The following is a 46,365-nucleotide window of genomic DNA, read 5'->3' as shown; positions in this document are numbered from 1 at the left end:
CGCAAGCAGGGCGTGGCGGACGCGCTCTCCCGGGCACTCCTGCAGGAGAGGCCCGAGGACCTCGCCGTCCTCCTCGTGGACGTCAAACACCCCCGTGTGCAGGCGCTGTACGAGGACTGGGGCTTCCGGAAGGTGGGCGAGCGTCAGCCCTTCCCGGACTCTCCGCTCTACGCCGTCATGCTCGCGGACCTGCCGCTCTCATCCTGACCCTGGTGGCCCGCTGCCGTTGTCCTCCAGAGTGGCGCGGCCGCTTCGATGGGGGCGTTGCGTCGTGTAATCAGCACGCCGTAGAGGTCCTGATGCCCTTGGAGTGGCAGGTCGACAGTTACTTGTCCTCCGGATACGAAGTCCGCGTATGTCGTGGCGCGGGGATTCCCGTCGCTGGCGGACGCTCTCGAAGGGACGTTGCCGAGCTGCCTTCTTCTCCTGGCGGCTCGTTCACGATGTCCTGATCGGTGGTCGACGGGCACAGCGTCCGCGGCGCCATCGCTGGCGGACGGACCGCGCATTCCAGCGTGACCCTGCGGCGCTGGTAGGGCCACCCCATGGTGTCCGTGCCGTTCAGTCGGCGGGAAGCCCAAGGCTATGAAGCGCGCCGACCGCGCCCCAACCAGCCGACGGCTCCCGGAAACCCCCTTTTGGCTGTGGACATCGAGCCGTCCGGTAGGGCGTTGACCTGCTGTGGTGGGGGCTGTGGTCGGGGGTCGGGAGCCTGTGGTCGGGGGAGGTCGGAAAGCGATGTACCTGGTGGGGGGACGTCGTGGTCGGGGTGGCCGTGTCTACGGTGCAAAACCGATCGGGACGTCCTCGTCCGCCATATTTGGAGGGTGTCTGAGCATGCCGTAGCCGCGGCGGATCTGGTGCCACTGTTGGCAAAGCACCAGCTGGTCTCGGACCCGGTGTCGCGCGGTCGGGGGAGCGTCTGTGGGGGAGTCGTTCTCCGGGGTGCGCAGATGACGCCGTGCCGTGAACAGGACCAGACACCGCACTGCGCAGCTCCCTCCCTGCTGTGCAGCATTGCGCAGCCTCCCTGCGCAGTGCGCAGCAGACCTGCGTCGACTTGAACAAGAAGTCGAAGCTGTGCGGGCGGGGTTGCGCAGTCAGGGACCGCGCTGGCGTGGATGCGCAGCTGACCGTGCGGGAGGTACAGATTCCGCGCATCATCGGCTTGTCCATCGAGGGGCTGACCGTGGCGGAGATCGGCGCTGCGGTGGGACTGCGCAGCAAGGGATCGGTGGCCTACCGCCTGCGCAATCCGGAGGAGTGCGGTGCGCTGGTCCGCGACGGATGGAACTGGCGCACCTGCCGGCTCCCTCGCCGAGGGCTTGCTTGCCGGTGATCGGGTCCTGCGCCGCGTGTTCGCGCTCCCTCGCCCGGAGCCAGGCGAGATCCGCCACATCCTCGGGATCCCAGCCAGCCCGGGGGAGGGGGCGGGATGACTTCCGCCAGGCGTTGTCACGGCCCGACGGCACTGTCGTTCGAACCGCACCTTGGGTACGCCTCGCGACAGCATCTCTTGCACCAACTCTTGCCGCATCTCCTACGAGATCTCCTCCGACTTCTCTTGCGCGAGGATCGCCCACATCACGGAATTCGTACAGGTCACCTCCCCTGTCCGGGCGTGGTCGGGGCTCTGACATCCCCGTTACGGCCGCTATGCCCTGGCTGGAGTTGAGGAGAGGGAGGGCGGGATGGGCGGAGCGGACGTTGCCGGGCATCGGGTGGGCTCGCCGGTGTAGCGCGTCGCTGCCGCGCCGCCGACGGCGTGGCGGGCTGCCGCACCGGCATCAGCCGGCAGCCCCTGACCTGCGCCGAGCTGTTTCGGTCGCCACCCGCGCAGCAAGCAGCCAGCGCAGCGCTGGGTTACGGGTGAGGGCCGACGACCGGGCGAGGCCGAACACCGGAGACGGACCGCCGGGCACCATCAGAGCGGAAGCATCAGTCTCGGCCAGCGCCTCCAAATATGAGGGCGTGCTTGCTCGTGTTGAACGTCAGCGTGGGCTCCGCGCCCGTGCCGCTGTCAGTGCGTCGGCGTGAAGCGGGGGACATCCAGTGCTGGTCGTGGTACGTCCCAAGCGCAGGGCCGCGAAGAGGTCCGGCTCGGTCGCCTCGGGCATCGACCGCTTCGATCAGGCGCTTGCTGGCGATGATGCAGCAGGTCAAGGACGGCAACGCCGAAGTGGTTCCCCTGTCAGCGCTCAGCCGGCTGTCACGCAACAGTGGCAAACAACTGCGCGTGCTGGACTTCCTCCTGGTACATGGGGCGACCGTCCTGACCACCAACTACCTTCTGAGCCCGGACACGGTCGCAGTTCGTACCCGACCGCTGGTCAAACCCGACTCCTACGACCCCTGGCGTGCGATGAAGCAGTTGCGCGGTTTGGGCCCAACGCGCGCGGGCTGGATCAAGGCCCTGCGCAAACAGTGGTAGGTGGATCCGTCGCAGTCGCCGCTGGGGGCTCGCTTCTCCGGCCTTCTCGGGCGATGCGCCGCCGTGCTCGCCGCGCTATCGGGCATGGAGCGCGAGTACATCCGCGAACGCATGCTGGAGGGGCACGAGTCGGCCCAACTGTGCTCCCTGATGAAGCGCTGCTACTCCGGTGGGACATCGATGACCACGTGTGTCGCTCGGGGACGGAACTCCCGTTCGCCGAGGTTGTCTCTGGCCAGCTGCTGGTACCGGGTTCGCCATTCGTTTCGCGAACCGCCACTTCTCGTGCCCTCGGGGGAGTCTGTCGATCCAGGCCCAGCTGGGTTCGATGAAGTAGCCGTTCTCGTCTGGCTCCTCGGTCGCCAGCCCGCCAGCCCGCCAGCCCGCCAGCGCAGCAAGGCGCTCACCGTCTTCGCAGTCGGCAACCGCGTGCCGGACAGGGCCGCGTAGAGAGCCGCCCGGGAAACCGTGGTCTCTTCATGTTCGGCAATCCACCCGACGGAAGACTTCCTCTCTCCTGACGTGGTGGGCTTGTCCCACCACCCGGGCAGTCTCAGCGGTCGGGCCTTCATTGCTGCGGAAACGGCTCGTGCTCACCTACGCTTTCAGCGACGGCAGCGACATTGAATCGTGCTCCAAAAGACCTGATCAGAGCACTGCGCGGCTGGTGGTGCTGCGCGCCGCATGCGCCGCGGGGAACCTTCTGACGTCAATGCCGCAGAACCTTCGAACCGGTCCGTTACCGTGATGGCACGACCCGCTCGCGTGCAACGCGAGGACGGTCGGTAGCAGTTGCGACCGCGGGCACCAAGGGGGCACGTGCATATGGCTGACGAATCCTTTGTCCCACGGGACGAGCTCTATCAGCTCATGGAATTCCTCTCTGAGCCGGCGTCACGGGGTGTGCTGCTGGTGGGCGGTCCGGGGACGGGGAAGACATCTCTGCTGCGGAGGGCCGAGGCCCTGCTGAAACAGCGTGACCAAACCGTCTTCTTCGTCAGCCTGACGAATCAGGTTGATCCACGCGAGCTGGGCACACGCATCCTGGACGAGGTCACAACCTCGGGATTCGATATCGGCCCGACACTTGTACGCACTCTCAGTACCTCCGCCGGCAGGGCGTCCCTCAGCGAGACGACAGCAATTCTGCGGGAGTTGGGGAAGCAGACGCGCGAGCCGGTTCTCCTCCTGGACGCGCTGGACGAGGCCGCCCGCCCCTCCCGTCTGAGTGCCGCGGTTGAGGAGCTTTCCTTGGCACTGGACGGCTGGAAGCTCGTTGTGGCTTCTCGCCGTCTCCCCGACTTGTCATTCAGCCGCTTCAGAAGGCTGAAAGTGCTGCAACTGGGCTACTTCACGCGAGCAGAAGCAGCCGACATGATCCGCCGGGAGCTGCCCGATCTAGCGCCAGCAGTCATCGCACGCCTTACGGAGTTTGCTGACGGCAATCCCCTGATGCTCCGTGCGCTGATCGCCGTTACGCGGCAACACTCCATTCCCGAGGGCGGCCCTCTGTCACTGCCGACGATGTTCCAGTGGATGGCCGACCGAGCGAGAGCGGGCCACCCGCGGCCAGAGGTCCTCACCGAGCTCCTCGAAAAGATTGCGTTGGCCGGCGGGAGGGAGCAGATCCACACCCTCGCAGCCAGGTCGGGCATGGAAGAGCGGGAGGTACTCACAGAGCTGCTCATCCTGCAGACCAACGGGCTAGTCGTCGTCGACCACGCGGCACGTACTGTGCAGCTTTTTCACAGAAGCTTCGTGGACAGCATCCTGTCGCAGTACCTCGGAGGGCGCCCCTTCAGTCTCGCCGACCTCCAGTTTGGTGCAGAGGAGGCGGAGAGGGACGACCTGCTGACTGCGACCTTCGTCCGGCGTCACGACATCGGACGCATTCTCGGACAACGCCGCTCCCTCGTCGTCGGAGACCGCGGGGCGGGCAAGAGCGCCATCTTCCGCACCCTGGCCACCGCTTCGCCCGCCGACGCAGGCCGTGCTGGTGCATCCATCTGCCCCGTTGCCAATACCGGGGACCTCCTGCAGCGCATCGTTGCCCCGGACGCATGGACGAACGCCGACGCTCTTCGAGCCGCGTGGCTTGTGGTCATTGCAGCGTTCGTCGCCTCCGAGCTTCCCCCCATGGCCCCGAAGGAACTCCGCCGCAGCGGCGCCAACCTCCGAACCGCCCTGGACCTTCCGACCGAACCGGAGGGCCGCCTGCGACGCGTCCTGCGGGCGTGCCTGCGCCCCTTCGGGGGCACCACCTTGAAATTCACCGTCGGACCCGTCGGTCTCGAGGCCCAGCTTCCCGCAGGCACCAGCAGACCGGGCGGCGCGCCCGTCGACGTCGAGTCGTTCCTGAAGGAGGCCGACGACCTTCTGCGAGAGCCCGCCCGGCGCGTAATGGTGATGTTCGACCGCATCGACGAGACGTTCAAATACGACAGAGCGAAACAGCAAGCCGTTGTTCAGGCCCTGCTCCAGGCCGAGAGCCGTGTGTCACAGTTCGAACGCGTCGGTCTGCTTGTCCTCCTTCGCACCGACCTGTTCGAGCTGTACGACATCCAGGAGAAGAACAAACTGGTCTCCAGAACGCTGATGCTCGAGTGGTCCGACGAGGACTGGCTGCAGGTCCTCGTCCGACGCGTTCTCACCAACGCCCCGCTCCAACCGCTCGCCACCCGCGTACGCGGCGCCGACGGCACTGCCGACACACGCGACGCGCTCCAGGTCGTCTTTCCGCCGGAGATCGAGGGCCAACCCGTCGATCAGTGGCTCCTCGAGTCTCTGCGCAATGGAAACGGCGACGTCTCCCCCCGGCACGCGGTGCTTCTGCTGCACCTGACGCGTGACCTGTCAGAGGACGCCGAGGCACACGTATCCGGCTTCCCGCTGTTCTCCGCCGAGGCGGTGAGCAAGGCGATGACGAAACTGTCGGACCTGAGCTTCAACGAGATCGTCAACGACTTCAAAGTGGCTCCCACATTCGTCCGCAACTGCCGGGCTAGTAGACGCGATCGCTTCGCCCCGCGCGACGTCCAGGGACTCTTCGACGAGGCGGACGGCACGATCGCCAACCAGGTCGGGCTCCTGGAACGACTCGGCTTCCTCGAACGCGTCGTACAGGAGGGCAGCTCCGGTCCTGAAGCGATGTTTAGGATTCCGGATCTCTATACGCGGTGCTGGAACGCCTGAAGGGCAGAACGCTCCAGATCTGCGTACACCTCGCCCGGCGGCCCGCGGCACCAAAGGAGCGTGACGCCCACCTCTGCCAGCAGTTCGTAGCGGTACCCGCCCAGCCAGGATCCGCCACGTGGAGGTCTCAGAAGCTGCTGGGACGAGAAGAAGGGCCGCTCGAGCTTAGCGCCGGGGTCGGGGATCGTGTCCCGCGTCGTGGTGTAGGGGATCAAGCGTTACGTGTTCCGGTCCGAGGCTCCTGACGATCTCCGGAGAGGCGCAGTCCACGAGGCCCCCTGCTGAGGCGGGTTGAACTCCCAGTCTGGCGGAGCCACCGTCTCTGACCTGCGGATTCCGGCGCCTTGATCAGCTATACCACCCGGCGGGGGCACCGTCCGACGAAACGTGCGGGGGATGGGTCGGTGCCTCTGAATGAGCGACGGCTGCTACGACGGACCATGCTCCGGGTCATGTTGCCGTCACGCGTACCCATCAATGTCCCGACGTAGGTGGCCGGTTCTGGATCTGTGACCGGCCTGTTGGAAGTCCTCTTGCCTGCCACCGAACCGGTCGAGAGGACGACGCTCGGCCGGGGAATGGGGCCCAGCCTTCCGGGCGCTCCCTGCGCGCCGTGTGTGCTTCTTTCACGCCCTGTCCGCGCTACAACTCCCTCTGTCTGAAGGTGCCTTGGTCTTCGTACGTTGGTCTGTTCGCCCGCCGGGGGCGAGCTCCGGTGCTCGGCGGGCCGGGTTCGGTGGACGAACCAGGCAAGGGGTGACAGGTGAATGCCATAGTGCGGCAGGCTCGTCGGGAGAAAGTGGCCGCTGAGGCACAACAGTGGGCCGATGCTCTGGTCGATTTCGGGCCTTACAACACGCTGTTGCACTTCAAGGACACCAAGACTGCGTCGTTGGATGTGACCGACGCTCATCCGCAGGCCCTGATTTCACTCCTGGCCGGCCGTAAAACCCGCCTGGCCGGCCTGTTTCCCGATACCGCTGACCACGGTGCTGCCTGCACCCGGGCACGAAGCCTGCGCCGCAGGATGGTGGAGCTGGATGAGGAACAGGGCATCGAGGCCGGCCGCCTGGCTCTTGGTCTGTTGCGCGTCGACTCGCCTCCCACTCGCGGGAGCACTCCTGTGCCGGCGCTGCGCGCCCCGCTGCTGCTTCAGCCCCTGGCCATCCAGCCGCGCACCGCGTCCGAGAATGACTTCGTTCTGGAGGCGGCCGGCGAGGCGGAGATCAACCCGGTGCTGCTGTACGCGCTCAGCCGCCAGTACGGCATGGACGGCGACACGGAGGCTCTCACCGACAAGGTGTCCACCGCCCTGGAGGAGTGCGCGGATCCGGCCGATCGCATTCGCATCGCGTACGGGATCCTCAAGGCCGAGATCGCACGCAGCAGCCTGACGGCCGAGCTGGAAGAACGCATCGTGGCGGGCGTCTTCAGCTTCGACCGGCTCCCTATGGTCCAGGACCTGCGCAGCGCCACCGAGCTGCTGGCTGGCCACCTGGTCATCGCCGCTCTGGCCGGTGACCAGGAAGCGAACCGCGCCCTCGCCGAGGACGACACCGGCTCTCGTGCTCCAGCCGGCTCCGACGACATCCCACCCCGATCGGAGTACCTGGTTCTCGACGCGGACGCCTCCCAGCAGAAGGTCATCAGTGCTGCTCTGGCCAGCTCCCACCTGGTGCTCGAAGGACCGCCGGGAACGGGCAAGAGCCAGACCATCGCCAACCTGATCGCCACCTTCTCGGCCCTGGGCAAACGCGTCCTGTTCGTTGCGGAGAAACGCGCCGCGATCGAAGCCGTCACCGAAAGCCTCGCCACCGTGGACCTGGACGGCCTGGTCTTCGACCTCCACGGCAACAAACTCAGCCGCCGCCAGATCGCCCAGCAACTGCACGATGCCCTGGAGCGGGCCGGCCAACAAGCCCCGCCCCGCCCGGCCGACCTGCACACCGGCCTGGCCCACTACCGCGAAGAAACCCTCCGCCACATACAGGAGTTCCACCAACTGCTTACTCCCTGGCAGGTGAGCCCGCACCAGGCGATCACCCACCTGATGGGCTGCCTGCCCGCCCACCACACCCGCCTGCATCTGCGCGGCCCCGCACTGCGCCGCCTCCACGGCGAGCACTACCGCCAAACCGAGCAGGACCTGCGGACTTTCGTCGCAAAGAAGGGACTGACAGTCCGCCGGGGCGAGTCCCCCTGGTCCCACACGCAGGCCCGCACCGAGGACGAACTGCGCGCCGTGGTGGACGGCCTCGACCAGCTCACCGGCACGGCACTGAGCGACACCCGCCGGACCCTGGAGAACCTGGTGGACACCGCAGGCCTGCGCCGGGCCGACGACCTCCAGGGATGGCAGGTACTACTTACCCTGCTGCACGACGTCACCGCGACACTGGCGCGCTTCGAAGCGGCCGTCTTCGCCCCCGGCCTGGACGACCTCATCGCTGCCACCGCGAGCCGCGCCTGGCGCAAGGAGCACGACCGGCGCATCGGCTGGTGGCCCCGCCGGAAACAGATCAATCGGGCACGTGGCCTGACCAAGGACGGCCTGCGCGAACGCCCCGCGCTGCACGCCGCCCTCCTGCAGGCGGCCGACCAGCACACCCGCTGGCAGTCGCTGTCCGCGACCAGCGGCGCGAACCCCTGGACCGTCCCCGGACTCACCCGCGCCCTGGCCGCCTTCACCGACCTGCAGAGCCGTCTGGCCGCGATCGCCCTGTGCGTGCACTGGGACGGCTGGGAGACCACACCCGCCGACGACGTAGACAAAACCATTCAGCGCCTCGACGGCGACCGCGACACCTTGCTGCGCATGCCCGAACTCAACCAGCTCACCGACCGGCTCGAAGCCGCCGAACTCGGCCGCCTCCTCGACGAACTGGCACACGCGGACACCGACCCCGACACGGCGGTGGCCACCTTCCACTACCTGTGGTGGTCGTCCGTGCTGGAAGAGGCCCACATGCGCTCCGCCTACCTGCGGTCCTTCACCCGACTCGAACACGACCACGTCGTCGAGCAGTTCCGCCACCACGACCTCATCCACCGGGACAGCAACCCCGACCGCGTCCGCTACGAGGTCGCCACCCGGCTACGCAAGGTCCGCGACGCCCACCCCGAGCAGAACACCCTGGTGCGCACCCAGGCCCGCCGCAAATCCCGGCACCTCCCGCTGCGCAGACTCGTCGAGAAGGCCCCCGACGTGCTGCTGGCCGCCAAGCCGTGCTGGGCCATGTCGCCCCTCGTCGTCAGCCGTGTCCTGCCGGCCACTCGCCTGTTCGACGTCGTCATCTTCGACGAGGCCAGCCAGGTCCTCCCGCACGACGCGATGACTTCCATCATGCGCGCACGGCAGGTCATCGTCGCCGGGGACCCCCACCAGCTGCCGCCCACCACCTTCTTCCAGCGCGTCCTGAGCGGCACCCAGGAGCACACCGACGACGACCTCGACGAGGCTGCGCCACCCGACTACGAGTCACTGCTGGACATGCTCTCCAGCAGGCTGCCCCGCGTCCACACCCTGAAATGGCACTACCGCAGCCGCGACGAACGCCTGATCGCCTTCTCCAACCACGCCATCTACGACGACCGGCTCGTCACCTTTCCCGGCACCACCCTCACCAGCCCCATCCGCCTGGTGGCCGTCGACGGCCACGCCCGGCCCGGCCAGAGCGGCTCCGTCCCCGAGGAAGTCGAACGCGTCGTCGAGCTCGCCCTCCACCATGCCACCCACACCCCTGATCTCAGCCTCGGCGTCATCACCATGGGCCAGCGCCACGCCGACCGCATCACCCTCGCCCTGCGCCACGCCCTCCAAGACCGCCCCGAACTCCAGGAGTTCTTCAGCCCCGACGCCGGACCCCGACGGCGTTTCTTCACCAAGAACCTCGAACAGGTCCAGGGCGACGAACGCGACGCCATCATCCTCAGCATCGGCTACGGCAAAGGCGCCAACGGCCAGCTGTCCATGGCCTTCGGCCCGCTCAACAACGACGGGGGAGAGCGCCGACTGAACGTTGCCATCACCCGCGCCCGCCAGAAGATGACAGTCGTCAGCTCCTTCACCCACCACGACTTCGACCCCGGCAAACTCAAGAACACCCGCAACCGTGGGCCCGAACTGCTGCGCTCCTTCCTCGAGTACTGCTCCCATGGAGGAGACCTCCACCGCACCGGAACCGCCCGCACCGACTGGAACCTCAACCCGTTCGAACAGCAGGTCCTCACCACCCTCGAAGCGGCCCACGTCCCTGTCACACCGCAGTGGGGCGTCTCCGGCTACCGCATCGACTTCGCCCTCGGCCACCCCGAACGCCCAGGCCAGATGATCCTCGCCGTCGAAACCGACGGCGAGCGCTACCACAGTGCTCCCAGCGCCCGCGACCGCGACCGCCTGCGCCAGGCACACCTGGAACGACTCGGCTGGCGCTTCCACCGCATCTGGGCCGCCGACTGGTTCACCAACCCGCACAACGAACTCGACCGCCTCCTGGCCACCTGGCGCGGCGCCGTACAACAGGCCGATGAAACCCCCACCGACCCCGCCGGCACGCCCCGCCCGGCAGCAACCCCGCCCCCGACGGCAGCCAAACGCCCGCCCCGCCCCGCCCGCAGCGGACCGCATCGGCGACTACTCCGAAGCCGACCTGCTGACCTTGGCCTCCTGGCTGCTGAGCGACGGATTCCAACTCGACCGCGACACCCGCATCAACCAGGCCATCACCGAACTGGGCTTCAAAAAACGCGGCCGCGTCATTGTCGAACGCCTCACCCGCGCCCTCGAACAGGCCCAGCACACGGCAGACAAGGAGACCCAGCGATGAAACCCCTCGACCCCCTCACCCTCGAACGCGTCGCCCGCCTCATCGTCGACATCGACGGCCCCTTCGAACGCCGCGGCTACCAACTCACCCAGCTTCTCCAGCGTGCTGCCTGGCCCCAGCTCGCCGAGTACGACGGCTCACCCCGCATCCCCTGGCTTACCGACACCCTGACCAGCACCGACGACCTGGCCGCCGTCAGCCGGCTGCTGTGCCGCATCTGCGACCCACTCGAATACGACGACGGCCTCGCCTCCGCCGACCTCATCCGACAGGAACTCAACACCCACCTCGCCGCCGAACAGCTCACCGTCACCTACGTCTCCGGACGCCCCGTCCTGGGTCAGCCCGGCACCGACGGCCACACCACCGTCTTCACCGTCCCCGACGACCTCGAAGCCCGCATACGTCCCCTAGTCAGCGACGAAGCCTTCCTCCAGCAGCTCATGGAACGCGTCACCGAAACTCAGATCTGCGAACAGCACGGCGCCTACGGCCTCACCATCATCGGCATCGGCAGCTTCGCCGAAGCGCTGCTCCTGGACGTCCTCACCCACCGCGACCCCACCCTGCTCCAAGGCTTCGCCCTGAACGGAAGGCGGGTTGCTCCCGAACGAGCAAGCTTCTCCCTCCTGCTCGACACTGCCCGGACCCGCGGCTGGATCCAGATGGACGCCCACGACTTCATGAAGATCGTCCGCGACTACCGAAACTTCGTCCACCTACGCAACCAACAAGAACGAGGCGTCACACCCGACCGCGACACCGTCGGCATGTGCTGGGGCCCGGTCCTTGCTGTCCTCAACGACCTCGAAACCAGTCGCTAGCAGTCCGGCGGCGTTGCGCGCTCGGCCATGCCTCGAGCGACGGCACGCGGATCCGGCGGCCTGGCACGCCCCATTCAGGGGTTGCCGAGTTCTTGCTTGCGGCGTCGGCGGAGTTCGCGCTTGGCCTGAGCGCGGGCGCATTCGCGGGAGCAGTACTTCACTCCGGTGGTGCGGTGCTGGCGGTATGCGGCGCGGCCGCATCTCTCGTTGGCACAGTGGTGGACGGTCGCGAGGGTCGGCCATCGGGCGGGGTCTCTCGCAGGTTGATCAGAATGTCGGTGGAACCGGCGGTGCGGCCGATACGCCGGGCGCCGCGGGCTGTCCCGGGGTGGGGGCGCCCACGATGACACGGTCCAGGGAGGTGGCAGGGCGACCCAGTCGGGGCCGCGGTGCGTCTGCCACCACTGGCCGATGACGTGGAACTTCTCCTCGAAGCGGCGGTCCCGCTGGAGGAATGCGGTGAAGGGTGCCCGGAGTCGGGTGCGGCGGCCGTCGGCTTCGTACAGCACGATGAACCGGCCGCCCGTGACCCGCTCGACGCAGACACTCTGCACAGACGCCCACGGGATGGTGCGGGGGCGGAGGTTGTGCACCCGGGCGGCCGACGGGGTCAACGTGATTCCGAAAGGTGAGACCACCGCCATGACCACCACCAGCACGGTCCACAGGGCAATGAAGCGTGCATCGGACAGCAGCGGCCCTCCGGCAGAGTTGACCGCCCACAGGACGGTGTCGAACCCCATGAACACGGTCATGGGGAGCACGGGCATCACACGCTGCCAGATGCCGGGCCGAAAGCGGATCTCCTCCGGAGCCGGGACCTCGCTCACCTGGGATTCCGCCATGTCCGTCCCGCCTCCCCCGGTCGTACGCGGCCGGTCTCTGCATGATTGCCCGCGCAGCATGGCAGACGGTCGCGGCATGGCCAGAGGTACCCCGGCCGTGTACACCGGGCCCGGGTGTGATGTGCCGCTTCCACTACTCCGGCGACAGCCTCTGACCTGACCGCCGCAGCGGGGCTCGCCGGGCGGGCCAGGGACACGCTGGGATGCGTGAACAGCGTGCCGATCGTCGTACACCCGCCTCCCGCACAGGCGGCCGGAGGGTCACTGTGCGCTCCCAGGGCCGGGACGATTCTCGGCTGGTTCGCCGCCCGGGCAGCCGAACTGACTCACTCGCCTCACAGCCGTAGATACGAACACGGCGCCCGTCCCGGGAAACATTCCCCGGGACGGGCACCGTGTTTGATCCGTCAGGCTGCCGATTCCAGCCCGAGGGCGGCCAGGTCCTGGAGCCTGCCGACGGTGAACTTTCGGTGCCTGCTCTCGGTGTTCGACAGGAACACCCCCGAGTCTGGCCTCCGCGCCGTCCTCCAGTCGCTCGACGCGAGCCTTGGGCCGGTCACAGAGAACCATGAGTGGCCCGTTGGCCCGTTCTGTCCGGCGTACCGGTTGTTCCGGCCGTCAACAGGAGCACGGGCAGGTACCGCCGGGGAGGGACCATCGTGCCCCAGCTGGCGCAGCGGGCTGCTCTGAGCGGGGGATGCCGTGTCAGTCCCGGACCGTACCGTCCGCTGCGGACAAGACTCCGCCACTGAACGAAGGAGAGAGCGATGGTGTTCGTCGGGGTCCACGGAGAGTGGGGGCGCATCGACGTCACCCAGGCTGACCTCGGCTGCGGCCAGGACAGGGAGAGCATCTACAAGACCAAGCGGCCCGCACCGCTGACCTGCTGCGAGTGCGACTGGCGCCTCCACCTGGTCCACAAGACCCACGGCGCGTATGACCTGTGGTTCCTGCGGCACGCCAACAACGCACCGCACTGCGAAGCCAGGGCCGTCGGCGAGGGCATGGCCCACCATCTACTCAAGCTTGACCTCGCCCACCACGCCCGCGCGGCGGGCTGGAGCGCCGAGTACGAGGTCGCCGCTCCGGACGGCTCCTGGCGCGCGGACGTGATGGCCACCTCCCCCGACGGCAGCCGCCGCGTGGCCCTGGAGGCACAGATGGCCTCCATCTCGATCACCGACATCGAGGCCCGCACCGACCGGTATCGCGAAGCCGGTGTCGAGGTGTGCTGGTTCACCGACCGCAAGACCGCCCCGTGGCTGGACAAACTGCCTTCCGTCCAGATCGCTCGCCCCGACGACGGCGGCCCTGTCCAGGTCACCGCCGGGGCCGCCCGCTTCGAGCCCAAGTGGTGCGAAGACCGGACGGTCTGCGACTGGTGTGACTGCGAGGACTGCGGCGCGGGTGTCGACGGGCCCCTGCCGTGCGAGGGCCACGGCGGGTGGGAGCCGGCCGCGCCCTTCCTGCTGGAACGCTTCGTTGCCGCCATCTGTATGAACGCCACCCGCCCACACCGTCTGCGCGTGGGCTGGGACACCAAAGGCAAGTGGCGGTGGATCACCCGGCGGTACTTCGACCTGGAAGAGGAGCAACTCCAGGCTCACAGCCACAAGTACCAGATCGTTGAACGCCTGCTGGCCGTCCAGCAGCGACAGCAGAAGGCGCGGCAGGCCGCCGAGCAGGAGCACCTGGCGGCGATCGAGGCCCTGCTTCAGCGCCAGAAGGTTTTGGTCAAGCCGGTGGTGGAGTTCGTTTACCACGAGGGCGGCACCTCTCCCAGTGTCGCCCGCGACGGCAGCCCCGAGTTCGCCATGGGAGTGCCCGTGTATGTGCGCGGGAAGCCGTACGCAGTCATCTGCCCCGTGGCCAGCCGAATCCCCGCGCTGCGCCGCCGCCTGGCTCCCCTGGTCCTCTTCGCCGCCTCCGAGCGTGAGCGCGGCCGCATTGCGGCTCAGGCCGCCCCCGGCCAGCGCATTGAGGTCCTCACCGTAGAGCTCGCCCCGGCTTCCCCACCGGCGGTTCCTCCGCAGCAGGACCAGGGCGGCCTCACCGTCCGGCAGACAGCGAACCGGATGTTCGGTCTCGACGGGATGTGAGGACCCCGTCGGCTCCACCGGCCGGTTTGAACAAGCCTTTGGCTTTCAGTACATGGTGAGTTGCTCGTGCTCGGGCAGGTCGAGGTCCGTGACCCGGCCCTCGGGCATCACCGCGGTCAGCTCCCGGGCTTCCTGGGAGCTTCGTGCGAAGGCGTGCAGGCGTGCGACTCCGGGTGAGGAGGCGACCAGGTTGGGGCAGGGCCGTACGACTCCGTACAGGGGTCGTTGCTTCCCTAGCGCGTACACCGGCACCCCGTAGGCGTACTCCGATGGCGTCGTCGGCTTTTCCGGGATCTCCACCCGCAGGTTCGACTCGCGCCACGCATAGGCGGCGACGGCGGTGAACAGTTCGGTCCTCTGCTGCGGCGACAGCTGGCCCCACCATGCCCTCGCCGTTTCCAGTGCCTGCCGCTCCCTCTCCTCCCGCTCGGCCTGCTCCCGGGCAAGACGCGCATCCTCCTGCGCCTTCTCCCTCGCCCGGCGCGCCGCCTCTTGCGCCCACTGCCGGTGGACCTTCTCCCAGTGGACGCGGGACTCCTCCTCCCGCTGCTTGCGCAGACGCTCAGCCTCCTCTGCCTTCCGGGCCCGCTCCTGTTCCTCCCGTTCCTTCTGCCGGGCCTCCCGCTCGGCTTTCGCAGCCTCTTGGCGCTGCCGCATCGCCTCGTGCTTCTCCTGGTCGCCGACCGACTGCAGCGACGTCCACCACCGGCTCCGCCGAAACCGCCACTGCTTGCCGTCGACGACGCGGTCGACCCTGCGGTACCGCGGCAGACTCAGCGCGGGGACGAGCTGTCCGTGCAGCGCCCAACGCACGAACTGGGACAACGGTGCCTCCCGGAATACCCAGCGGCCGGCGGCGAAGTCGAATCCGGCGAGGCCGTCGTCAACGATCCAAGGCTGCTCCCGTTCCTCCGGAGGACGAACCCGGACCGCCGGTACCGTGCTGATCCACTGCGGCGGTCGTCCGTGCGGGGACACCCAGCACACCCGGATGCCTTCGTCGACGTAGCGGTCGGTGCGGGCGGCAATGTCGTCCAAGGTGATCGGCGACAGCTGCGCCTCCCATGCCATGCGGTGGGCGCCGTCCACGGACGACGCCATGACGTCCGCGCGCCAGGAGCCGTCCTCGGCCGGCACCTCCAACGTGGCGTACCACCCGGCCGCCCGGATCGCGGCCGCCATCTCCAGCTTGAGCATGTGGTGTTCCCATGACTCGTTCGACAGCTCGCACGACGGCGGCCGCCCTGGGTCGTGACAGAAGAACCGCACGCCGTACCGGGAGACCTTGGGGTGCAGGCTCCAGTCGCACTCGGGGCAGGCAAGCGGGACGCGTGGACGGACCTTGTGGACCTGGCTCCAGTCCAAGCCGCCACCGAGGTCGGGGAGAGTGGCGTCGAGACGGCCCAGGTCGGGGTGCAGCGCGGTGAAAGGCATGAATCGCATCTCCTGGCGATCCGGCGTAACTCGTGGCGTATCTGACAGGACAGCAGATAAGCAGGCACCACTGACAGAGCGCCTGCGGTTGCCTACTTGGCTGTGCAGCCCCCGGCGTTACGTCGTGGCCGGCTCGGGAACTTCGAGCGTGCCAGCGACTTCAAGCGATGGGCCCGCAGCCGGCCACGTGCCGCCACCGGCACCAACGGCCCACCGACGGCACGAGACGCACGTCACACCAGGCCTGATGTCACGGATTCCGGTCCTGCTCGCACTCCCTTGATGTGACGGGCGCGCCGGGCGCCACAAGCAGCATCGAGGGGGACAGGTTGCCAGAGACAGCGATCGGGTTACTGAGGCTGTGGCCGTGGTGTCGTCATGGTGAGGCCGGTTTCGGCGAGGCATCCGTCGATGAGGTTGCCGCGCAGCTCGCCGTGCCGGAGTGGCAGGCAACCCTGGACGCGCTCCAGGAACTGCCGGAGATCGGCGCGGATGGGCCGGTCGGCTACTTCGGCATCAACATGGGGACCGCGATCGGAGTGCCGTTCGTGGCGATCGAACCCAGGATCACGGCCGCCGTCTTCGGTCAGCACTGGCCCGATGTCCTGGCCGAGAAGGCGAAGCAGATCACCGTCCCGGTCGAGTTCGACATGCAATGGGACGACGAGCACATTCCGCGCGAGGCCGGTCTCGCACTGTTCGACGCCTTCGCCTCGAAGGAGAAGACGTTGCACGCCAACGCCGGCAGGCACAAGGAACTGCCCAGGTTCGAGGCCGACAGCGCGGTGCGGTTCTTCGCCCGGCACCTCGGCCGCGTCGGCGTCACCTCATCGACGTGACGTGACCTGAACTGAGGGATATGGGCGTCCGGCCACCGGCCGGGCGCCGATGCCACCCGTCGCGGCCCGACAGAGTGTCATGCCGGGACGGTCTTCGGCCTCTTGCCCGTCTGCGCGGCCGGGTCGACCTCGTACAACGGCGGCGGCCCGGGCCTCGCGGATCGGCCGATCTGTGCCGTGCGGGACCTCTCGTGTCGGGTTTTGAACCGCGCTTTACACATGGACTGCAACCGCGGACGAGCGTCCGGAGTCCAACAGTGCAGTGAGGCAGGCACGATTGTGAGCCGGGGTAGATGTGAAGCGACGTAGCGGTATATCGATGGCACTCGTCATGGTTGCGGTGCTGGCGGGCACCAGCGCCTGTGGCGGGGGGACACCGAAGGCGAGTTCCGACGACGGAAAGGGCGGGTCGACAAAACCGACGGCCAGCGCGAAGCCGTCTCCATCGAAGCCCGCGGGGCCACCGATGCTGCTGGAGACGATCACGCCGCAGACCGGTGCCACGGTCGGCGTCGCGATGCCGATCTCGGTGATATTCACCAATCCGGTGGGCGCGAAGGCTCGCGCCGATGTCGAGAAGCACATGAAGGTGACCAGCTCCCAGCCGATGACGGGCGCGTGGCACTGGTTCGGGGACCGGCGGGTCGACTGGCGGCCCAAGTCGTACTGGGCGGCCGGTACGAAGGTGAAGATCACCGCCGACATGAAGGGTGTGGCCAACGGCAACGGCCGCTACGGCACGCGTTCCTACGTGCACGACTTCACCGTCGGTGACGATGTCCGTGCGGATGTGTCCGTCACCGGACACACCATGAAGGTCACGAAGAACGGCGCGCCCGTGCGCACCCTGTCGATCAACGCGGGAAGCGCCGAGTACCCCACGTGGAACGGTGTCATGGCGGTGATCGACAAGCAGGAGAAGGTCCACATGACCTCGTGCAGCGTCGGCATCAGCTGCACCAAGGGCGCTGCCAACTACTACGACCTGACGCTGCCCTGGGATGTCCACCTCACCCAGTCCGGCACCTACGTCCACTACTCGACGGGTGACCCGAACCCCGGCAGTGGCAGTGCCCGGGGCTCGCACGGTTGCGTCCACCTGTCGATGTCCGACGCCAAGTGGTTCTACGGCCAGGTCAAGCAGGGCGACCCGGTCTCCGTCACGGGCTCCCCGCGGGCGAAGGCCTCGGCCGACAACGGCTACGCCGCCTTCAACCTGAGCTGGGACCAGTGGCTGGCGGGCAGCGCGAGCGGAGAATCCACCGCGGGGTGACGTGCCCCGTGCACGGAGTTCCGGGCGGTCAGAAGAGCATGGCCAGATCGCCCGGCCGCACCCGGGCCGTGACGGGGAGGGCGGCCTCGACCTCCCCGTCGGCCCCGTAGGGCACGGGCCGGTCCGCCTCGATGCGGATCTCCCGGCCCCGCAGGATCACCACTTCGGGCCGCTCGGTGTGGGCGCCGGTCTTGAGCTCGTTCATCAGGGTGAAGAACAGGCGGCGCGGGGCCTGCCGGATCATGACGACGTCCAGCAGGCCGTCGTCTATCCGGGCGGCCGGGGCGATGATGCGTCCGGAGCCGTAGTAGGCGGAGTTGGCGGCCACGACGGTGTAGCCGCGGTGGAGGTGTTCGTCTCCGTCGACGGTGACGCGGTACGACGCCGGACGCCAGCCGGTGACCGCGCGCAGACCGCCCGCATAGTACGAGGCGGCCCCGCGCAGCACGCGTGCGTGGTTGGCGTGCTGATTGGCGAGCGCGTCGACGCCCGCGTACACGCTGCCCAGGACCACGCTGCGGGAGTGCACCGCCGATTCCACCTCGATGGTGTCGACGCGGCGCGGCTCGTGACGCAGCAGGACGCGGGCCAGGTCCGCGGCGGCGGTGGGCAGTTGGAGCGCACGGGCGAAATCGTTGCCGCGGCCCGCCGGTATCAGGCCCAGTACGGTGTCCGTCCCGCTGAGAGCACCGCCGATGCCGCCGGCGATCCCGTCACCGCCGACGGCGAGGACGACCCGGCCCTGCTCCCCGGCGCGGAGTGCGAGCTCCTGCGCGTGGGCCAGGCTTCGGCTGTACTCGGTCTCCAGTCCGGCTCCGGCCTCCCGCAGCAGGCGGGCGACCGGGAGCAGCGCAGCCGCCCCGGTGGAGCCGCCCGCAGTGGGGTTGACGACGGCGGTGAACTGTCGCATCGATGTGCCTCCGGGCGGTGTCGGGTGGGACGGGGCGGTGCAGGGGCGGAGCCTGAGCCGGGCAACGGTTTCGAAGCCGAAGCCGAAGCCGGATCCCGAGTAGGGCAAAGGCTGGGAGCCGAAGCCGAAGCCGGATCCCGAGTAGGGCAAAGGCGTGGGAGCCGAAGCCGAAGCCGGATCCTGACCAGGCGTGGGAGCCGGAGCCCGATGACGCACCGGCGGCCCAAGGCCGCCGGAAGGCGTTCGCGACGGGAGTCAGTCGATGGGCAGCAGGATCCCGGGATTGAGAAGGCCGTCGGGGTCCAGCCGCCGCTTGACGGCCAGCAGGGCCTCGATGCCCAGTGGCCCCGCCTCCCGGAGATACCAGTCGCGGTGATCCGTTCCCACGCCGTGGTGGTGGCTGATGGTTCCGCCCGCGCTCAGGACGGCCTCGTTGGCGGCTTCCTTGGCCGGTGCCCAGTGGGCCACGGCGTCCTCGCCCTGGGCGGAGACCACGGTGAAGTAGAGCGAGGCACCGTTCTCGTAGACGTGCGAGATGTGGCACATCACCAGGGGCGGGGTTCCCGCGGCGGAGAGCGTCTCGGTCAGCGCCGTGCGCACGGCGGCGTAGAGCTCGGGAACGCGTGACCAGAAGGTCGCGGTCTCCAGGGTCTCGGCGAAGGCCCCGGCGTCGAGCAGTGCGTCGCGCAGGTAGGGCGCCGAGTAGCGGCCGTGCGCCCAGCGTTCGCCGGGCTCGGCCCCCAGGTAGGTCCCTCCTGCGGCGCGCAGGAACGCGGCGGCATGCTCGCGACGGTACGCCGTGTCCTCCTCGGTCCCCTCGTACCCGGCGATCGCCGTGCAGCCCGCGCTCGTCGGTGCCTCGGCCGAACCGATGGCGTCGGGCTGGGCGAGACCGATGAAGGTCTCGGTCTCGTCGGACAGCCGCAGCACCGTGGGGCGCGGTCCGTCCTGGGTGAGCCGGCGCAGAGCGGTGGCGCCCTCTTCGAAGGAGGCGAACCGCCACCCCTCGTAGACACGGGTCCGGGGCAGCGGCCTGATCCGCACGGTGACGGAGGTGATGACCCCGAAGGCGCCCTCGGAGCCGAGGATCAGCTGCCGCAGGTCGGGGCCGGCCGCCGAGCGGGGCGCGCGGCCCACGTCCAGGGTGCCTTCCGGGGTCGCGACGGTGAGACCGAGGACCATCTCGTCGAAGCGGCCGTATCCGGCGGAGGCCTGTCCGCTGGAACGGGCGGCGGCGAATCCGCCGATGGTGGCCCACTCGTAGGACTGGGGGAAGTGCCCGAGGGTGAACCCGTACTCGGCGAGGAGCGCCTCCACGTCGGGGGCGCGCAGGCCCGGCTGGAGGGTGGCGGTGCGGGAGACGGGGTCGATGTCGAGCAGGCCGTTCATACGGCGCAGGTCGAGGGCGACGAACGCGCTCCGCTCGGGGGCGAGGCCGCCGACGACGGAGGTACCGCCGCCGAACGGGACGACGGCGAGGCCGTGTTCGGCGCACGCGCGCAGGACCGCCAGCACCTCGTCGTGGGTGGCGGGCAGGACGACGGCGCCGGGGGCGTCCCCGGCATCGCCCGCGCGGATCTTCAGCAGATCGGGCGTGGACTTTCCGCGGGTGTGCCTGATCCGGCTCTCCGCGTCGGTGCGCACATGCTCCGCGCCGCCGACGGCGTCCGCCAGCGCGCGCAGGGCGGGGGCGGGCGGGGGCTCGGGGACGGAGATCTCCTCAAGATCGCGTACGTCGGTGTCCCGCGGTTTGACGCCGAGCAGATCCCGCAGCAGACCGGTCACCGAGTCGGGCAGGGGCGCCGCCTTGGCCGGGTCGCCCCAGCCACTCCACAGCATGTCCATGAACGTAGTCCTCATCGGTCGGTCGGTTCGCGACGCGCCGTCTCCCGCACGGCCGCACAGGGCGTTACACTGTTACACATGGCGCCTATTCGTCACAACCACTCGGACAGCGATCCCGTCCTCGACGCCGTACGCGACTGCGTCCTGGCGGTCGGAGTCCGGCGCACCACCCTGACGGACGTGGCCCGCCGCGCCGGCGTCTCGCGCATGACGCTCTACCGGCGCTGGCCCGATGTGCGGTCGCTGGTCGGCGATCTGATGACCCGCGAGTGGGTGGACGTGGCGACCCGCGCCATGCCGGAGCGGCAGCCGGGCCAGGACACGCGCTCCCTGATCGTGGACGGCCTGGTGACCGGAGTCGAGGCCTTCCGGGCCCACCCGCTCTTCCGCAAGATCATCGACGTCGATCCCGAACTGCTGCTGCCCTACGTACTGGACCGCCGCGGAGCCAGTCAGGAGGCTCTCCTGGGGCTCCTCGCCGACACCCTGACGGAGGGGCACGCCGACGGGTCGGTGCGGCTCGCCCCCACGAGACGGCAGGCCCGTGCCGTGCTGCTCGTGGTCCAGTCCTTCACCCTGTCGCTGCGGACCATGACCGACGAGGACGACCCCGAACTGACCAGCACCGCCTTTCTCGACGAGCTGCGCATCCTTCTGGAGAGGACCCTCACGCCATGAGCCCTACAAGCAGTCCGTCCGGCCCTGCGGCCCCGGCCCCCGGATCGTCGCTCTCCGCCGCCCGCCGCCGACGTGAACTGGCCGAGGCCGCGGACGGCGACGTGGTGGACGTCCTGGTCGTCGGACTCGGCGCCACCGGCGCCGGGGTCGCCCTCGACGCCGCCGCGCGCGGTCTCAGCGTCGTCGCCGTCGATGCCCACGACCTCGCCTTCGGCACGTCGCGCTGGAGTTCCAAGCTCATCCACGGAGGCCTGCGCTACCTGGCCTCCGGGCAGCTCGACGTCGCCCACGAGAGCGCGGTCGAACGCGGTGTCCTCATGGAGCGCACCGCCCCTCACCTGGTGCGCGCCCAGCCCTTCGTCCTGCCCCTGACAGCGCTGGTGTCGCGCGGCCAGGCCTCCCTGGCCTGGGCCGGCTTCCGGGCCGGGGACACCCTGCGGCTGGCGGCCCGCACCTCCAGAGCCACCCTGCCCGCGCCGCGCCGCCTCTCCGCGGTGGAGGCCCGCCACCTGGCACCGTCCGTGCGCCCCGGCGGCCTGCGCGGCGGGCTGCTGTCCTGGGACGGCAAGGTGACCGACGACGCCCGCCTCGTCACCGCGCTCGCCCGCAGCGCCGCCGCCCGCGGCGCGAAGATCCTCACCCGGGTCAGGGCCATGGAGATCGGCGGGACCGGAGCCCGCGTCCGCGACGAACTCAGCGGAGAACAGGGCGAGATCAGGGCCCGAGCGGTCATCAACGCGTCCGGGGTGTGGGCGGGCGACCTGGTCGACGGCATCCGGATCCGCCCCTCGCGCGGAACCCATCTGGTCCTGCGCGCCGACCTGTTCGGGCCGCTGCCCACGGGCCTGCACATCCCGATCCCGGGCGAGACCAATCGGTTCGTCCTCGTCCTGCCGCAGGACGACGGCCGCGTGTACGTCGGCCTGACCGACGAACCCGTCGACGGTGACATACCGGACGTGCCTCAGGTGCCCGAGTCGGACATCGGCTTCCTCCTGGACGTTCTGGGCTCCGCCCTGGACACGCCCGTGAGGCGCAATGACGTCGTCGGCGCCTTCGCGGGCCTGCGCCCCCTGCTGGACACCGCGCCGACACGGTCGGGCGAGACCGCCCGCACCTCCGACATCTCGCGCCGCCACGCCGTCCTCACCTCCGGCGAAGGAGTGATCACCGTGGTCGGCGGCAAGCTCACCACGTATCGGCGCATGGCGCAGGACGCCGTCGACGCGGCGGTCGAGGCCCGGGGCCTGCGTGCCGGTCCCTCGACCACCGCCTCCCTGCCGCTGGTCGGAGCGGCGGCCCCGCACCGTCTCGGCTCGCTGGCCGCCCCCGGCCATCTGATCCGTCGCTACGGAGCAGAGGCCCCCGCCGTCCACGCGCTCGGCGCCCACGATCCCGAGCTGAACGAGCCCGTGGTGCCCGGGCATCCCGTCACGCGGGCCGCGCTGCTGTGGGCCGTGCTGCACGAGGGAGCACTCGACGAGGCCGACCTCCTGGACCGGCGTACCCGCATCGGCCTGGTGCCGCAGGACCGGGCCGCGGCTGTGCCCGCCGCCAGGGAAGCCCTCGACGCGGCCGCCGCCCGGCCCGCCTGACACATCGCCACGGACGGGCCCGGCGGACGGTCCATACCCGCACCCGAAACACCCTCCGGAATCGGTGCGGCAGGCCGGCGGATCTCACGACGGGCTCGCCGCACCGTCCATTGGCGGCACGCACATCGCGTGTCGGCCCGACCACCACGGCTGTGGAGTCCGGGTTCCCGAGACTGACGTCATGAGTGAAGAAGCCGGACCACCGGCGTCCGCCGCACGACGCGAACGTCAGCAGACCGTCGTCATGGCGACCCTCACCGTCCTGGCGGGCGCGGTCGACGCGGTCAGCTTCCTGACCATGGGGCACGTCTTCACCGCGCTGGCCACGGGCAATCTGCTCTTCCTGTCCTTCGCCGTCGCCGGTGAAGGACAGGTGCCGGTGGCCCGCCCCGCCATCGCCCTGATCGCCTTCGTCCTGGGGGCCGCGGCCGGGGCCCTCGCCACCCGCGGTCTCGTGGCACGACACCGGCACTGGTTCGCGGCAGCCCTGGCCGTCGAAGGGGTGCTCCTCGCGCTCGCCGGTGCCACGGCAATGTGGCGGCACGGATCCGGCTCACTAGCCGACCACCCGGACAACCTGGTCATCGCCATGGTCGGCTTCGCCATGGGCCTGCGCGCGGACACCGCCCTGCGCGCGGCTGTTCCCGGCATGCCGACGCTGCTGATCCAGGTGTCGCTGGTCCGCCTCATCCACGGCCTCACCGGCGCCACTGCCGCGACCCCGCAACGGCGTACGACCCGGGTACGGCTCGCCGCGACCGTCGTCGGCATCTTCGCGGGCGGTGCCCTCGGCACACTCATCACGCCATGGGGCACCGGCCACGCGCTGCTCGCCATCGCGGCCGCGGTCCTGATCATCGCCGCACTCAACGTGCTCCTGGCGCGGTACCGCCTGCTGTCTCCTGAGCTCATCGGCTGAACTCCCGCCGGATCGCGCCGCCCCGCGACGGCGAGACGCGGGGGAGGCTGTCCCGATCCGCCAAGTGCCGGGCCGTGGGCGGGAGTACAGTGCCCCGACTCGCCCTCCAAAGGGCGGGCGGGACCGGCGGGGGTAGATGCGGATGTCGCGCCGAGGCGGAGGAGTCGTCGGCCCTTCATGCGGCAAGGCAGTGGCAGCCCTGGCGGCGCTCGTGGCAGCCGTGGCGGTGTTCGTGGCAGCACTGTTGGCGGGCGCGGGCGCCACGCTCCTGGTCAGCGTGCCCAACTTGGGGTATTCGGCGCGATGGGCAGGGACCCCCGGCGTGTTCGTCGTCCGCTCCTGTGTCTGGGCCGGAGCCGCCAAGGAGCGACACAGGGCATGCGCGGGAAGCTTCCGGTCCGATGACGGCAGCATCGTGGATGCGAACGCGACCATCTCCCAGCCGCTCACAGCAGGTGTCGTGATTCCGGTGCAACGCACGTCGAATGGCTCCTACGCGCGGGTGGGGGTCACAGCTTTCTGCGGCTGGCTGGCGGTGGCCCTGTTCGGGACGCTACTGGCGGGCGCCGCGACGATGACTGTCCTCGCGACCACAGGCCGCACCCGATCCCGGGCAGGTTGGAAGGGACTCCTCGCACTCGCGGGCGTCGCCCTCGTCTCCGCCTTGATCGGCGCGGTCACCGGGGCAGTGACGTAATCCTGCACCGGGGACATCCTCAACAGGCTTGAACGGCCGCTGTTCTCTGGGTGCCCGCCGCCAAGCGGCTCCTGGAGCTGGGAGCCAGCCGGGCATGGCAACTGGCGCGAGAGCATCTGAGCTTCCCGAGCCTAGAGAGGAGGCCCGGGCTGACAGGCCGTTGCAGGAAGGACCTTCAGCTTTCCCCGTCCCCTGTCGGGATCAAGTGCGGGGCACGGGCTCCAAGGATGCCGAGCACCTCGTCCAAGGCCGTCCTGTGGAGTTCCGAGAAGAAGTCCCGGTCGATCCTGTCCCGGCGGGCCCAGATGCCGGCGAGCGACTCCGCACAGAGCTGGGCCGGCACGCTGGAGAAGTCCTCGGCGCGGATGGTCCGGATCAGGCCCGCCTCGACGAGCCGGCCGGGGAAGTCCTCCAGGTCCATCGCCGCGTCGTGCTTTTCGTCCTCGCGCGCGTCGGGGTCGTCGAGGATTCCGACGAGCAGGAACGCCCGTTCCTCGGGCGAGATCTCAACCCGGCTCTGCCGTCGTGTCTCATCCGCGGTGCGGGGCCGCCCCCCTCTGAACAGCCCCTCCAGCCAAGCCCTCATCTGCAACAGATCCTCGATTCCGTCCACGATGCGCCGCTGCCGCTGCCGCTGCCGCTGCCGACCACGCCACCGAGGACACCGACAACGACGCGAACAGAGTCTGATCGAGCTGACCAGCGAAGCGATCTCGATCGGGAGAGGCCCGGGTCGGCACGTGGGCAGCGCGGACGCGAGCCCTGGGCGGTGCTTCCGAATCGTTCGCATACGAGGACTGGTGTGATCCGCGGGCGTTGGCCATCGCATCATAGCCAACCGCGACAGCACCGGTTCAGGCTCAGGTTCCGGTTCAGTAAGCATGTGAGGTGTCTTTCAGACGCCTTCGACGGCTCTGGGTACTGGCCGACGCACGGGTGTGTCGTCGGCAGCCGGGACCCGGGTCGACCCGTGAGCCAGCCCTCGATGTTGCCGGATACCGGCAGCCCGGCGGGGGTTCGACGCTGCCGAGCCGCACCCTGAGGACCGCTTGGCGGGGTGTGGTTGAGTGCTCCCCGAACTACGGGGACATGGGGAGCGGCTGTGCAGACGGTGGACAGGTGGGGGTCGGCGCGGATCCGGCAGGCGTGGGGGCGGGCGGCGGCCTGGGTACTGCTCGGAGTGGCCTTGCTGGTGGCGGCTGCGGGGCTGAGCGTCTTCGTTCCCGAAAAGGTTGCTACGGAGAGGGCGTTCCAGGACGCCCGGCCGTGCGGCAGCGAAGCAGCGGCACGGGACGGGGCGAGCTGCATGCGCACGATTCGTGGGACGGTGCTCACCGCCGAGTCGGCCAAGAGCGGCAGGACGACGGTCTTCCGTGTGCGGCTGCGGCCGCCGGTTCCGGCCCCCGCCGATCAGTCGATCGACCTCGACAGGCACGGTGACTTGTCGGAGCTCATCAAGCCGGGGGAGGAAGTGGAGGTCACCACCTGGCGGAACGTTCTGGTCGCCGTCAGCCAGGACGGGGTGCGGGAGACGCTCGGCGGGTTGCCGGACGAGGACGCCAGCTTCTTCGCCGGATTCGCTCTGGTAGGCGTCTGGTCGGCGACCCTGACCTTCATTGCCGCCTTCGGCGCCGTCCGGCGGGCACGCTGTCTCGCCACCGGCCGCCCTGTCCTTCCCCGGGTCTCGTTCGGCAGGGGCAAATACGTGGCGGTGATGGCCGTACCCGTAGCCGCGGCGTTTTGTGCCGGTCACTTCTGGGACACCTGGACGGCAGTGGTCATGACGGTGATCATCTGGGCCGTGGTAGCGGTTCCGGTCACCATCCTCGCCCTGTACTGGGACCGGGAGCCGTCCCCGGCATCCCCGCCCGGCAAGCGGGTCGACGCCGAGCTCAGCCACTCCAACTGAGCCGGCCATTCGGACCGACGCGGCGCGAAGCGGGGTTCAGGGCGCCGGGCGGCCGCGTTGCTTCACGCGGCCGCCCGGAGTCAACGCTCTCGGCGTCGGGCCCGCTCCTTCAATGCCTGTGCCAGGGTGGACAGTTCCTCATGCGTCAGGCGCCCCAGCAACGCGCCGTCGAAGACGACGACGCCCACCCCCACCAGCCAGGACTGGACGACCAGGACGGTACCGAACGGACCGTAGGTGACGGCGCTGGAGGCGATCAGCGGTGAGAAGACCAGCCGCGAGAAGACCCGGAGACCGAGCAGACCCAGTGCCGTCAGGGCCGCGCCGGGAAGCAGGGCCCTCGGGGCGATCCGGCCGCCGAGCAGCATCCACTGCGACCACCAGAAGAAGAGGACGGCGGTCAGGGTCGCGGTGAGCGTGCCGAAGGCCGAGTGGCGCCACAGTGTGGTGGTCGCGGACACGTAGAGGGATCCGATGAGCGCGGCGAGCCACAGCACTTGGCGCCATCTCGCGTACCAGCGGGCCGGGGGCAGGTCCCAGACCTTCTCGTAGCCGGTCTGTACCGCCGCCCCGAAACTCAGACCGAAGACGGCGAGGGCGGCAAGTCCGAACGCCGTCGTGGTCTGCAGTACCTGTGCGGGCCCCGCGAACAACCGCGCGACCTGGTCCCGGGCGGCGCTCGATACGCCGAGCCCGTCCCCCAGCCACTGCGCGAACCCCCGTCCGTGCGCCGGGTCGGCGGCGGAGACGACGATCAGGAGCGGCACGAGGGTCAGGAATCCGAGCGCCGCGAAGCCCAGCGACCTCTGGCCCAGTTCGATCTCTCTGCTCCGCCGCCATCCCCGGCCGGCCGAGGAATCACGCAGCACCCGACACAGCCGTGCCCGCACGGTCGGTCCGTCGTGGTGGTCGGCGGCAGCTTGGGCCTTCTTCGGCATGCAGGTCGATTACCACAAATGGGGACGGCGCCAACAGTTCCGGGAGAAGCCCGTATTGGTCCCGCCGCTGCCGGACACCTGCGCGGGGCGGTCGCCGGTGGGCCGTCCATGCCCCGCGTCATGGGTCGGCCCGGCCGGACGTCGAGCCGTCCCGCCGGGCCGAGGAGTACCACGGTGGGGTCAGCCCAGTGCGAACTTCTGGGCGGCCGCTCCGTTGCAGTCCCAGATCTGCAGACGGGTGCCGTTGGCCGTGGCGCCGTCGGGAGAGTCCAGGCAGCGGCCCGACTGCGGGTTGAGCAGGGAGCCGTCGGCCTGTTGCTGCCAGATCTGTCCCCCGGCCGTGTTGCAGTCCCAGAGTTCGACCTGGGTGCCGTTGGCGGTGCCGTTGCCGTTGATGTCGAGGCAGCGGCCCAGCGTGTGCATCCGGCCGTCCGAGCTGTGGAACCAGTGCTGGTCGACCGCGTACGACTGGCAGCCCCACAGCTGTACGGCGGTGGCGTTGGACCCGTTGTCGTCCCCGGCCACGTCGGCGCAGGTGCCGCCCGATCCGATGACGGGCGCGCCCGCGTTGACGGCGAACCGCTGGGCGGCGGAGCCGTTGCAGTCCCAGATCCGCAGGCGCGTGCCGTTGGCCGTGGCGCCGTTGGGGGAGTCCAGGCAGCGGCCCGACTGCGGGTTGAACAGCGAGCCGTCGGCGCGCTGCACCCACTTCTGTCCTCCGACCCCGTTGCAGTCCCAGAGTTCGACCTGGGTGCCGTTGGCGGTGCCATTGCCGATGATGTCCAGACAGCGGCCGATGGTGGCCAGGGACCCGTTGGCGTTGTGCGTCCAGTACTGGTCCTCGGCGTAGGACTGGCAGTTCCAGAGCTGTACGGCGGTGCCGTTCACGCCGGTGTCGTCCGCGGCGACGTCGACGCACTGGTTTCCGGGGCCGGTGATGGTGGCCTGCGGTCCGTTGGGGATGTTGGTCTGGCCCGAGTAGCCGACGGAGACGATGTTCGCCTGGACGGCGTTCTCGGCGGCGTCGGTCGGATAGCCCGCGACCATGACGCCCTCGAAGAACGTCCCCATGTTCCAGTTGCTGTTGTCGCCGCCCGTGCCCAGGATGATGCCGCCCTCCTGCTGCATCGGCCGGTAGCCGCCCCGTGTGGGCAGTGCTCCGTCCCACCAGGTCGTCAGGCCGCCCGCTTGCGCGTTGCCGCCCTTCAGCGCGTACGTGGTCTGCCCGTTGTTCTTCAGGACGGCCGTGACGTACGTGCTGTTGTTGCCCTTGTTCGCGGTGTTGGAGCCGTTGTCGCCCTGGAACATGCCGTTCTCCAGGTCGGCTTCGATCCAGGGTCCGGAGCCGCTGCAGGGCGCGAAGTAGCAGGTGGTGGCGATGGACACGGCGTCCATGTGGCCGTTGCCGGTGTCGGCCGGGGTGGACTCCGCGTTGCCGTAGTCGAAGCAGCAGGCGGAGCCGACGTGGGTGCCGCTGGCGACCATGTAGGCGCCTTCCGGCTGGCCGTTGACGGCGGCGCCCGACGCGGCGCCGTGCGAGCGATAGCCGACCCCGGGGGAGATCCAGATCCCGTACACCTTGTGGCCGCCCGCCGTGACCGACAGCTCACTCGCGTCCGCACCCCGGTCGGCACCCATTCCGGCCGTACCCGCGGGGCCGGGGAACAGGTCGTTGTGGCGGGACGTCTGGTCGTACACCTTCGAGATGCTGCACGTGGTGTTCGCGCAGAAGCTGTCCTGCTGGGCGGCGTTCGCGTAGCCGCCGGCCGACAGCAGCCCGATGTCGGAGGTCGCGCCGTCGGAGGCGCGGGTGACTTGATAGAGCGGGCCGTTGTACGCGGAGAACAGCGCGCGTGTCGTGCTGTGGGCGGCGACGCACGGGGTGCCCGCGCCGGCGTAGACGTCGCAGGGCTGTGATCCCGCCGCCTGGGCGACGCCGGGCATGCCGACCAGGACGGTCACCAGGAGGCCGAGGGTGGCGACGACGGACAGCAGTGCGCGACGCAGTCGAGGGAGTCGGGGTGCCGGCCCGGCCGCCGGAGACGGGAAGAGACGCGAGGAGGCAGATCTTCTTCTGCGCATGTGTGCTCCCAAGGTGGAGGATGGAGCTACAACTCGCCCTCGGAACAGCGGAGTTCAGGCTGCCTGACGACTGAGTCGGAAGTTACGCGCGTTGGTTGATTGCGTCAATATTTGTTGCTTTCCTTTCTGGTCGGCCCTTCCCTGTGTCCGAACGTGTGGCTTTGGGGCGATCGCGGGTGGCGTGGCGGTCGACTCCGGCGCGGCCTTGTCGTCGTACCCGAATGCCGGTGGCGACCCGGACGTATGGGGTGCTGCCGCCGCGTACCGCCCGCCGCGACCCGGGCCGCCTCCGGAGCGGGACCGACCTACTTCGGCTGGATCGTCCCGTAAGTCGGCAGGTCCCCAGGGGATGCCCTGAACAGCGGTGTGCGACCCGGAAATTGAAAAGCCTACGACGACCGAAAAGCGCCTACTGCGGCCTGCCGGAGTTTTTTTGACCGGCTCTGCTGTGCAACATTCGGGCGAGGTCGAGTAACACCCTTGGAGGGGAAACGCGTTGTCGCCCACCACGGGATCCGAACACCGGTCCCTGCACGTCCTCACACCATCCAGTGACGAATCCCTTACCACCGAATGGGCCGGTGGAAAAGGGAAGAACCTGCACACCCTGACCGCGTCCGGATTTCAAGTACCTCGCTGGTCGATCATCGGCCTGGACGTATTCGCCGAATTCTGCCGCGACAGCGGACTGGACGAGCACCTGGCGCGGCTGCTCGCCGACGGCTGGGAGTCGAACCCCGGCCAAGTCGCCGCGGAGATCGCGCTTCTCATCGAGGCCGCGCCGATCGCGGACCGCGTCACCGACGCCATCGGACTGGCCTACGGACTGGCCGGCGGCGGCGTGGTCGCCGTCCGATCGTCCGGCGCGCAGGAGGACGGCACACGCCACTCCTTCGCCGGCCAGTTCGACAGCTTCCTCAACGTCCGCGGCCTCGGCGAGGTCGTCGCCCACGTCCGCCGCTGCTGGGCCTCCGCGTTCTCCGAACGCTCCCTGCGCTACCGCGCGCAGCACCGGCTGCCACCCGACGCCGGTGGTGTCGCCGTCATCGTGCAGCGCATGGTCGCCGCCGAGCGCAGCGGCGTGCTGTTCACCGCCGACCCGACGACCGGACGCTCCGACCGGCATGTCGTCAGCGCCGTCCACGGGCTGGGGGAGGGGTTGGTCTCGGGCGCGGTCGACGCCGACACCGTCGTCCTCGACGCAGCCACCGGCGAGCCGCTGACCACGGTGATCGGCGACAAGCAGGAGCGCTACGACGCCGGATCCGGAGCCGGCTGCCGGGTGTCACCCGTCGTCGGCGAGGCTCGCGCCACGGCGGCCCTGACCCCCGCCGACCTCGCCCGGCTGCACGAGACCGGCGTCCGCGTCACCGCTCGGTACGGCGCCCCCCAGGACATCGAATGGGCCATCGCCGAGGACACGCTGTGGATCCTGCAGAGCCGGCCGGTCACCACCCTCGGTCCGGCGAGCGGCACCGTGCCGGAGCCCGGGGGAGACCTGCGGATCTGGGACAACTCCAACATCATCGAGAGCTTCAGCGGCGTCGTGTCCCCGCTCACCTACAGCTTCGCCGCCGACACCTACGCGAAGGTATACGACAGTTACGCCCGTGCCCTCGGTGTCCGCGGCGAGCAACTGCGCGCGGTGCAGGAGTGGACCCCGCACCTGCTCGGCTATGTCCACGGACGGGTCTACTACAACCTCTTCCACTGGTACCGCATGGTGCGCCTCGCCCCGCTGTACCCGCTCAACCGGCGCGTCCTGGAGAAATCCCTCGGCGTCGCCGAGGGCATTTCCGACGAAGTCGCCGACACGCTCCATCCGTTCACGCCCGGGTCCGGACTGCGCGGCCGGGTCTCACGCCTCACACGCACGATGATCTTCGCCGGTAGATTTCTCACCATCAGGAAATCCGTGGAGACGTTTCACCGAGATTTCTATCGCGCGTACACGGTATTCAACAATGTCGACTACGACGCACTGCCCGGAGACGAGACCTACCGCCGATTCCGGCGGCTGCAGCGGGAACTCATCGAGAAATGGGGCCCGATGCAGGTTCTGGACGCGACGATCCTGCTCTCCGTCGGTCTGCTCGCCCTGCTCACCCGCAGATGGCTTCCCGCGGCACCCGAATGGTTCACCTGGGCCGCGGCAGCCCCCGGCGGCGCCGTCGAGTCCGCCGAACCGGTGTGGGCACTGCGCGAGTTGGCCGCCCGAGCGCGCGCCGACGCCGGCATCCTGCACCTGCTGGAGCACGCCCCCGACTCCGACGTCCGACGGGCGCTGCGCGACGCGGGCCACACGCGGTTCCTGGCCGCCGTCGACGCGTACATCGCCGACTACGGCTACCGCAGCCCCGACGAACTCAAGCTGGAGGTCCCCGACCTGCACGAGAACCCGGCAGGACTCTTCACGCTGCTGCGTGACGCGCTGCCGGAGACCGGTGACAGCCACGCGCCGGACCGCGGAGGCGAGGCCGACGCCTACCTCGACCAGCATCTGCGCGGCCCACGCCGCCTGTTGTACGAACGAGTGCGGGGCAAGGCCCGCACGGCGCTCACCGACCGGGAACGGCTCAGGTTCTGCCGTACCCGCGCCTTCGGAGCGGCCAAGCGCATGCTGCGCGCACTGGGCCGCGACCTGGCGCGCGCCGGTGCCATCGACGCCTGGGACGACGTGTTCCTGCTACGCCTGGAGGAGGTCCGGGGCGCCTACGAGGGCATGATCGCCCACACCGAACTGCGGGATCTGGTCGTGCTGCGCCGCAGGCAACTCGCCGCCGACAAGGCGCTGCACGCCCCTTCCCGCTTCACCACCCGCGGCGCCCCGTACTGGTCGGGCAACCTGGAACGGGCCGGCTGGGCGGGCGGCCCGGCCGCCCGCAGCGGTGCCCGCGAGCTGAGCGGCGTCCCCTGCTGCCCCGGCGTCGCCGAAGGGCCCGCCGTGGTCACCGACACCCCGCGCGACATCGGCGGCGGCATCCTGCTCACCTACCGCACCGACCCCGGGTGGGTGACCGCGCTGTCCTCGGCCGCCGCCCTCGTCATCGAACGCGGCAGCCCGCTCACTCATGTCGCGGTCGTGGCGAGGGAGTTGGGGATTCCGACCGTGGTTCAGGTGAAGGGCGCCACCACCGAGATCCGAACCGGCACCCGGCTGCGGGTCGACGGCGCCGCCGGGACGGTCACCGTCCTGGCCGACCCGCCGAGCGACAGCACGACCGCCGCCCCGGACAGCCCCCGAACGGAGACACATCAGTGATCCTCAGCGAGGAACGGCTGCAGGACCTGCTCGACAAGTCCCTTGCCGAACTGCCCCCCGGCACCGAGTGGGCCGTGACCCTGGAAGGCTCCATCGCGGAGGGATTCGGCAACCCCTCCTCCGACATCGACTTCCTGCTCATCGGCCGCAGCGACGACGACCTGCCGACCATGCCGTCGCTGCTGTTCGTGGACGGCCGACGGGTGGAGATCCGGACCCGTTCGGTGCGCCAACTCGCCGACCAGTTACGGGCGGTGGAGGTGGGTGCCAAGCGGCCCGGCCGGCTCTCCGAGGATCTCCTCAACCGCTGCCAGCGGGTGCTGCACAGCCACCCGCTGCGCGGCCACGCCCTGGTCGAGGAGGTGAAGGCGACCATGCCCGTGGAGCGGTTCCGCCGGATCTCCGCCGACTGGTGGGCGCACCGGGCCCGTCAGTCACTGCGGCACGCGATGGCGCTGCTGTGCCTCGGCGAGAGCGACGAGGCCGTCGGCTGGACCCGCGCCGCACTCGTGCAGAGCGTCAAGTCATGGGCGGCCGGCCTGGGCGAGACCTATCTCGAACCCAAGTGGCTGTCCATGCAACTGGACCGGGCCGGCCGGCCGGACATACGCGACCGTTACTGGGAGCTGGAAGCGGCCGCTCTCCAGGGCGGCGAAGCAGACACCGACGCCGCCCATGCCCACCTGACCGCCTGCCTCGACTTCGCCGAGGAACTCGGACTCACCGGCGTTCCCCGGCAGTCCGAGCGGCTCACCGTCCACCGCGTGGCCGGGGTGACCACCTGGCAGACCGGCGACCGGGTCCACGTAGTCCGCGGCCGGCGCGACGTGTTCGCACTCGGCGACGACGCCGGAGCCGTCTGGCGCTCCCTCGTCCTGGGCAGACCGTTGCCGCGCGTGCTGGCCGAGGCGGCCGGCACCGGGGTCAGCGGCCCCGGCACGCTGCTCGCCGTCTTCCTGCGCTACGGACTCGTCCGCCTCGCCTGGAAGGGCGGCGGCACCGTCACGCCCTCGCTGCCGCTCGCCGCCCCGCCCGGCCCCGTGACCCCGCCGCCCTCCACCGCACAGCCGCTGCTGTCGGTGCGCGGCGCGGCCGTCGGCGGACCGCGCGCCGTCGACCTGATGCCCGTGCCGGCCGACCGGTTCGCCGCCGCCGCCATGGCCCTGGTGTGGTCCAACGTGGTCGTCGAGAACGCCGTCGAGGATCTGACCGGGGCCCTGCAACGCGGCCAGTGGCGGGTCGCCGAACTCACCGCGCGCCGCGCCGTGTACGCCGCGCTGCGCGGACTGGCCAGCGCGCACGGGGTCAACCCGCTGCCCGCCGACTCCGACCTCGTACGCCGTATGGATCTGCTGCCGCCCTCCACATGGCCGATCGGGGTGCGCGCCGGGGAACTGCTGCAGCTCGGGGTGGACTCGGCGAAGGACGGCGACGCACTCCTCGGGGAGCTGCGCTTCTTCATCGCCCTGGTACGCGGGGCCGTGGGCGCCGACTCCTTCCCGTTCTCCTTCGACTCCGCGGACACCTGGCGGGCGACCCTGCAACTCGGCCACGACTGGCTGCGCATCGGCGCCCATCTCGGCGCGGAGCTACCCATCGAAGAGGCCCGCGACCTGCTGGCCGGCGACGGGGCCCAGCCCCACCAGGCCTCGTGACGGCACCGGGCTCCGGGACAACACCCCACCCCACTTTCCGCACGGAGGATGCACCGATGCCCGATCCGATGGCGTCCGATCCGATGGTCTCCGAACCGATGGCGTCCGATCCGATGACGGTGCTGGTGACCGGTGCCAGCGGTTTCGTGGGCGCCGAGGTGACCGCCCGGCTCACCGCCGCGGGCCACACCGTGCTGGCGCTGCTGCACCGCAACGGCGACCTTGTCCGCAACAACGGCAGAAAGCTGACCGCCGGTCCGGGCACCGTCACCCGGATCACCGGCGACATCACCCGCCCCGGCCTCGGGCTGAGCGACGACGACGGGCGGCTCGCCGCCACCGCCGACCGGATCGTGCACTGCGCCGCCGTCACCGACTTCGGCCTGCCGCAGGACCGGTACGAACGCATCAACATCGAGGGCACCCGGCACATCCTGGACCTCGCCCTGGCAGCGCGTACGCCCCTGGTGCACGTCAGCACCGCCTACGTGTGCGGGGAACGCGACGGCACCGCCCGCGAGGACGAGCTCGACCTCGGCCAACGCCCCGGCAACGACTACGAGAAGAGCAAACTGGCCGCCGAGACGCTGGTCCGCAAGGCCGCGACGGACGGCCTGCCCGTGACCGTGGTGCGCCCGAGCATCGTCACCGGCGCCACCCGCACCGGCCGCGTCCGCGACCTCAAGACCATCTACCCCGTGCTCCGGGTCCTCACCAGGGGCCTGGTACGCACCGTGCCCGGCCACCATGACGCCGTCCTCGACCTGGTCCCCGTCGACCGCGTCGCCGACCTGGTGACCGCCGCCGCCACGCGTTTCCAGGACGTCAAGGGCCGCACCCTGCACGCCGTCGGCCACGAGCTGACCCTGCGGGACATGTCCGACGTCCTCGCCGAGTACCCGTCCTTCCACGTGCCGCGGTTCGTCCCCCCGTCCGCGTTCGCCGCCGCGGCCCTGCCCGACCGCGAACGCCCCTACTACGACCGCGTCGTCTCCCTGTACGCCCCCTACTTCCGGCGCCGAGTCCGCTTCGACGCCACCCACGCCGAGGCCTTCGGCCACCGTCGGGCGCCGTCCGGCGGACAGGCCTACCTGCGGCGCCTCCTCGACCACTGCCTCGCGACCGGCTACCTCGGCCCGCCCCGGCGCAAGGAGCCGGCCGCCGCCCGACCCGACGGGAGCACCCACCGATGACCTCCGCCCACCTTGCCGCGCCCCCGCACGGCATACCCGTGTCCCCCCTGCTGACCTGCCACCCCGACAAGCAACGGCTGTACGGCGCCGACACCTACTACCAGGAGAGTCACGAACAACTCGCCGCCCTCACCGGCGACATCACCGGCTTCGCCCACCGGCACGCCGCGCTGCTGCTCAAGCCGGACGCCGTCGTGGCCCGCAGGCTGGACGCGGCCGTGGACTGGCTGACCGCGCAGGGCTTCAGGATCGTCGGCGCGGCGGTCACCCGGCTGACCCGCACCATGATCCGCTCCCTGTGGTACTTCCAGTGGAACCTCGCCACCCCCTACCGCAGGCGGCTGGCCGCGCTCTTCCTTGAGGACGCCGACGCCCTCGTCCTCCTCGTCCGCCCCTATGACGACCTGGGCGTGCCCGCCTCGGTCGAACTCACCCGGCTCAAGGGGCCCACGGACCCGGACGCCCGCCGGCCCGGCCAGCTGCGCCATGTCCTCGGCCGCTACAGCTACTTGCTGAACCTCGCGCACACCGCCGACGAACCCGCGGACGTCCTGCGCGAGTTGGCCGTCCACTTCGACGACACCGCGCGCGACCGCCTCTTCCGCTCCGCCCTCGCCGACGAGGACCGCACCGCACACGCCCTGGAGTTGACCGGCCGCCTGTACGCCGCCACCAAGCCCCGGGACCTCGACTTCGACCCCGCCGTCGCACGGCTGCGCGACGCCGTGTCCCGGCACGGGGGCGCCGACCCGGCTGCCGCCCCGCGCCTGCTGCTCCAGACCGCGTGGGAACGAGGGATCGACCTCGACCCCTGGGACGCCGTCATCGTCGGCTCAAAGGTGCTCCCCATGCGGCAGCCAGGCCGGGCACCCGTGCTGGACGGAGCCGACGCGGACACCTGGCGCCGCCACCTGGACACCGTCCGCGCCACCGCGAACTGAGGAGCGGCCCATGCAGTTCACCCGGACACTTCCCAAGGAACTGGTGCACCGCTCCGCGGTCGCGGAGGTCTTCCTGACCGACGCCGAGCGCCACGGCCAGGACGACATGCTGCTGGCCGCGCGGTTCCCCAGCCGACACGCGTTCTACGACGACACCCTGGGCAGCCCCCGCCCCCACCACGATCCCTTCCTGCTGCTCGAGGCGTGCAGGCAGGGCATCTTCGTGGTGGCCCACCGCCACCTCGGCGTCCCGCTGGGCCACAAGTTCCTGCTGCGAGCGGTGGAGTTCGAGGTGCGGGAACCGGCTGCCCTCGCCCGCGGCGACCGCGCCACCGAGGCGGTCATCACCACCCGGGTCGAGCAGCGGTACCGCACGAGGGCCGGAGTACGGGGCCTGCGGCTGCACTTCACCCTGACCGTGGGCGGACGCGAGGCCCTGCTGGCCCGCATCAGCTACTCCTGGATGCCGCCCGAGGACTGGACCAGCCTGCGCGCCGGACAGCGCGGGGCACTCGGCCTGCCCGCCGTGCCGGTCGCACTGCGCGGACCGCACGTCGACCCCGCCCTCGTCGGCCGGCGTGCCCCGGCCAACACGGTCATCTCCCCGCCGCGCACGGGGAACGACGGGACCCACACGGCGCACGTGTTCGTCGAGACGACGCACCCGACCCTGTACGACCACTGGGTGGACCACGTGCCCGGCATGCTGGAACTCGAAGCCTTCCGCCAGCTCGCCCTGCGTGCGGCCGTGGCCGCCGGAACCGTCCGCGCGTCCGGAGCGCTGCCGGTCGCCCTGGCCGCGCGGTTCCGCCGCTTCGCCGAGATGGACCTGCCGCTGGAGTGCAGGACAGCTCCGGTGCTGCCCGGCGCCGCCATCGAGTGCACCCTGCGCCAGCCCGGCGCCCTGACCGCGGAGGCCCGGATCAGGCTCGCCGATCCGGACACCGCCGGTCCGGCGCGTGCCCTCGCGGCGCCGAGGGCCCAGGCGGCCGCCTGAGCCGGGGGCCCGCACCCGACTCCCAGCCGACACGCACGCGACATTCACCTGACCGGAGGGCCCCGCAGTGACCACCGTCGCCGCCCCACAAGTGCCCGCCAGACTGGGCCGGTTCGTGCTGCGCATGTTCCGGCCGCAGATCTACGTCACCTACGGACTGCTCTGGGTCCTCGCGCTGGAGGGTTCGGCGGTGGCCGTGACCGATACGGCCTGGCATCCGTCCGGGGCCACCTGGGTGCGGGTCGTCAGCGTCGTACTGGCGCTGCTGTTCCTGCGGATGCTGGACGAGCAGAAGGATCTCGCCCACGACCGTGTCCACCACCCGGACCGGCCGCTCGTCACCGGCGCGATCACCGCGACCGAACTGCGCGGCGCGATGGCGGTGATCGCCGTGGTGGTGACGGGCCTGAACGCCGCCAGGTCGGTCACCGACGCACTGCTGATCCTCGCCGCCTTCGTGTACGGGCTCTTCCTCGCCGCACTGGAAAGCCTGTCACCAGCGGTACGCGAGCGGCAGCTGCTCAACCTGGCTGTCACCTACCCGGTGCAGTTGCTGCTCGGCGGCTACGTCTACGGCTCGCTCGTCGCCGCGGGGACCGTCACCGCGGACTGGCGCTGTGCGCCGCTGCTCGCCCTGTGCGCCTGTGTCTTCCTGCACTTCGAGTTCGCCCGCAAGACGGCCTGGGAGGCATCACCCGGTGCCCGCCTGTACTCGGCCGGCCTCGGCCCGCGCCGCGCCGCCGTGGTCACCGCGGGCTTCGCGGCCGGGGCGGTCGGCTGCCAGGTCCTGCTGTTCGCGCCGCGGGGCCCGCTCGGGCTGCTGCCCTGCCTGGCGGCCGTCCTGCCCGCCCTGGCCACCCGTCGGTTCCTGACCGCCGGGCGCGGCGGGTGGCCGCTGCCCGCCGCGACGGCTTTCGTCGTGGCCACGTACCTCGCACTCGTCGTCCGGGCGGTACTGCTGCCATGAGCGACGAACTTCCCTTGTCCTGCGAGGAGTTGCTGACCACCACGCGATGCGTGCGGCACGGCCTGGACCTGGACCGGGCGGTGGACCCGGACCTGGTCAAGGACTGTCTGCGCATCGCCCTGCAGGCCCCCAACGGCAACAACCGGCAGAACTGGCGCTGGATCCTGCTCACCGACCCACGGATCCGCTCTGACGTCGCCGACGTTTACCGGACCGCGTTCTACGACCGCAACCTCGCCGAACTGGAACGGCTCTCGGAGCTGCCCGAGGCCTCCCGCTCCGTGCTCACCGCCGCCCGTGCGCTGGCCGACCGGCTGCACCGGGTGCCGGTCCTGGTCATCCCCTGTCTCGAAGTGCCCGACGGACGCCTGCCGTCGGGCAACCAGGCAGGTCTGTGGGCGTCATTGCTGCCCGCCGCCTGGAGCTACGCGCTGGCGGCCCGCAGCCGCGGTCTGGTCACCGCCTGGACGGCGGTCCACCTGGACCGTGAGCGGGAGGTGGCCGACCTGCTGGGTCTGCCGCCCACCGTCCGTCAGGGCGCGCTGCTGCCGACGGCCCATCCGCTGCGCGGCACGTTCCGGCCGGGGCCGCGGCTGCCGTTGGAGCAGGTCCTGCACCACGACGGCTGGCAGGGCGGCCGACCCGCGTGAAGGTCAGGGCCGGTCGGCGAGTACGGCGCCGGGATCGACGGTGCGGCCGACGAGGCGCTGGGCGGCGTCCAGGAGGGTTACGCCGTTGCGGCTGCTGTAGGTGCGCAATGCCGTAAGGGCGTCGGCCATGCCGAGATCGCCGTGCTCGGCCAGGATTCCCTGGGCCATCTCGACGGTGGCCTTCGCCGCGACGGCGGCCTGGACCCGGGTGAACACATCGGCGGGGCGTACGGGATCGCGATCCCAGTGGAACAGGGCGACGGCGGCCACGTCGGCGAGCGCCTGGGCCACGCGCAGTTCGCCGACCGAGCGGCCGCCCGGCTGAGCGCACAGCAGGCCGACCGCGCCGATGGCGTGGTGGTTGACGCGCAGCGGCAGCGCGTGCGCGGCGCCGAAGCCGGCACTCACCGCCAGCGGGGCAAGGCGCGGCCAGCGGTGATCGCCGGCGGCGAGATCGGTGGCGTCGACAGCGGTGCCGGTGCAGTAGCTAGCCGCCTTCCTGCGCAGCGGCGGCGCCTCGGCCAACCTGTTCAACTGCTCAAGCAGGTTCAGGTAGCGGGGCGTGGCGAGCGCGTCCAGGGTGTGTCGACGGCCCTCGGCCTGCCGCGCCGCGTCCCAGGCCTGCAGCCGTGCGTCGACCGGGCCGAGGACCAGTTCACCGGGAAGTTCCCGCACGCCGGAGGTCAGCCGCTCCCGGAGCACCTCATGGTCGCGCTCCACACCGAGTTCGGCGCCGAGCCACCTCAGATCCAGCCGAACGGGGTCGGTGACCTCATGGTCGAGGACGGATCGGTAGGAGCGCAGGCAACTGCGCAGACGGCGGGCCGTGGTGCGCATCCGGTGCACGGCGTCGGGCAGGTCGCGACGCACAGCGGGGTCGAGGTCCGTGAGGGCGTCGACCAACCGGCGAACGTACGTGAGCACGTGATCGCCGGCCGATCCCGGGGCGACCCCGGCGCGCGCATCCTCCGTGCCTTCGAGGAGGGGCGTCGTCTCGGACAGGGCACGGACGACTTTCGAGGGGCACTGCGCGCGGTCGACACCGTTCTTCCGGAGGACCTTTTCGATGGCGTCCAGGAGCGCAGGATCACCGTCGTCGGCGAGTTCGACCTCCATCTCCGTCCACTTCGTGTGCGCGTCGTCGTCCAGCAGCGAGTCGGCCCGCACCGCATCCGTACTCAGCTCGGCCAGGACGTCACCTCCGGCGTCGAGAAGTCGGCGCAGGGATCGGGTGGAGCGGATCCGCACGACCGGCCGCAGCTCTGCGCCGCGGGTGCGCGAGAGAGCCAGGTCCCGCAGGTCTTCAGGGACCTCTTCTGATGACAGGGGGAGGCGGATCTCCTCCCGGGTGTCTCCCTCCCGGGGTAGCTTCAGGTGCCAGCCGGCGTCGGTGCCGCCCCTCCGGCGCCGCAGGGACGCCCTGGTGCGTGCCAGGCGCAGGTCGTCGGTGTCGTAGTGGACGGCATCCAGCTCCTGCGTCGCATGTTCTGCGAGCGAGGCGACCCGGTCCACTCCCGTCAGCTCGGGCAGACATGAGATGTCGTCCCCCGGCGGCGCCGCGTACTTGCGTTCTGTCTCTCGGGTCGACTGGACCATACAGATCGCGTTGACACATTCCCTGGTCTCAAACTCGACGTGCGCCACTTCGCGGGTTCACCTTTGCGCGCGTGGTGGATCGGAGGCCGACGAGACCCGTAGCGTTCCAGCAGCTCGCCTGCGCGACGTACGAGACCACGACCGCGACGATCACCAGCGGCATGACGGGTGCCGCGCTGCCAGAGAGGTCGGTCACTGGGTCGGACCACAAGCCGTGGGCCGGCGCGCTGCTACCAGCGCATGTCGAGCGCAGTGGGCTCTCCTCGGGGTTCTGGAGTGAGCTTGTCGACCGTCGCCGGGTGTTGTCGAGCCACCCTCCGAGCCGGACAGAAGCGCTGCTCTCGCCGTTCTGTTCCCACCGGCCAGTTCTTCGACGTGTTTGCGCGGGACGTTCAGGTGGCCTTCGCGCGCATGGAACCAGCGGGTGGCGGCGAGGTGAGTGGTCCACCGGTCGGCCGGGGTCCGTCACGCCGGCTGCGTCGCCGCTCGCCTCCTGGACCCTCCCCAACGACCCCGCCGTCGTCACCACCGCCCGCAGCCTCACCAGTCGCCAACTGAGTACCTGGGGCCTGCAGGACCTTGACTTCACCACCCAGCTGATCGTGAGTGAACTGGTCACCAATGCCATCCGCTACGCCACCGGACCCATCCAGCAGCGCCTGATCCGGGACCGCGCCCTCATCTGCGAAGTCACCGACGGCAGCAGCACCGCCCCCCACCTGCGTCACGCGGATCTCACCGACGAGGGCGGCCGAGGGCTCTATCTGATCGCGCAGCTGACCAACCGGTGGGGTACTCGCTTTGCCGTCCGAGGCAAGACAATCTGGGCAGAACAGGCCCTACCGTAAGCACCCCGTCGGTCCTCCGTACCAGGGTCAGGGGAAAGGGCGGCGCTGGAGCGTGGTGGCCGGGAGAAGCGCCGGGTCAGCGGGTGAAGGTGACCCGGCGCTCCTTGAAGGCGGCGCAGTTGGAGCCGGTCACAGTCGCAGCTGCCCCCCCGGCGACCTACTTCCCCGACTTCCTCACCCTGGCCGAAGCGAGTCAGGGGCTGGACAACGGACTTGACGCGATCCTCGGCACCCCGCTGGGCAGGGTCCGCCACGCGGTCTGCTCGCCCAGGTCAGGAACGTACCCGCGGACATGTACCGGCTGGCCGACAACGCGGAACTGGTCGCGGTGTTGCACAAGTACCACAACGCCGTCATCGTCCCTACGTCGACCGCATGCAGGCCCGCGTCGACGCCGAGTGCGCCCGCCGGGACGCGATCTGCTGCACGGCGGAGCCGAGGCGCCTCTCGGCGGACTGAAGCCCGCCATGCAGTGGAAGACCCCCGTCCTGGAGTCGAGTACAAGGGAGGCGCCTGGACCGGGACCTGCACCTGGGCGGCCGCGGCCCTCCTGATCCCCTCCTACTTCTGCTGGCAGAAGCCGGTCTCCTTCGTCGACCAGGATCTGCCGCCCGTCCTGCTCTATCCGCCGGCGCCGTCCGCTCCTGCGCCTCAGCCCCGCCCGGCCGACGCGTCGTTGTCGGCACTGCTCGGACGCACCCGCGCCGCGATACTGCGCACGGTGAGGCACGGCGCGACCAACTCCGAGATCGCCCGCGCCGTGTCGGTGTCCACGGCCAACGCCAGCTGTGACCTTGGCCGGTGACACGGTGTCGGCGACCGACGCCGAAGATCCCTTGCGTAGGACGGGCGGCCGTGTCCGGCCCACCCTCTGGTTCTTGTCCGACTCGGGGCCGGCCTTGTTCATCTCCTTCGACCAGACGGTGGCGAAGATGGCGATCGCCTGCCCACCAGAGCGGGCAGGAAAGCGATATCCAAGCCCAGACTCATGCCGTTGTCGCGCACGAACCCGCGCACCCCGCGGCGGTTCGTCGCCTCGTGGCTGCCCTGCCCTGGCTGTCGGGCGGGGACGGCTGTGCGGCGGTCATCGGGGCACCAGTCCCACCGCGGTGAAGTAGGCCAGGCCCCCCGGCGGACAGGACCGCCGTCTGACAGGTCCTCCTCGTTGATGGCCTGGGCGCACTGCTTCCTTTTCGAGTCCTCGACCTCGCTGCGCGTGGCTCTTCCCACCCAGAGGGCCCCCGCCGCTTCGGGAAATACTCTGAAGCGGCGTGACAGGAGGCGGCATGCGGGTACGCGGAATGTGATCGTCCTTGGCGGAGCGGCTGCCGGGCCGCCGGTGTGGAAGGAGAGCGTCATGCCGCGGGGTTCCAACGCGAAGCGTGAGCGTCAATACGAGCACATTAAGGAAAGCGCCGAGAAGCGCGGCACCTCCGAGGGGCGGGCGAAGGAGATCGCGGCGCGCACGGTGAACAAGGAGCGCGCCCGCTCGGGAGAGTCGAAGTCGGCGAGCAAGACCTCCACGAAGGACCCGAAGTCCGCCTCCCAGCGCGGCGGTGAGCGTTCCCACAGCGGTTCCCAGGGGCCGACGAAGGACCAGCTGTACGCGGAGGCGAAGAAGCGCAACATCGACGGTCGTTCGTCCATGAACAAGAAGGAACTGGCCAAGGCCCTCGGCCGCTGACCGGTCGGCGCAAGCCACCCCAGCACGCAGCCGGTAAGGCGTCCTCGCGTGCGGCTGCCAGTAAGGAGACTCATGTCTTCCCCCGCCCCAAGCCCCAGCGCCCGGCGGGCGAGAAGAATCCGAAGACCGCTGGCGAGGAAGTCCTGCACGAGGTCGAGGAAGCAGAGACCCAGGACGTCGACGGTCATGAACGGCGCGAGCAGGACCGCGAAGCGTCGGACGCTCTGACCTCGAACGAAGATGCGAAGGTCGCCCGGCCGGTCAACGGCTACACGGATGCTCTTCCGCTGCCGACCAACGCTGCCGCGCAATGAACTGGGTGCGGCAGGCCTGCGTGGGCCGGACCCGGAGACGCGGTGATGGGAGCGGCCGGCGCCGACGTCCCGGAAATGCTTCGGCCGCCCCGGAGGTACCGGGACGGCCGAGAGCGGAGGGGGATCCGGTCAGTGGCTGCCGGCGAGTTCGCCGCTGAGCTTGCCGTGGAGGTCGGCGCTGGGGGTGGCCGACCAGATGGCACCAGGCAGGCAGGTCCAGCGGGGCGGTCGGCGATCACGGGGGTGGTTGCCTTTCTTGCTGTGGCCGGTGTTCGGGCACCAGCGTGCGGGATGGTCAGGTGGGCTGGGGGCGGCCGAAGAGGAGGTCGTAGCCGGCGGGGAGCTGGAGCAGGATCTGCCCCAGCAGGTCATCGCCGGCGGCGTCGGCGACGGTGGACAGCACGGCGCTGACGTCCCAGGCCGCGGTCTGCTCGGTGGCGCCCTCGATCCAGGCGGCGCTCGCCCGGACGAACCGCTCCGGGGGCAGCGGTTCGGCGCTCTGCAGCGGGTTGAGCAGGATCAGGGCAAAGCTCTCAGGTAGGCGCGTCGCGAGCTGGGCACGGACCTCGCCGACCAGGTGCGCGCCGAGCAGGGCGAGCACCACGCGGGCCGCGCGCTCTGCTTCCTCCGCAGTGCCGTATTCGCCGCGTTCCATCACGTGGTCGAGGAACGCTTCGCGTCGCAGAGTCATCTCGCCGCCGCCCCTTCTTCTTTGGACTGCCACGGGGGTGCGGAGGGCGGGGTGAGCGGGGAGATCAGATGCCCGTCCTCCGCACCGGTCCGGCCGGTGTCAGCCGGAGATCTCCTTGCGGCCGGAGCCGACGCCGATGGAGATCTTGCGGGGCTTGGCGCGCTCGGCGATGGGGATGCGCACGGTGAGCACGCCCGCGTCGTAGTCGGCCTTGATGTGCTCGGTGTCGAGGGTGTCGGCGAGCACGATCTGGCGGGAGAAGACGCCCAGCGGCCGCTCGGACAGTTCCATCTGCACGTCGTCGGCCTTCGTCACCGGCCGCCGCTCGGCCTTGACGGTGAGCATGTTCCGCTCGACGTCGATGTCGATCGCGTCCGCGGTGACACCGGGAAGGTCGAAGGCCACCACGTACTCGTCGCCCTCGCGGTAGGCGTCCATCGGCATCGCCGATGGCCTCGACCAGGTGCCCGGGCCCATCAGCTGCTGCGCCAGCCGGTCCAGCTCACGGAAGGGGTCAGTGCGCATCAACATCGTGAAAACACCTCCAGCAGGTTCAGGCAGTTGCTGCCAATGCGCTTCACTGACACCGTTGTAACATGTCATCCCATGGATGACAAACACGATGTCGTCTACGTGATGACAATCCGGGGGAGGTGCCCGTGACCGCAGCCGACCAACTGCCCACGACCAGCACGAACGCCCAGAGCCCGGCGTCATTCCTCGCCGCCGCAGCGGCCCTGCACGCCATAGATGTCGCCCTGCGCGATGCCCAGCGAGAGTCCCCGGACACGCCCGTAGGTCCCGGTCCCGGGCCGGAGCAGGCGCTGGCCTCCCTGGTGCTGCTGCGGCAGGTGCGCGAGCAGCTCGGCGGGTGGGAGACCGGCCTGATCGAAACGGCCCGGGACGCAGGAGCCAGCTGGGCGGACCTCGCCCATCCCCTTGGCGTCGCCAGCCGCCAGGCAGCCGAGCGCCGCTATCTGCGCGGCCGTCCCGGCCCTGCCGGAACCACCGGCGAGCAGCGCGTGACGGCCACACCCACAGGGTCTTCAGCCAGTCTGAGCCTGTTCGGCGCGAGCCCGCGTCTGAGCAAGACGTAGGAATCGGTTTCGGTCTCAATCATGTTGCCGCCGAAGATGAGGCAGTGGACGACGGCCGCGCAGAGCCGCGGATCGGTGAACGTCCTGGTCCAGCCGCCGAACAACTCGAGCATGCGCGGCGTGAGCGCGAGTGGGCTGCGCAACCGGCCCCGAGCCTGACCCCGTGCCCGAAGCTCCGCCGTGTGCGCGGTGCGGTGGACCGGTCACCAGCCAGGACGGCGAGGACGACGTCCTGTTCGCCCGGCTGGAGGACGGCCGGCACTGCCCGACCTGCCGGACCGACATGCGCCAGTACCCGACGCTGTGTTCCGCGCTGTTCGGGCGCCGCTCGTGCGAGGGGTAGCCCGGCCCCGTCCAGAGCGCGGTCGGAACCGGGCTACGGCTGAGCGCTCCAGACCGGGCAGCGGGGCTCGAGTCCTCAGAAGGTCGCACATCGGGTTCGGTCCCAGTGCGCGATCTCAAACGAAACGACGTCTGCCGTCGACAGGTACGCCACGGGCCGTCAGCGCGCTGGTGATAGGGAATGCGCCGGCCAACCGGCCTGACGGTGAGACGGCCCGGACCACGAGGGGGGAGGGGCGGTTCCGGGCCGCCACCCGACCAAAGTGCCCCGAGTTGACGGCCGCCGCTACACCAGCGACGGCACACGGGTGAGGGCCGCAACGGGTCACCAGTAGTAGCGGGTGAGGGGCCCGGGACCACAGGACGCGGATCGGGCCCGGCGATCGTGCGCATCCGAAGGGAGAAGTCGGATCCGCGCGACGTCCCCTCCAACGATCTTCGGAGCTGACGGACACGACCTCGGCCAGGTTCCGGCCTCGGAGCTGCTCATCGTGTCCAATCAGGATCCCCCACGCCTGACTGCCCGGTGCGGGCGCCGTGCTTGTGCCCTCGACCTAGCCCGCCAACCCTTCCGGACGGTCCATCATCGTCTCTGTTCGGGACCGACTTGTTCCTCACCAGGGACACGAAAATCTGTGTTGGCTGGAGTAGACATTGGTTGATCGTCTGGCTATGGTTTCTCTCGTAGTCGAGATCGGCAAGGCCCGGCAGACACGAACTGCCGGGCAGTGGAACCGGTAGTTGCAGTTGGCAGGACGGTGCGGTGGTGGAGTTCCGAAGCCAGGGTTGTCG

32 protein-coding genes and 4 pseudogenes are annotated in these 46,365 nt (G+C 70.0%); 25 read left to right on the top strand and 11 right to left on the bottom strand.

Annotated elements, in window-relative coordinates:
* The 5 genes from ACZ4N5_RS40790 to ACZ4N5_RS40770 form a co-directional block, all read left to right on the top strand.
* A partial coding sequence (locus ACZ4N5_RS40790; RefSeq protein WP_467761997.1) for an N-acetyltransferase occupies window positions 1-207 on the top strand: 207 nt, incomplete at its 5' end.
* Between the two features lie 910 nt (window positions 208-1,117).
* Entirely contained in the window at window positions 1,118-1,339 is a 222-nt protein-coding gene (locus ACZ4N5_RS40785; RefSeq protein WP_467762030.1) for a hypothetical protein, read from the top strand.
* Between the two features lie 798 nt (window positions 1,340-2,137).
* Entirely contained in the window at window positions 2,138-2,431 is a 294-nt protein-coding gene (locus tag ACZ4N5_RS40780; protein ID WP_467762029.1) for a hypothetical protein, read from the top strand.
* Window positions 2,432-3,256: 825 nt separating this feature from the next.
* Window positions 3,257-5,623, top strand: coding sequence for a P-loop ATPase, Sll1717 family (locus tag ACZ4N5_RS40775; protein WP_467762028.1), 2,367 nt, complete (start codon window positions 3,257-3,259; stop codon window positions 5,621-5,623).
* A gap of 763 nt (window positions 5,624-6,386) precedes the next feature.
* Entirely contained in the window at window positions 6,387-11,273 is a 4,887-nt protein-coding gene (locus tag ACZ4N5_RS40770) for an AAA domain-containing protein (protein WP_467762027.1), read from the top strand.
* A 74-nt stretch (window positions 11,274-11,347) separates the two neighbouring features.
* On the opposite strand, the gene ACZ4N5_RS40765 is transcribed toward ACZ4N5_RS40770, so the two are convergent.
* The gene (locus ACZ4N5_RS40765; protein ID WP_467762026.1) at window positions 11,348-12,118 is read right to left on the bottom strand and encodes a hypothetical protein; all 771 of its coding nucleotides are present in this window, start codon (window positions 12,116-12,118) and stop codon (window positions 11,348-11,350) included.
* 767 nt (window positions 12,119-12,885) lie between these two features.
* On the opposite strand from ACZ4N5_RS40765, the gene ACZ4N5_RS40760 reads away from it, so the two are divergent.
* A complete protein-coding gene (locus ACZ4N5_RS40760; protein WP_467762025.1) occupies window positions 12,886-14,217 on the top strand; it encodes a competence protein CoiA family protein in 1,332 nt (443 codons plus the stop codon).
* Between the two features lie 45 nt (window positions 14,218-14,262).
* Here the strand turns inward: ACZ4N5_RS40760 and ACZ4N5_RS40755 are convergent, their stop codons facing one another.
* Entirely contained in the window at window positions 14,263-15,651 is a 1,389-nt protein-coding gene (locus tag ACZ4N5_RS40755; RefSeq protein ID WP_467762024.1) for a competence protein CoiA family protein, read from the bottom strand.
* A gap of 422 nt (window positions 15,652-16,073) precedes the next feature.
* On the opposite strand from ACZ4N5_RS40755, the pseudogene ACZ4N5_RS40750 reads away from it, so the two are divergent.
* Window positions 16,074-16,490 (top strand): annotated as a pseudogene (locus tag ACZ4N5_RS40750) (alpha/beta hydrolase family protein); the annotation flags it as partial.
* Window positions 16,491-16,809: 319 nt separating this feature from the next.
* Entirely contained in the window at window positions 16,810-17,763 is a 954-nt protein-coding gene (locus ACZ4N5_RS40745) for a L,D-transpeptidase (protein ID WP_467762023.1), read from the top strand.
* A gap of 28 nt (window positions 17,764-17,791) precedes the next feature.
* On the opposite strand, the gene ACZ4N5_RS40740 is transcribed toward ACZ4N5_RS40745, so the two are convergent.
* Window positions 17,792-18,673 carry a diacylglycerol kinase family protein gene (locus ACZ4N5_RS40740; protein ID WP_467762022.1) on the bottom strand — a complete coding sequence of 294 codons (882 nt, stop codon included), beginning with the start codon at window positions 18,671-18,673 and terminating at the stop codon, window positions 17,792-17,794.
* 255 nt (window positions 18,674-18,928) lie between these two features.
* Window positions 18,929-20,518, bottom strand: a complete 1,590-nt coding sequence (locus ACZ4N5_RS40735; protein ID WP_467762021.1) for an FAD-binding oxidoreductase — start codon at window positions 20,516-20,518, stop codon at window positions 18,929-18,931.
* Window positions 20,519-20,596: 78 nt separating this feature from the next.
* Here ACZ4N5_RS40735 and ACZ4N5_RS40730 point away from each other — a divergent pair, with 78 nt between their 5' ends.
* The 4 genes from ACZ4N5_RS40730 (at window position 20,597) to ACZ4N5_RS40715 (ending at window position 24,407) form a co-directional block, all read left to right on the top strand.
* On the top strand, window positions 20,597-21,196 hold the full coding sequence (locus ACZ4N5_RS40730) for a TetR/AcrR family transcriptional regulator (protein WP_467762020.1): 600 nt from the start codon (window positions 20,597-20,599) through the stop codon (window positions 21,194-21,196).
* Window positions 21,193-22,791 (top strand): glycerol-3-phosphate dehydrogenase/oxidase, encoded by a 1,599-nt coding sequence (locus ACZ4N5_RS40725; RefSeq protein ID WP_467762019.1) that lies wholly within the window; start codon window positions 21,193-21,195, stop codon window positions 22,789-22,791. The genes ACZ4N5_RS40730 and ACZ4N5_RS40725 overlap by 4 nt, the downstream gene beginning before the upstream one ends.
* A gap of 181 nt (window positions 22,792-22,972) precedes the next feature.
* On the top strand, window positions 22,973-23,710 hold the full coding sequence (locus ACZ4N5_RS40720; RefSeq protein ID WP_467762018.1) for a YoaK family protein: 738 nt from the start codon (window positions 22,973-22,975) through the stop codon (window positions 23,708-23,710).
* Window positions 23,711-23,930: 220 nt separating this feature from the next.
* On the top strand, window positions 23,931-24,407 hold the full coding sequence (locus ACZ4N5_RS40715; protein WP_467762017.1) for a hypothetical protein: 477 nt from the start codon (window positions 23,931-23,933) through the stop codon (window positions 24,405-24,407).
* A gap of 175 nt (window positions 24,408-24,582) precedes the next feature.
* Here the strand turns inward: ACZ4N5_RS40715 and ACZ4N5_RS40710 are convergent, their stop codons facing one another.
* Window positions 24,583-24,993 (bottom strand): hypothetical protein, encoded by a 411-nt coding sequence (locus ACZ4N5_RS40710; protein WP_467762016.1) that lies wholly within the window; start codon window positions 24,991-24,993, stop codon window positions 24,583-24,585.
* A 720-nt stretch (window positions 24,994-25,713) separates the two neighbouring features.
* Between ACZ4N5_RS40710 and ACZ4N5_RS40705 the strand changes: the two genes are divergently transcribed.
* Window positions 25,714-26,316, top strand: a complete 603-nt coding sequence (locus ACZ4N5_RS40705; protein ID WP_467762015.1) for a hypothetical protein — start codon at window positions 25,714-25,716, stop codon at window positions 26,314-26,316.
* A gap of 80 nt (window positions 26,317-26,396) precedes the next feature.
* On the opposite strand, the gene ACZ4N5_RS40700 is transcribed toward ACZ4N5_RS40705, so the two are convergent.
* Window positions 26,397-27,254: a ribonuclease BN gene (locus tag ACZ4N5_RS40700; protein WP_467762014.1), complete on the bottom strand. Its 858-nt coding sequence runs from the start codon at window positions 27,252-27,254 to the stop codon at window positions 26,397-26,399.
* Between the two features lie 180 nt (window positions 27,255-27,434).
* Window positions 27,435-29,336 carry an arabinofuranosidase catalytic domain-containing protein gene (locus ACZ4N5_RS40695; protein WP_467762013.1) on the bottom strand — a complete coding sequence of 634 codons (1,902 nt, stop codon included), beginning with the start codon at window positions 29,334-29,336 and terminating at the stop codon, window positions 27,435-27,437.
* 496 nt (window positions 29,337-29,832) lie between these two features.
* Here ACZ4N5_RS40695 and ACZ4N5_RS40690 point away from each other — a divergent pair, with 496 nt between their 5' ends.
* The 7 genes from ACZ4N5_RS40690 (at window position 29,833) to ACZ4N5_RS40660 (ending at window position 39,001) form a co-directional block, all read left to right on the top strand.
* A complete protein-coding gene (locus ACZ4N5_RS40690; RefSeq protein ID WP_467762012.1) occupies window positions 29,833-32,598 on the top strand; it encodes a phosphoenolpyruvate synthase in 2,766 nt (921 codons plus the stop codon).
* Window positions 32,595-34,253 (top strand): nucleotidyltransferase family protein, encoded by a 1,659-nt coding sequence (locus tag ACZ4N5_RS40685; RefSeq protein ID WP_467762011.1) that lies wholly within the window; start codon window positions 32,595-32,597, stop codon window positions 34,251-34,253. The genes ACZ4N5_RS40690 and ACZ4N5_RS40685 overlap by 4 nt, the downstream gene beginning before the upstream one ends.
* A gap of 56 nt (window positions 34,254-34,309) precedes the next feature.
* Entirely contained in the window at window positions 34,310-35,446 is a 1,137-nt protein-coding gene (locus ACZ4N5_RS40680; RefSeq protein WP_467762010.1) for an SDR family oxidoreductase, read from the top strand.
* Entirely contained in the window at window positions 35,443-36,387 is a 945-nt protein-coding gene (locus tag ACZ4N5_RS40675; protein WP_467762009.1) for a nucleoside-diphosphate kinase, read from the top strand. The genes ACZ4N5_RS40680 and ACZ4N5_RS40675 overlap by 4 nt, the downstream gene beginning before the upstream one ends.
* Window positions 36,388-36,397: 10 nt before the next feature.
* Entirely contained in the window at window positions 36,398-37,384 is a 987-nt protein-coding gene (locus tag ACZ4N5_RS40670; RefSeq protein WP_467762008.1) for a ScbA/BarX family gamma-butyrolactone biosynthesis protein, read from the top strand.
* Between the two features lie 67 nt (window positions 37,385-37,451).
* Window positions 37,452-38,351 carry a UbiA prenyltransferase family protein gene (locus ACZ4N5_RS40665; RefSeq protein WP_467762007.1) on the top strand — a complete coding sequence of 300 codons (900 nt, stop codon included), beginning with the start codon at window positions 37,452-37,454 and terminating at the stop codon, window positions 38,349-38,351.
* Window positions 38,348-39,001, top strand: a complete 654-nt coding sequence (locus ACZ4N5_RS40660; RefSeq protein ID WP_467762006.1) for a nitroreductase family protein — start codon at window positions 38,348-38,350, stop codon at window positions 38,999-39,001. The genes ACZ4N5_RS40665 and ACZ4N5_RS40660 overlap by 4 nt, the downstream gene beginning before the upstream one ends.
* Before the next feature lie 3 nt (window positions 39,002-39,004).
* Here ACZ4N5_RS40660 and ACZ4N5_RS40655 read toward each other — a convergent pair whose 3' ends face one another.
* Complete coding sequence (locus ACZ4N5_RS40655; RefSeq protein ID WP_467762005.1) at window positions 39,005-40,597, bottom strand: CHAD domain-containing protein; 1,593 nt, start codon at window positions 40,595-40,597, stop codon at window positions 39,005-39,007.
* A gap of 485 nt (window positions 40,598-41,082) precedes the next feature.
* Between ACZ4N5_RS40655 and ACZ4N5_RS40650 the strand changes: the two are divergent.
* The 3 genes and pseudogenes from ACZ4N5_RS40650 to ACZ4N5_RS40640 all read left to right on the top strand — a co-directional run.
* Window positions 41,083-41,445 (top strand): annotated as a pseudogene (locus ACZ4N5_RS40650) (ATP-binding protein); the annotation flags it as partial.
* A 472-nt stretch (window positions 41,446-41,917) separates the two neighbouring features.
* Window positions 41,918-42,250 (top strand): hypothetical protein, encoded by a 333-nt coding sequence (locus ACZ4N5_RS40645; RefSeq protein WP_467762004.1) that lies wholly within the window; start codon window positions 41,918-41,920, stop codon window positions 42,248-42,250.
* A 552-nt stretch (window positions 42,251-42,802) separates the two neighbouring features.
* Window positions 42,803-43,129 carry a plasmid stabilization protein gene (locus tag ACZ4N5_RS40640; RefSeq protein WP_261709731.1) on the top strand — a complete coding sequence of 109 codons (327 nt, stop codon included), beginning with the start codon at window positions 42,803-42,805 and terminating at the stop codon, window positions 43,127-43,129.
* 609 nt (window positions 43,130-43,738) lie between these two features.
* On the opposite strand, the gene ACZ4N5_RS40635 is transcribed toward ACZ4N5_RS40640, so the two are convergent.
* Both ACZ4N5_RS40635 and ACZ4N5_RS40630 read right to left on the bottom strand, forming a co-directional pair.
* Window positions 43,739-44,134 carry a DUF2267 domain-containing protein gene (locus tag ACZ4N5_RS40635; RefSeq protein WP_467762003.1) on the bottom strand — a complete coding sequence of 132 codons (396 nt, stop codon included), beginning with the start codon at window positions 44,132-44,134 and terminating at the stop codon, window positions 43,739-43,741.
* Between the two features lie 99 nt (window positions 44,135-44,233).
* The gene (locus tag ACZ4N5_RS40630) at window positions 44,234-44,665 is read right to left on the bottom strand and encodes an Hsp20/alpha crystallin family protein (protein WP_467762002.1); all 432 of its coding nucleotides are present in this window, start codon (window positions 44,663-44,665) and stop codon (window positions 44,234-44,236) included.
* 128 nt (window positions 44,666-44,793) lie between these two features.
* Between ACZ4N5_RS40630 and ACZ4N5_RS40625 the strand changes: the two are divergent.
* A pseudogene (locus ACZ4N5_RS40625) lies at window positions 44,794-45,168 on the top strand (type III effector protein); the annotation flags it as partial.
* A 12-nt stretch (window positions 45,169-45,180) separates the two neighbouring features.
* Here ACZ4N5_RS40625 and ACZ4N5_RS40620 read toward each other — a convergent pair.
* A pseudogene (locus ACZ4N5_RS40620) lies at window positions 45,181-45,338 on the bottom strand (IS21-like element helper ATPase IstB); the annotation flags it as partial.
* Between the two features lie 56 nt (window positions 45,339-45,394).
* Between ACZ4N5_RS40620 and ACZ4N5_RS40615 the strand changes: the two are divergent.
* On the top strand, window positions 45,395-45,574 hold the full coding sequence (locus tag ACZ4N5_RS40615) for a hypothetical protein (protein WP_467762001.1): 180 nt from the start codon (window positions 45,395-45,397) through the stop codon (window positions 45,572-45,574).
* Window positions 45,575-46,365 lie beyond the last annotated feature (791 nt).

It is taken from the genome of Streptomyces sp. NPDC026500 (genome assembly GCF_055567635.1).
Note: the sequence above shows the minus strand (reverse complement) of the source record. Positions and strands in the feature narration are given on the sequence as shown.

What these genes read in the sequence shown, in the direction of transcription:
- ACZ4N5_RS40730 (WP_467762020.1), top strand. Translation starts at nt 20,597, where the DNA reads ATGGCGCCTATTCGTCACAACCACTCGGACAGCGATCCCGTCCTCGAC.
- ACZ4N5_RS40710 (WP_467762016.1), bottom strand. Translation starts at nt 24,993, where the DNA reads ATGAGGGCTTGGCTGGAGGGGCTGTTCAGAGGGGGGCGGCCCCGCACC.
- ACZ4N5_RS40720 (WP_467762018.1), top strand. Translation starts at nt 22,973, where the DNA reads ATGAGTGAAGAAGCCGGACCACCGGCGTCCGCCGCACGACGCGAACGT.
- ACZ4N5_RS40755 (WP_467762024.1), bottom strand. Translation starts at nt 15,651, where the DNA reads ATGCCTTTCACCGCGCTGCACCCCGACCTGGGCCGTCTCGACGCCACT.
- ACZ4N5_RS40725 (WP_467762019.1), top strand. Translation starts at nt 21,193, where the DNA reads ATGAGCCCTACAAGCAGTCCGTCCGGCCCTGCGGCCCCGGCCCCCGGA.
- ACZ4N5_RS40630 (WP_467762002.1), bottom strand. Translation starts at nt 44,665, where the DNA reads ATGTTGATGCGCACTGACCCCTTCCGTGAGCTGGACCGGCTGGCGCAG.
- ACZ4N5_RS40635 (WP_467762003.1), bottom strand. Translation starts at nt 44,134, where the DNA reads ATGACTCTGCGACGCGAAGCGTTCCTCGACCACGTGATGGAACGCGGC.
- ACZ4N5_RS40735 (WP_467762021.1), bottom strand. Translation starts at nt 20,518, where the DNA reads ATGGACATGCTGTGGAGTGGCTGGGGCGACCCGGCCAAGGCGGCGCCC.
- ACZ4N5_RS40765 (WP_467762026.1), bottom strand. Translation starts at nt 12,118, where the DNA reads ATGGCGGAATCCCAGGTGAGCGAGGTCCCGGCTCCGGAGGAGATCCGC.
- ACZ4N5_RS40670 (WP_467762008.1), top strand. Translation starts at nt 36,398, where the DNA reads ATGCAGTTCACCCGGACACTTCCCAAGGAACTGGTGCACCGCTCCGCG.
- ACZ4N5_RS40660 (WP_467762006.1), top strand. Translation starts at nt 38,348, where the DNA reads ATGAGCGACGAACTTCCCTTGTCCTGCGAGGAGTTGCTGACCACCACG.
- ACZ4N5_RS40740 (WP_467762022.1), bottom strand. Translation starts at nt 18,673, where the DNA reads ATGCGACAGTTCACCGCCGTCGTCAACCCCACTGCGGGCGGCTCCACC.
- ACZ4N5_RS40675 (WP_467762009.1), top strand. Translation starts at nt 35,443, where the DNA reads ATGACCTCCGCCCACCTTGCCGCGCCCCCGCACGGCATACCCGTGTCC.
- ACZ4N5_RS40760 (WP_467762025.1), top strand. Translation starts at nt 12,886, where the DNA reads ATGGTGTTCGTCGGGGTCCACGGAGAGTGGGGGCGCATCGACGTCACC.
- ACZ4N5_RS40680 (WP_467762010.1), top strand. Translation starts at nt 34,310, where the DNA reads ATGCCCGATCCGATGGCGTCCGATCCGATGGTCTCCGAACCGATGGCG.
- ACZ4N5_RS40640 (WP_261709731.1), top strand. Translation starts at nt 42,803, where the DNA reads ATGCCGCGGGGTTCCAACGCGAAGCGTGAGCGTCAATACGAGCACATT.
- ACZ4N5_RS40655 (WP_467762005.1), bottom strand. Translation starts at nt 40,597, where the DNA reads ATGGTCCAGTCGACCCGAGAGACAGAACGCAAGTACGCGGCGCCGCCG.
- ACZ4N5_RS40705 (WP_467762015.1), top strand. Translation starts at nt 25,714, where the DNA reads ATGCGCACGATTCGTGGGACGGTGCTCACCGCCGAGTCGGCCAAGAGC.
- ACZ4N5_RS40700 (WP_467762014.1), bottom strand. Translation starts at nt 27,254, where the DNA reads ATGCCGAAGAAGGCCCAAGCTGCCGCCGACCACCACGACGGACCGACC.
- ACZ4N5_RS40775 (WP_467762028.1), top strand. Translation starts at nt 3,257, where the DNA reads ATGGCTGACGAATCCTTTGTCCCACGGGACGAGCTCTATCAGCTCATG.
- ACZ4N5_RS40745 (WP_467762023.1), top strand. Translation starts at nt 16,810, where the DNA reads ATGGCACTCGTCATGGTTGCGGTGCTGGCGGGCACCAGCGCCTGTGGC.
- ACZ4N5_RS40695 (WP_467762013.1), bottom strand. Translation starts at nt 29,336, where the DNA reads ATGCGCAGAAGAAGATCTGCCTCCTCGCGTCTCTTCCCGTCTCCGGCG.